Annotated in this window: 45 protein-coding genes and 1 pseudogene (2 of these 46 cut by a window edge); 38 read left to right on the forward strand and 8 right to left on the reverse strand. The window is 45.5% G+C overall.

Translation table 11 applies throughout. The features are described 5' to 3' along the window. From J2Z66_RS30220 to J2Z66_RS30255, 9 genes are all read left to right on the forward strand, one after another. A protein-coding gene (locus J2Z66_RS30220) for an anti-phage-associated DUF499 domain-containing protein (protein WP_209976485.1) crosses the window boundary here: on the forward strand, window positions 1-1,806 show its 3' portion. The gene continues 1,263 nt to the left of window position 1, outside the view; only the last 1,806 of its 3,069 coding nucleotides appear in the window; the start codon falls outside the window, past its left edge; it ends in the stop codon at window positions 1,804-1,806. Next, complete coding sequence (locus J2Z66_RS30225) at window positions 1,803-2,390, forward strand: anti-phage-associated DUF3780 domain-containing protein (protein WP_209976486.1); 588 nt, start codon at window positions 1,803-1,805, stop codon at window positions 2,388-2,390. The genes J2Z66_RS30220 and J2Z66_RS30225 overlap by 4 nt, the downstream gene beginning before the upstream one ends. Continuing rightward, entirely contained in the window at window positions 2,390-5,227 is a 2,838-nt protein-coding gene (locus J2Z66_RS30230) for an anti-phage-associated DUF1156 domain-containing protein (RefSeq protein WP_209976487.1), read from the forward strand. The genes J2Z66_RS30225 and J2Z66_RS30230 overlap by 1 nt, the downstream gene beginning before the upstream one ends. Before the next feature lie 3 nt (window positions 5,228-5,230). Next, window positions 5,231-7,948, forward strand: coding sequence for a phospholipase D-like domain-containing anti-phage protein (locus tag J2Z66_RS30235; protein ID WP_209976488.1), 2,718 nt, complete (start codon window positions 5,231-5,233; stop codon window positions 7,946-7,948). Between the two features lie 164 nt (window positions 7,949-8,112). Then, entirely contained in the window at window positions 8,113-8,235 is a 123-nt protein-coding gene (locus J2Z66_RS43570; RefSeq protein WP_281068905.1) for a hypothetical protein, read from the forward strand. 208 nt (window positions 8,236-8,443) lie between these two features. Then, the gene (locus tag J2Z66_RS30240; protein WP_209976489.1) at window positions 8,444-8,851 is read left to right on the forward strand and encodes a hypothetical protein; all 408 of its coding nucleotides are present in this window, start codon (window positions 8,444-8,446) and stop codon (window positions 8,849-8,851) included. A gap of 410 nt (window positions 8,852-9,261) precedes the next feature. Beyond that, window positions 9,262-10,494 (forward strand): nucleotidyltransferase domain-containing protein, encoded by a 1,233-nt coding sequence (locus J2Z66_RS30245; protein WP_209976490.1) that lies wholly within the window; start codon window positions 9,262-9,264, stop codon window positions 10,492-10,494. A gap of 1 nt (window position 10,495) precedes the next feature. Then, complete coding sequence (locus tag J2Z66_RS30250; RefSeq protein WP_209976491.1) at window positions 10,496-11,158, forward strand: hypothetical protein; 663 nt, start codon at window positions 10,496-10,498, stop codon at window positions 11,156-11,158. A gap of 5 nt (window positions 11,159-11,163) precedes the next feature. Beyond that, window positions 11,164-12,312 carry an HNH endonuclease gene (locus J2Z66_RS30255; protein WP_209976492.1) on the forward strand — a complete coding sequence of 383 codons (1,149 nt, stop codon included), beginning with the start codon at window positions 11,164-11,166 and terminating at the stop codon, window positions 12,310-12,312. Between the two features lie 114 nt (window positions 12,313-12,426). Here the strand turns inward: J2Z66_RS30255 and J2Z66_RS30260 are convergent, their stop codons facing one another. Beyond that, window positions 12,427-12,654, reverse strand: a complete 228-nt coding sequence (locus J2Z66_RS30260) for a hypothetical protein (protein WP_209976493.1) — start codon at window positions 12,652-12,654, stop codon at window positions 12,427-12,429. A gap of 802 nt (window positions 12,655-13,456) precedes the next feature. Here J2Z66_RS30260 and J2Z66_RS30265 point away from each other — a divergent pair. The 5 genes and pseudogenes from J2Z66_RS30265 to J2Z66_RS43575 all read left to right on the forward strand — a co-directional run bounded on the left by J2Z66_RS30265 (window position 13,457) and on the right by J2Z66_RS43575 (window position 18,239). Beyond that, entirely contained in the window at window positions 13,457-14,392 is a 936-nt protein-coding gene (locus J2Z66_RS30265) for a LytTR family transcriptional regulator DNA-binding domain-containing protein (RefSeq protein WP_209976494.1), read from the forward strand. Window positions 14,393-14,544: 152 nt separating this feature from the next. Then, window positions 14,545-14,943 (forward strand): annotated as a pseudogene (locus tag J2Z66_RS30270) (ATP-binding cassette domain-containing protein); the annotation flags it as partial. Window positions 14,944-14,986: 43 nt separating this feature from the next. Next, a complete protein-coding gene (locus J2Z66_RS30275) occupies window positions 14,987-15,697 on the forward strand; it encodes an ABC transporter permease (protein ID WP_209976495.1) in 711 nt (236 codons plus the stop codon). A gap of 59 nt (window positions 15,698-15,756) precedes the next feature. After that, window positions 15,757-18,039 carry a preprotein translocase subunit SecA gene (locus J2Z66_RS30280; protein WP_209976496.1) on the forward strand — a complete coding sequence of 761 codons (2,283 nt, stop codon included), beginning with the start codon at window positions 15,757-15,759 and terminating at the stop codon, window positions 18,037-18,039. A gap of 74 nt (window positions 18,040-18,113) precedes the next feature. Beyond that, complete coding sequence (locus J2Z66_RS43575) at window positions 18,114-18,239, forward strand: hypothetical protein (RefSeq protein WP_281068906.1); 126 nt, start codon at window positions 18,114-18,116, stop codon at window positions 18,237-18,239. A gap of 40 nt (window positions 18,240-18,279) precedes the next feature. Here the strand turns inward: J2Z66_RS43575 and J2Z66_RS30285 are convergent, their stop codons facing one another. Continuing rightward, window positions 18,280-19,170, reverse strand: coding sequence for a diguanylate cyclase domain-containing protein (locus tag J2Z66_RS30285; protein WP_209976497.1), 891 nt, complete (start codon window positions 19,168-19,170; stop codon window positions 18,280-18,282). 465 nt (window positions 19,171-19,635) lie between these two features. Here J2Z66_RS30285 and J2Z66_RS30290 point away from each other — a divergent pair, with 465 nt between their 5' ends. The 4 genes from J2Z66_RS30290 to J2Z66_RS30305 all read left to right on the forward strand — a co-directional run bounded on the left by J2Z66_RS30290 (window position 19,636) and on the right by J2Z66_RS30305 (window position 24,286). After that, entirely contained in the window at window positions 19,636-22,431 is a 2,796-nt protein-coding gene (locus tag J2Z66_RS30290; RefSeq protein ID WP_209976498.1) for an S-layer homology domain-containing protein, read from the forward strand. Between the two features lie 30 nt (window positions 22,432-22,461). Beyond that, window positions 22,462-22,689 (forward strand): hypothetical protein, encoded by a 228-nt coding sequence (locus J2Z66_RS30295; protein WP_209976499.1) that lies wholly within the window; start codon window positions 22,462-22,464, stop codon window positions 22,687-22,689. Between the two features lie 17 nt (window positions 22,690-22,706). Further along, the gene (locus J2Z66_RS44180; protein WP_209976500.1) at window positions 22,707-23,144 is read left to right on the forward strand and encodes a DUF2569 family protein; all 438 of its coding nucleotides are present in this window, start codon (window positions 22,707-22,709) and stop codon (window positions 23,142-23,144) included. 452 nt (window positions 23,145-23,596) lie between these two features. Continuing rightward, the gene (locus J2Z66_RS30305; RefSeq protein ID WP_209976501.1) at window positions 23,597-24,286 is read left to right on the forward strand and encodes a phosphoribosylaminoimidazolesuccinocarboxamide synthase; all 690 of its coding nucleotides are present in this window, start codon (window positions 23,597-23,599) and stop codon (window positions 24,284-24,286) included. 174 nt (window positions 24,287-24,460) lie between these two features. Here the strand turns inward: J2Z66_RS30305 and J2Z66_RS30310 are convergent, their stop codons facing one another. Both J2Z66_RS30310 and J2Z66_RS30315 read right to left on the reverse strand, forming a co-directional pair. Beyond that, window positions 24,461-25,918, reverse strand: a complete 1,458-nt coding sequence (locus J2Z66_RS30310; protein ID WP_209976502.1) for an MDR family MFS transporter — start codon at window positions 25,916-25,918, stop codon at window positions 24,461-24,463. Window positions 25,919-25,994: 76 nt separating this feature from the next. Continuing rightward, window positions 25,995-26,234: a hypothetical protein gene (locus J2Z66_RS30315; protein ID WP_209976503.1), complete on the reverse strand. Its 240-nt coding sequence runs from the start codon at window positions 26,232-26,234 to the stop codon at window positions 25,995-25,997. Between the two features lie 609 nt (window positions 26,235-26,843). Here J2Z66_RS30315 and J2Z66_RS30320 point away from each other — a divergent pair. From J2Z66_RS30320 to J2Z66_RS30335, 4 genes are all read left to right on the forward strand, one after another. After that, entirely contained in the window at window positions 26,844-29,084 is a 2,241-nt protein-coding gene (locus J2Z66_RS30320; RefSeq protein WP_209976504.1) for a discoidin domain-containing protein, read from the forward strand. Window positions 29,085-29,434: 350 nt separating this feature from the next. Further along, a complete protein-coding gene (locus tag J2Z66_RS30325) occupies window positions 29,435-29,953 on the forward strand; it encodes a hypothetical protein (protein ID WP_209976505.1) in 519 nt (172 codons plus the stop codon). Between the two features lie 17 nt (window positions 29,954-29,970). Next, complete coding sequence (locus J2Z66_RS30330; protein ID WP_209976506.1) at window positions 29,971-30,573, forward strand: PIN domain-containing protein; 603 nt, start codon at window positions 29,971-29,973, stop codon at window positions 30,571-30,573. 408 nt (window positions 30,574-30,981) lie between these two features. Beyond that, window positions 30,982-31,305: a hypothetical protein gene (locus J2Z66_RS30335; protein WP_209976507.1), complete on the forward strand. Its 324-nt coding sequence runs from the start codon at window positions 30,982-30,984 to the stop codon at window positions 31,303-31,305. An 88-nt stretch (window positions 31,306-31,393) separates the two neighbouring features. Here J2Z66_RS30335 and J2Z66_RS30340 read toward each other — a convergent pair whose 3' ends face one another. After that, complete coding sequence (locus J2Z66_RS30340) at window positions 31,394-32,116, reverse strand: YheC/YheD family protein (protein ID WP_209976508.1); 723 nt, start codon at window positions 32,114-32,116, stop codon at window positions 31,394-31,396. Between the two features lie 315 nt (window positions 32,117-32,431). Between J2Z66_RS30340 and J2Z66_RS30345 the strand changes: the two genes are divergently transcribed. After that, complete coding sequence (locus J2Z66_RS30345) at window positions 32,432-34,222, forward strand: M3 family oligoendopeptidase (RefSeq protein WP_209976509.1); 1,791 nt, start codon at window positions 32,432-32,434, stop codon at window positions 34,220-34,222. Window positions 34,223-34,373: 151 nt separating this feature from the next. Here J2Z66_RS30345 and J2Z66_RS30350 read toward each other — a convergent pair whose 3' ends face one another. Further along, the gene (locus tag J2Z66_RS30350; RefSeq protein WP_209976510.1) at window positions 34,374-35,264 is read right to left on the reverse strand and encodes a hypothetical protein; all 891 of its coding nucleotides are present in this window, start codon (window positions 35,262-35,264) and stop codon (window positions 34,374-34,376) included. Between the two features lie 758 nt (window positions 35,265-36,022). Between J2Z66_RS30350 and J2Z66_RS30355 the strand changes: the two genes are divergently transcribed. From J2Z66_RS30355 to J2Z66_RS30410, 12 genes are all read left to right on the forward strand, one after another. Continuing rightward, window positions 36,023-38,560, forward strand: coding sequence for an S-layer homology domain-containing protein (locus tag J2Z66_RS30355; protein WP_209976511.1), 2,538 nt, complete (start codon window positions 36,023-36,025; stop codon window positions 38,558-38,560). Between the two features lie 320 nt (window positions 38,561-38,880). Beyond that, window positions 38,881-39,375 carry an SMI1/KNR4 family protein gene (locus J2Z66_RS30360; RefSeq protein WP_209976512.1) on the forward strand — a complete coding sequence of 165 codons (495 nt, stop codon included), beginning with the start codon at window positions 38,881-38,883 and terminating at the stop codon, window positions 39,373-39,375. Window positions 39,376-40,657: 1,282 nt separating this feature from the next. Further along, complete coding sequence (locus J2Z66_RS30365) at window positions 40,658-41,266, forward strand: hypothetical protein (RefSeq protein WP_245375954.1); 609 nt, start codon at window positions 40,658-40,660, stop codon at window positions 41,264-41,266. 44 nt (window positions 41,267-41,310) lie between these two features. Next, on the forward strand, window positions 41,311-41,877 hold the full coding sequence (locus tag J2Z66_RS30370) for an Imm44 family immunity protein (RefSeq protein WP_209976514.1): 567 nt from the start codon (window positions 41,311-41,313) through the stop codon (window positions 41,875-41,877). A 62-nt stretch (window positions 41,878-41,939) separates the two neighbouring features. Beyond that, window positions 41,940-42,398: an SMI1/KNR4 family protein gene (locus tag J2Z66_RS30375; RefSeq protein ID WP_209976515.1), complete on the forward strand. Its 459-nt coding sequence runs from the start codon at window positions 41,940-41,942 to the stop codon at window positions 42,396-42,398. A 146-nt stretch (window positions 42,399-42,544) separates the two neighbouring features. After that, window positions 42,545-43,105: a DUF4303 domain-containing protein gene (locus J2Z66_RS30380; protein WP_209976516.1), complete on the forward strand. Its 561-nt coding sequence runs from the start codon at window positions 42,545-42,547 to the stop codon at window positions 43,103-43,105. Between the two features lie 68 nt (window positions 43,106-43,173). Next, window positions 43,174-44,568, forward strand: coding sequence for a hypothetical protein (locus J2Z66_RS30385; protein WP_209976517.1), 1,395 nt, complete (start codon window positions 43,174-43,176; stop codon window positions 44,566-44,568). Window positions 44,569-44,609: 41 nt separating this feature from the next. After that, entirely contained in the window at window positions 44,610-45,818 is a 1,209-nt protein-coding gene (locus J2Z66_RS30390; protein WP_209976518.1) for a leucine-rich repeat domain-containing protein, read from the forward strand. A gap of 378 nt (window positions 45,819-46,196) precedes the next feature. Continuing rightward, the gene (locus tag J2Z66_RS30395) at window positions 46,197-47,687 is read left to right on the forward strand and encodes a spore germination protein (protein WP_209976519.1); all 1,491 of its coding nucleotides are present in this window, start codon (window positions 46,197-46,199) and stop codon (window positions 47,685-47,687) included. A 5-nt stretch (window positions 47,688-47,692) separates the two neighbouring features. Continuing rightward, window positions 47,693-48,883, forward strand: coding sequence for a Ger(x)C family spore germination protein (locus J2Z66_RS30400; protein WP_209976520.1), 1,191 nt, complete (start codon window positions 47,693-47,695; stop codon window positions 48,881-48,883). A gap of 17 nt (window positions 48,884-48,900) precedes the next feature. After that, a complete protein-coding gene (locus J2Z66_RS30405; protein ID WP_209976521.1) occupies window positions 48,901-49,983 on the forward strand; it encodes a GerAB/ArcD/ProY family transporter in 1,083 nt (360 codons plus the stop codon). Window positions 49,984-50,000: 17 nt separating this feature from the next. Then, the gene (locus J2Z66_RS30410) at window positions 50,001-50,204 is read left to right on the forward strand and encodes a hypothetical protein (protein WP_209976522.1); all 204 of its coding nucleotides are present in this window, start codon (window positions 50,001-50,003) and stop codon (window positions 50,202-50,204) included. 147 nt (window positions 50,205-50,351) lie between these two features. Here J2Z66_RS30410 and J2Z66_RS30415 read toward each other — a convergent pair whose 3' ends face one another. Then, a complete protein-coding gene (locus tag J2Z66_RS30415; protein WP_209976523.1) occupies window positions 50,352-50,684 on the reverse strand; it encodes a DUF1904 family protein in 333 nt (110 codons plus the stop codon). Window positions 50,685-51,954: 1,270 nt separating this feature from the next. Then, the gene (locus J2Z66_RS30420; RefSeq protein WP_209976524.1) at window positions 51,955-52,593 is read right to left on the reverse strand and encodes a nitroreductase family protein; all 639 of its coding nucleotides are present in this window, start codon (window positions 52,591-52,593) and stop codon (window positions 51,955-51,957) included. Window positions 52,594-52,708: 115 nt separating this feature from the next. On the opposite strand from J2Z66_RS30420, the gene J2Z66_RS30425 reads away from it, so the two are divergent. The 3 genes from J2Z66_RS30425 to J2Z66_RS30435 all read left to right on the forward strand — a co-directional run. Beyond that, entirely contained in the window at window positions 52,709-53,071 is a 363-nt protein-coding gene (locus J2Z66_RS30425; RefSeq protein WP_245375955.1) for a MerR family transcriptional regulator, read from the forward strand. A gap of 152 nt (window positions 53,072-53,223) precedes the next feature. Further along, on the forward strand, window positions 53,224-53,469 hold the full coding sequence (locus J2Z66_RS30430) for a hypothetical protein (RefSeq protein ID WP_209976525.1): 246 nt from the start codon (window positions 53,224-53,226) through the stop codon (window positions 53,467-53,469). Between the two features lie 133 nt (window positions 53,470-53,602). Then, on the forward strand, window positions 53,603-57,671 hold the beginning of the coding sequence (locus tag J2Z66_RS30435) for an S-layer homology domain-containing protein (RefSeq protein WP_209976526.1). It continues 4,301 nt past the right edge of the window; only the first 4,069 of its 8,370 coding nucleotides appear in the window; it begins with the start codon at window positions 53,603-53,605; its stop codon lies beyond the right edge, outside the window.

The raw sequence follows: 57,671 nt of genomic DNA on the forward strand, positions 1-57,671 counted from the left end.
GCAGTCAATTCAGTGAAGGGGCTCACTCAAAGTGAAATGCTTGAGTGCTTAATCGACCCCAATCACCCAGGAAGTGGGTTCCTAACTGCCTTTACTGAGCTTCAAAAGTCCGCTTGGTACTTACATCAGACTCAGGAAGGCCGTAACTATTTCAGTCATCAGGAGAATTTAACAAAAAAGCTGCAGGGCTATGCGGATAAAGCCCCGCAGAACAAGGTGGAGGAATTAATACGCCATCGTCTAGAAGAGATGTATAAACCGGAAACCAAAGAAGCTTATGAGAAAGTATTTTACTCGCCTGAAATGGACGAGGCACAAGCTGTTCTTAAAACAGGGCGGGCACTTATAATTATTAATCCTGATGGAAAGACCCCTCCAGGTGTTGTTGCTAATTTTTTTAGGGATTTGGTTAACAAAAATAATTTGTTGGTGTTGACTGGAGATAAGTCGTCTATTGCCAGTATTGATAAAGCGGCCCGCCATGTCTATGCAGTGACAAAAGCGGATAAGGAAATTCCCGATTCACACCCTCAGCGAAAAGAGCTCGATGAGAAGAAGGCCCAATATCAACAGGATTTCCAAACTACTGTTCTTTCAGTTTTCGACAAACTTCTCTTTCCAGGAAATAATCGAGGGGAAGATGTACTTCGACCCAAAGCACTTGATAGTACGTATCCATCCAATGAATCCTACAATGGTGAACGGCAGGTTGTAAAAACGCTGACTTCTGACCCCATCAAATTATTTACCCAGATCATCGAAAACTTTGATGCTCTTCGTGCTAGAGCCGAGTCTTTGCTTTTCGGTTCTCAGGATGAGGCGCGCAAGACTGACTTACTCGACAGAATGAAGCAGAAGACTCAAATGCCTTGGCTTCCATGTCGAGAATTTGATAAGTTAGCAAATGAAGCTTGCCAGCGCGGTGTATGGGAAGATTTGGGAAATGGTTACATTTCGAAAAAGCCGAAGCCAAAAACAACAGAGGTTATTATTAGTGAAGACTCGTCTCCGGATGATTCGGGCATGGTACGTTTGAAGATTGACGTGGTGAATGCAGGCAACAGTCCTCGAATCCATTATGTAGAGGACAGCGATGTTTCCGAAAGCAGCCCAGTACTAAGTGACAACTCACTGGCAACCAAAGCACTGCGAGTTCAATTTCTTGCCGTCGATCCCACTGGGAAGAACCTAACTGGTGCTCCTACAACATGGAAGAATCACCTGACACTGCGCAATCGATTTAACGAAGTTTCTCGAACAGTAGAGCTGTTTGTTTCACCGAAAGGTTTAATTAAGTACACCTTAGATGGGTCAGAAGCCCGAAACGGAACGGAATATACAGGTCCTATCCAATTGGGAAATGAAGAAACGACAGTTTATGTCTTTGCTGAGTGTGAAGGCCTCGAGGCAAAGCGCAACTTTACCTTCTACAAGTCCGGCTCCAAGGAAGTTCCGATTATGAAAGAGGCCCCTGCGACTTGGTATAGCCCATCACCAAAACGCTTGGATAGTTCCTCAAAAACGTATGAGGGACTGAAGATGGCTAAGGAGAAAAGTATTGAATTTGAGCAGGTGACGCTGATGGTGGGTTCTGCCCCTAAGGTGATCCATCTTTCCCTTGGTGAAATGAAGATCAGTGCAGGGTTTATTGAAAATGAGCTGGTACATCTTCAAACTCTCCTTAGCCCAGATGCACCTGTAATTATGACATTTAAAAAAGCCTATACGCCAACCGGTTACGATTTAGAGCATTTTGCCAAGCAGCTAGGTATTGAGATTGGCAATGGAGAGGTAGAACAAAAATGAGTAGCACTACTGATTTTGGGGCGTCAGCAGAATTTGGGATGCACCATTTCTATGTGGACATTCCCGCGACTCCTCGGGATGCTGTCTGTATTTATGAGGATTTTGGCTTCGATGGCGATGAGGCTCGTCGTGAAACGGTTGAATGCAGGCTCATTCTAGCTCGAGAACTCTGGAACAAAATTCGGGATGACGCCAGACGAGACTTTAATGCGCGCTTAAAAAACAAAAAACAAAGTACCGGCGGTTGGACAATCGGGAAAGTCAAGCTGGACCGCTTTCTGGGTAGAGAGTTATGCGTCCTGGGTTGGGCCGCGGAGCATGCCTCACCTGATGAATGCCTTGTCATAAGCCAAAAGTGGCTGGCATTGCGTCCCGAGGAACGCTGGTGGCTTTACAGCAAAACTGCATCGGAAGCAGGGCTTGCTAACCAATCTGGACGAGGATGGCGCAAAGCACTTTACTGCGCCTTGTCCGACGGCTCCAATATTAAGCTAGAACCCAAAAAGAAGCCAAAGACAAAAGAGAAACAAGAACAACAAGAGACATTGACTCTTTTTGATTTCTTAGAAAAAGGAGATATCTGATGGCACTAGCACCATTTGAATGGAAAGACAAACCAACACTAATTGAACATCTGTTTCCTGTGCAGAAAATATCCGCTGAAACATTTAAAGAAAGAATGGCAAGCCACGGACAGTTACTAGTCTCTCTAGGTGCTTATTGGAAGGGGCGAAAGCCACTTGTTCTTAACAAAGCCTGTATCCTTGGTTCATTACTTCCAGCCACAGGAAACCCCATTAAAGACCTTGAAATTTTTGAACTGCTAATGGGTATCGACGCAGAGTCAATGAAAAAGCGAATTAAAGCAAATCTGCCAGCTTCAAAGCAAGATACTACTGAAGAATTACTGGCATTGCCTTATGCTGAACAGGTACGAACTGCCAAAAGACCGGAAGAGATAGGGGCTTCCCTTTATAACCACGTTTGGCCAACAGTAAACAATTACCTTGGCACCTCAGTAAACTCTTTTCCTGAGCTTATTGAACAAATGGGGATAGCTCGCTTTGGTAGACGTCCTAAGGTGGCTGATGTCTTTTCTGGGTCCGGACAAATACCTTTTGAAGCAGCACGTTTAGGGTGTGATGTTTATGCTTCAGACCTTAACCCTATTGCCTGCATGCTCACGTGGGGTGGGTTTAATATTGTTGGAGCTTCCAAGGAAAAAAGGGCTGAGATGGATAAATCTCAGAGAAAACTCGCACAGCAGGTACAAAAAGAAATTGATGCCCTAGAAATTGAAACAGATGGCTACGGCTGGCGAGCCAAGGTTTTTCTATACTGTCTAGAAATTACCTGCCCGGAATCAGGTTGGAAAGTACCATTAATGACTAGCTTTATCGTCAGTAATAGCTATAAGGTCGTTGCTGAGCTTGTACCAGTTCCCGAAGAAAAGCGTTACGACATCAATATTCGCTATGTCAATTCTAATGAAGAAGTTGAAGCCGCCCAAAAAGGAACAGTCCAAGACGGAAATCTTGTGCATTCACCGGATGGAATAACTCAATACCGAGTGGGTATCAAGACTATCCGAGGAGACTACAAAGAGGGTAAGGAAAATAAGAATCGGCTACGTATGTGGGAAAAAAGTGATTTTACACCACGCCCGGATGATATTTTTCAAGAACGCCTTTATTGCATCCAATGGATGAAGAAGAAGCCATCCGGATCAAATTTTGACTATGAATTTCGCTCCGTTTCTGTGGATGATATGGTAAGGGAACAAAGAGTAATCGATTATGTCCGGGAGCATCTTGAGAAGTGGCAAGAAAAGGGCTACATCCCTGATATGGTTATCGAGAAGGGGGATGAAACGGAACGACTCTACCGCGAACGTGGTTGGACCCATTGGCATCATTTGTTTAATCCGAGACAATTATTGTTTCTCCAATTGGTAAACAAATACTCTATAGCTGAGGAAAAATTTAATTTCTTTCAGTGTATGAACCACTTATCGAGACTTACTAGATGGAGGCCGCAAGCGGGAGGCGGTGGTGGTTCTGCCGCGACGTTTGACAATCAAGCTCTTAATACGTTGTACAACTACCCCGTAAGGACAACGGCCTCTATCGAAGGCATCTTTACGAGCGTTCATAGCAACTATGAAATAGATTCTAAAGTTTCTACAACCGTCAACTCCCACCCTGCACAAGAAATTAATGTTGACAACGATATTTATATAACAGATCCTCCATACGGTGATGCGGTCAAATATGAAGAGATTACCGAGTTTTTTATTGCTTGGCTGCAAAAAAAACCTCCTAAGGAATTTGCACACTGGACCTGGGACAGTCGTCGTTCATTAGCTGTTAAAGGTGAGGATGAGGGCTTCCGTCGAGGCATGGTGGCGGCCTACCGTAAGATGACCCAAAAGATGCCTGATAACGGCATTCAAGTCTTGATGTTTACCCACCAAAGCGGGGCCATCTGGGCTGATATGGCGAACATTATCTGGGCCAGTGGTTTGCAGGTAACAGCAGCTTGGTATGTCGTCACGGAAACGGATTCTGCCTTGCGTCAGGGGGCTAATGTCAAAGGGACTATTATTCTCATTCTTCGAAAGCGCCATCAAGAGTTGGAAACCTTCCGTGATGATTTAGGTTGGGAAATTGAGGAAGCGGTGAAAGGACAGGTAGAGTCATTAATAGGACTGGATAAAGAGGTGCGGGCACAGGGCTCCGAAGGGCTTTATACGGATGCTGACCTACAGATGGCCGGGTACGCCGCTGCTTTGAAAGTCTTGACAGCCTACTCCCGCATTGATGGTAAGGACATGGTGATCGAGGCTGAAGCACCTCGCCAAAAAGGTAAGAAGACCTTTGTGGATGAACTGATCGGTTTTGCTGTCCAGACTGCCGTCCAATTTCTTGTCCCGGTGGGTTTTGAAAAAGGGGAATGGCAGAAACTACAGGCTGTGGAGCGTTTCTATCTTAAGATGGCGGAGATGGAGCATCAAGGTGCCAATACGCTGGACAATTACCAGAACTTTGCTAAAGCGTTCAAAGTCCATCACTTTGACCAGTTGATGAGCGATAGTTCCAAAGCTAATTTTGCACGATTGAAGCTATCGACCGAGTTCAAAAGTGCGATGATGTCCGGAGATGCTGAAATTGCGGGGACACCGCTACGGGCTTTACTTTACGCTCTCTATGAACTCTTCAAAGAGGTGGAAGTGGAAGATGTGCTGTTGCACCTGATGGACAACTGTCCAAATTATCTGCCCAACAAGACCTTGCTTTCTAAAATGGCAGATTATCTGGCGGAGAAACGTGAAGGTCTGAAAGGCACAAAAACCCTCAAACCTGATGTTGAGGCGAGCTGTGCACGCATACTCTCTGAGGCAATAAGAAACCAGAGGTTATAAGATATGACGTTAAAGCGGTTTTCATCACGAACGGAGCGATTGGATACAGAGTTTTTGGCCGAAACCCTTAAGGGCGCATCGAAATATTTCCGTATTGCAGGCTATTTTAGGAGTTCTATTTTCGAGCTGGTTGGCGAGGTAATCTCAAAAATTCCTGAAGTGAAGATTATTTGTAATTCTGAACTGGACTTGGCTGATTTTCAGATGGCAACAAGGCGGAATACAGCTCTTAAAGAGCATTGGAACGAAGTAGATGTTGAAGCGGAAGCACTTCTAAAAAAGGAACGCTATCAGATCCTCGATAAGCTATTGCAGTCTGGTAATGTGGAAATAAGGGTTGTGCCGCGGGAGCGCCTATTCCTTCATGGAAAAGCCGGATCAATACACTATCCTGATGGTAGTCGCAAATCGTTCATTGGTTCTGTTAATGAGTCGAAAAGTGCCTTTGCCCATAACTATGAGCTGGTATGGCAGGATGACGACGAGGAAAGCGCTGATTGGGTAGAGAGGGAATTCTGGGCCTTGTGGAGCGAAGGTGTACCTCTACCGGAAGCCATACTGGCAGAAATCAATCGTGTGGCTAATCGTCGGGAGGTCACGGTAGAAGTATTGAAGCCATCTGAGGTCCCGGCTGCCGCAATGGCTGAAGCTCCGATATATCGGGGCGGGGAACAATTGCAACCCTGGCAGCGCTCCTTTGTAACTATGTTTTTGGAGCATCGGGAAACGTACGGTAAAGCCCGCTTGCTTCTAGCTGACGAGGTCGGGGTAGGTAAAACACTCTCTATGGCAACCAGTGCGCTGGTGGGTGCTCTTCTTGAAGATGGCCCCGTTCTCATTCTTGCTCCGTCCACGTTAACGATTCAATGGCAAATTGAGATGATGGATAAACTGGGGGTTCCCACGGCTGTCTGGTCTTCTCAAAAAAAGGTGTGGCTTGGTGTCGAAGGACAAGTCTTATCTCCCCGCGGAGATGCATCTTCTATAAAAAAATGTCCTTATAAAATTGCTATCATATCGACTGGTTTGATCATGCACCAGCGGGAGAGGTCTGAGTTCGTCAAAGAAGCAGGGATGCTCCTTAAGAATCGATTCGGGACAGTCATTCTGGATGAAGCACATAAAGCACGAGCAAGAGGTGGACTGGGCGATAAAGCGGCTGAACCGAATAATCTTCTTGCTTTCATGCATCAAATTGGAAAGCGTACTCGGCATTTGATACTCGGTACTGCAACCCCCATCCAGACAGAAGTGCGAGAGTTATGGGATCTTTTAGGGATATTGAATAGTGGAGCAGAGTTTGTTCTGGGTGATTCATTATCCCCTTGGCGAGACCATGAACAAGCGATCCCATTAGTAACTGGGAAAAGTCAGGTCACTTCCGAGCGAGAGGCTTGGCAGTGGTTAAGCAACCCACTGCCTCCATCTAATGAACATCATATAGTCCAGCAGATTCGTGATCACTTGGCGATTGACTCCCAGTCTTTCTTATGCGCTCACCGGTTTGAAGACCTGGACTATATGATTCAGAACATGTGGCTATCTGAGTGTTTGGACCCCGGCTTTTTTAAAGATAATAACCCAGTATTACGTCATACCGTTTTAAGAAAGAGAAAACAGCTTGAAGACGATGGACTATTAGAAAAAGTCGGTGTGAATACGCATCCGATAACCCGAAACCTGGCACAATATCAGTCTCGCTTTGTTGGCTTGGGGATTCCAACAAACACACCCTTTCAGGTAGCATATGAAAAAGCCGAAGAGTTTTGCAAGCTTCTTCAATCCAGGACCAAAGCTGGAGGCTTTATGAAATCCCTGATGTTACAGCGTATTTGTTCGAGCTTTGCGTCTGGGTTAAAAACTGCACAGAAAATGCTTAAGCATTCCATTTCAAATGAGGATGAGGACCATACTGAAGAGGTAGAACACATTCTTACTGAAATGACGTCTGCAGAAGTTGCCTGTCTCAAAGCAATAGAGACACAGCTATCACGTTCTGAAGCAGTAGATTCTAAACTCAATACCGTGAAGTGGTTCTTAACTGAATTCAGGACTGACGGGAAAACATGGCTTGAACATGGCTGTATTATTTTCAGCCAGTACTTCGATACGGCGGACTGGATTGCCAAAGAGCTTGCCAAGTCTTTCAAAAGCGAAGTTGTGGCCGTATATGCGGGTGTAGGTAAGAGTGGACTTTTTCGAGGCGAGCAGTTTAACAATGTCGAACGTGAAGTAATAAAGGCGGCTGTTAGAACCCGTGAAATCCGGCTGGTAGTTGCAACCGATGCGGCCTGCGAGGGTTTGAACCTTCAAACACTAGGCACCTTGATTAACGTTGATCTTCCTTGGAACCCGTCTCGGCTTGAACAGCGTTTAGGTAGGATCAAGCGGTTCGGTCAGGCTCGTAAGTTTGTCGACATGCTCAATCTTGTCTACAGTGAAACTCAGGATGAGAAGGTTTATAACGTCTTATCAGAACGCCTGCGTGACACTTATGATATATTCGGCAGCCTCCCAGACACAATCGATGATGAATGGATTGAAGACGAGGAAGAGCTTAAAGGCCGAATGAATGAATACATGCATGAAAGGAAAAAGGCTCAGGATGCTTTCTCTGTGAAGTATCGTGGAACCTTAGATCCTGAGGCACATTTATGGGAACGATGTGCTTCTGTTTTATCTCGTCGTGACATTGTAAATAAACTCAGTGAGCCTTGGTGATAAGACCCACATTCTCGAGAAACGTGAATAAGAAATACGGGAAAGGCCAACTATATAGGCCTTTCTCTTTTCTTTTTGCTCGATTCTTACCCCAGAAGACACCAGCTAAGCCGCGGCGCAGAGATAGTATTAGGTGTGGATTCGACGGCTAGAAGTTGAGCGCGATGCGAAAAAAATTCGCCGTTAGACCCGTTACGGCGAACCGTACCACAATTAACGGCAAGTTTTTTCGGAAAATCTCGCAGCGGGCTTGGAAAGGGGCATTGCCAGGCAAGGGTTTGGGATAGGCCACGTTAGGCGGCAAAGTCGGCGCAAACGGGCTTCTGCGAGCTTTTTGAGGTCACAAAACGATGCGGTATCTGGAGGGGGACTTTTGCTTGCGGAAAGCAAAAGCCCCTCCGCCGTTTTGGCGGAAGGGGCAAGCTCAAAAAAATGCTTTTGGACGGTCGGGTCAAACTCTAGCTCTATCCCGGCGACTTTGCGTCTGTCCTCCATTTGGACTTGTTTGACCACGGTCTGGAGCAACGTCTTCTGCGTTTCGGGAGGCGCTTCTTCCAGTTCGTTCAAGGCGAGCTGTTGCTCCTCGGTCAGGAAAGTGTCTTTGTACTGGACGTGGAACGGCTCGCCCAGTTCTTTGGCCCAAAGGACGGCACTGGCGACGTCTCCGCCATGGAACTCGGGAGCTTCGGCGAAGCTTTCTTCCTCCCAAACGAAATCTGCCTCCTGCTGATGCTCGTCGACGAAGAGGAAGGAGTCGGAGCCGTCGACATAGGGGTTCGTTCCCGCTTGGGCATCCGTGGTTTGGAGGACGACGCGGACGCGGTGCGTCGGCTGCCGCTCGGCTGGCGTTCGCCTGAGGCCGTTTTCTCCCTGTTGTTAATTGACTTATTCATAGATAATTAACATTGATAGCTGAGCCATTAAACCTTTATAGTCTGCTCTATGACTTAAGTGAATTGACTCAGTGGATGGGGAACGAATGATCCCATCAGGGCTTGTACAGACACAAAGCTTTACTGTATAATGGATAATAATAGCACTCGATTGTTCCGAGTGCTAACGGTAGTTGGACAGGGGGGATTGTATGAGATGTAGAAAATAAAAAAACAAGCGTAAGTGGTGGCACACTCCGCTTGTTTTCGGCAATCCGGTTTCAGGTGAGAAGTGGCATTCTCAACCTAAAAAGAAGGTATCGGTGTAGTGCGAGTTACACACTACATATGTATAACTGAGGAACCTATACTTATGTATACGTCAAGAGCGACGGATATCCTTCTAATTTTCAAAAAAATTAATAGAAGGATGAACTTTTTATGACAATTGAACTGGAATCAAAAGTATCTTCTTTATTAGAGGGCATCGCATCGCGACTAGACATTTCCCCTACTAAATATAAGCAAGCTGTCGACAGATATACTGCCGTTAGTAGCTGGATTGCTGAGGGCGAGTTTGAAGGTGTGGAGGATATCCATTTTTACCCACAAGGTTCATTCAGACTCGGGACTGTCACAAGACCAATACGAAATGGAAGAGACGCTGATTATGATATCGATTTAGTAAGTGAATTTAAGATTTCAAAAAAAAGCATCACTCCACAAAAATTAAAGGAAGTCGTAGGAACACGAATTGCAGAACATGAGAAGTATAAAAAGATGCTTGATGAAGAGGGGCGACGTTGTTGGACCTTGCTTTATGCAGAAGAGGACGGAGTAGGATTTCATCTTGATGTTCTGCCTGCTGCTCCAGAGGAGGCTTCTTTGAGAACAAGTCTTATTGACTTCAGAATAGCCGAGAAGGCTATCGCTATAACTCATAAGAATAAGAACAGTACTTATAATTGGTCCTCTAGCAATCCTAGTGGTTATGGAGATTGGTTTGATAATATTAATAAGGTTGCCTTTGAATCTGCAAAATCACTGCAACAGCGCAGCCTTTTTGAAAATAATAGGGACATATATGCAAGTATTGACGAAGTACCTGACGCGCTTATTAAGACTCCTCTGCAGCGAGCGATCCAGATATTAAAACGTCATAGGGATGTTCGCTTTATCAACCACTCCATGGCCCCAGACAAACCGATTTCTATGATTATAACTACCTTGGCAGCCAAGCTATACAATAGGGAACGAGATGTCTTTTCTACTCTTCGTAATATTGTAACTCATTTGGATGTGTTATCTGATCTACTAAAGCCAGGATTTAGCCTAAATAAACAACTCCAAGGGCAAAAATTAATTACAAGGAATTCTGATGGCACGTGGTCCATTCTGAATCCAGTTAATCCAAGCGAAAATTTCGCAGATCGTTGGCATGAGAACAATCATCAAAAGGCAAAGGCTTTTTTTGAATGGACTAAATGGGTGGGGGATGACATTATCGATATTATTGGAACAAACGATGTGGGTAAAATTGTTAAATCATATGAGTCGACCTTTGGCCAAGTTTCAATTTCAACTGCCAGAGCTCTCGGTTTACCGACCAGCGCGGCAGTATTATCTGCACCTATAGTACATATTTCGAATCCCAACAAACCTTGGGGCAAGTAATATGAACGGGGAGATTGTATGGGAACATTTTAAGGAGTTGCAGCAATATTTCCCTAATGTCTCTTTGAGCTATGAGAACGATAGATTTTATGTCCGTGGTGAAATCCAATTCCGTGCTCAATATCTTGACGATGAGCAGGTAGATGAAGCTTATTTGATCGAGATCGAACTGCCGTCAAGTTATCCAAATGCCCCCCCAATTTCAAGAGAATTGGGGGGGCGGATACCTGATACTTTTCATACTTTTTCAAATGGTACTATGTGCTTAGGGGCACCTATTGCAGTTAAGATGACGTTTGCTCAGAATCCAAATTTATTGGATTTTGTTAGAACCCAATTAATTCCTTATCTCTATTCATTTACTTATAAGGTGCAACACAAAAGTTTGCCTTATGGAGAACTGGATCATGGAGCGAAGGGGATTTTACATTATTACATAGAACTATTTCAAATAGATTCAGCAACTAACTGCCTCAGATTCCTTTACATCTTGGCTTCTGAGAAATATCGTGGTCATCTCTTGTGTCCTTGTGAAGGTGGGGGCATTTTGAGGAGATGTCATGGGCCGTTGCTCTTAGAACTCCAAAAGTATCAAAATCCAGCAGAGTTTAGAATCGAGCTTGTTAATTGTATTGAGTTTGTTGAAAAAAGTAGAAAGAAGTGATGAACATGTCTGAGACTGTTGTACCCCAGCCTGTACGTTACATGCTTTGGGGGAAAGCAGCAGGCCGCTGCCAGTATAGAGGTTGTAATGAGCAACTTCACATTGACCCTAAGACTAAATCTTTAATGAATCGATCATATATTGCTCATATCATTGCAGATAGTCCTGGTGGGCCCAGGGGTGATGAGGTTCTATCCCCGAAACTAGCAAAAGATATTTCAAATTTAATGCTGCTATGCGATACACATCATCGCTTGATAGATGTTAAAGATGTGGACGGACATCCTGCTGAGTTACTCCGAGCAATGAAAAAGGAGCACGAACAGAGAATCGAATTGGTGACCCAAATACAGGAGGACAGACAAAGTCTGGTTGTCTTGTACGGATCAAACATTGGTGATCATAGCTATCCAGTATCTTACGAACGTTCTGTTACAGCACTTTTGCCTGAACGGTACCCTGCTGAACCAAGGCCGATTGAATTAGGCTGGAAAAATAGTTTATATAGCGATCATGAGGAAGATTTTTGGAAAATCGAAAGCGAAAATCTAAAGAGGCAAGTTCAAACCAAGCTCATGCCATTATTAACTTCGGGTAGTACCAAGCATCTATCATTATTTGCACTTGCACCACAACCGCTTTTGATCTCGTTAGGGGCTATGTTGTCCGACTTATTTCCGGCCGATGTTTATCAATTGCAAAGAGAGCCTGTTCAAAAATGGGGATGGGATGATAATGCTGGTGATCTTGAATTTCTCATCCAGGCTCCTGAGGAGATCCACCCAACAGTGGCACTCAATATTTCACTTAGTGCTACAATAGCACCGAGTAGAATAATTGAAGTGCTTGGCCAGGATGTTTCCATCTGGACTCTCACAATACAAATTCCGAATAATGATTTTATGAAAAGTAAATTTCACCTTAGAGCATTCAGACAAACACTAAGAGTGCTATTGGATAGAATAAAGTCAGCTCACGGGCAAAATAATCAGTTGAATATTTTCCCTGCAATGGCTGTATCAGCAGCAGTTGAAGTGGGGAGAATATGGATGCCCAAAGCAGACTTACCGCTAGTAATCTATGATCAAAATAAAAAGAGCGATAGATTTGAAAGGGCATTAGAGATTGCAAAAAGGAATGAAGGTTCCTTTTAATTTGAAAAGAGGCTGTCCCAAAAGATGTAGGTGGCTGAGCACGGTTCCTACAGCCCCACAAGTTCCACCAAACCAACACAAAGGAGAACGTTCATCACGGCGTTCTCCTTCTTGTCATCCATACTCATTCATTGCCTCCTTAGCTTCCATCTGCGCATACGCTTCGCTCAAGCCGATGGACTCATAATACTCCCGCGGCACAGTTTTCATGAGTTCAATCACAGCATCGTGTTGCTCCATCGGGACAAACTGTAGAATCGCTGCTGTGATTGCCTGCCCCCTTGCGGCTTTGCGTATCTTAATTTCCTCTTGCCCATAGTGTCTAGCCGCCTGTTGAGCCATTGTAGAGCTTGTACTTCATCTCCATAGCTCGGATAGCCGTCACAGGAGATATTACATCCATCAGGCCAAGCGTCTTGAACTATTGGAACATTTATTTTGAAGTCCACGGAGCGGGGGAACGAAGTTCAGTTGGGGTTAATAGAATGATTACAGCGAGATTGAACAAGCTCTCTGAGGCTGAAGATAAGCAGAATCGTATTGAAATTATCGACGAACTTAATGAGCTTATGTAGCATCTGTATAGCAGGTATAAGTCTAGCCAACAAAAGTTAGACGAAATTAGGTCGATTCTCAATCAATAAAGTAACGGGGACCCTTCTGCTTTTACAATAGGCACAAGGGTTTTTTTACTGTAATGCCGCCGCGCGGCACACTTAGGAGCATTTTTCGCCGATAGACCCATTAAGCTGAACCGTATCATAAATAGGGCAAGTTTTATGCGGCTTTCCTTGCGGGGCATGGGTTTGAATATATGTGTGCAGGCGATTTTATTCAGCGCTCTTAGGTTCAATAAGGCTGCGGTTACGTAGAATTTAGTTATGCTTGCGATATAGAATCGGCTAGCAGAGATGATATTACCGGCCGCTCCGCTCCATGATAGTCGTCCATCTCCTGATTCCACTTCCTCTCATCGTATTTTCCTCACATATGCATTGTTGATATCTATTCTATGGTCAAAATATATACTATTATGGCTTAGAGAAGACATGCCGTTATATTTTTCAATAGAAACTGACAAAATAGTATCCCAACATTATAATTGTTTTATATAGGCTATAGCAGCACTGACCAGGGGGACGGCATGCAATTTCAACCAATGTATGATGATGGGGAATTATTTCTACCGAAGATCGAATTAAATATGACATCGAACCAATCGATTGGCATTATAACGGACTTGAAGCGAAAGCAGCTTTTAATGAATCAATTAGTGAATCATTCCCAATATTATTTATTTCGCGCTGGGCAAAGCGAGTATATGCGTTTAACGGTGGAAGAGTTAATCACTTTCCTAATCAAAGTAACGGAGAGGAATGAGCGTGTCGCTTTGTTAATGGATTATTTTGCTTTAAACCAAGAACGGAAGGTGAAAATCAAGGATCTAAGCTCATCGAAAAGGATGTATGTGACATTGCTGCGTGCCTTTTTTGCGCATCAACCTACACTTGTGCTGGAGGAACCCTATTTTTACTTGGAAGAACAAGATCGTTGGCATTTTAAACGGATTTTAGATGACCTTTCGAAAGAAAAGCAGATTTTAATTTTAACTTCGAATTTAGAGGATGCCATTATTTCCTGTGATGCCATTTATCGATTGAACGAATCCGGATTTCATCAATTGGATATTCGGGACTCAGAAGAGGATAAGCAGGAAGTGCAGGAACAAGATCGGGCCAATATAACCTTGCAGAAGATTTCTTCAAAAAGAAATGACAAAGTGATTTTATTTAATCCGCCTGAAATCGATTTTATAGAAAGTATAGATGGTTCGATCCTTGTTCATGTAGGTGGGGAAAATTATGACTGTGCTTTGACGCTAACTGAGCTCGAGCAGAGATTGTTAAATTTCGGGTTTTTTAGGTGTCATCGATCCTACATCGTTAATCTGCAAAAAGTAAGAGAGATTATTACATGGACGAAGAATAGCTACAGCTTGCGACTAAATACAGGTAAAGATGCCGTGGTGCCGTTATCTCGTTCAAAATTGCATGATTTAAAAGCACTTCTTAACATTTAATTTCCGTGGTAATGCCGAACCAATCAAGCACTCAGTGGTACCATTCAGGCGATAATAGCTACATTTCGGAGGGTTTTGATGGCTGGAAGCATGCAATCTGTATATATTTAAGCCATCAACTCTAAGGAAGTGGTGTTAATGAATGTTATCCAAGTGGACAGGCAAGTGTATTTAATCAGCCAGCAGAGATGATGCATCAGTCTCCACAGAAGATGCGCTTTGGCATTTTGACGGATAACAGTGGTCTATATGAGAGATTAACTATAGAGGAAAATCTAGAGCTGTATCGCCAATTATATAATCTTCCTAGATCTTCGATCAGTAAGGTGCTGCAGTTTGTAAACTTAAGAGGAGAGCGCAAAAAGAAATTCAATTTCTTATCGAAAAGGATGCGTCAGCGTGTCATGTTGGCATGCGCGATTATCCATGAGCCAGAATTATTATTTTTAGATGAACCTACTTCGGCTTTAGATCCAGTAAACTCAGCACATATTTATAAAGGCTTACGCTACTTAAATGAGAAAGGGACAACGATTTTTTTACCTACGCATGTCTAGGTGATATCTTTATTCAAATGACAGGAAGTGAGTTACTATGAGTATCTCATTAAAACGTGCTCGAGCGATATTTGTGAAGGATTACAAAGAGTTTTCACGCAATTATGCGGTCTCCTTTAGTTTGATTGTTCCAATTCTCTTCGCATTTCTTTTTCGAAGTGCAGGTCCGTCTTTGCCTGGAGCTATCGGTTTTCTCCTAAATATTTCGTTTGTATTACTAACGTGTTTAGTACAAGCATGCTTGATTGCGGAAGAAAAGGAGCGTAACACTTTACGATCATTAATGATGACTCCGGCCACGACCATGGATGTATTAATCGGCAAAAGTACCTTAGTCTTTGTAATGTCTGCTATTGCTCTGGCTATTGCTACGTATATATTGGGCTATGAGCCAGCTAGTATATGGGCGTTTGTGGCAGCAATCATTTTTTCGATTATTCTATACACAGCAGCCGGGACGATATGTGGTTTATTCTCCAAGACGTTACTTGAAGCATCATTATCTATAATGCCTGTAGCGCTCTTATTCACTGGGGCACCATGGGGGGTGTTACTAGCGGATGATTTTCCGATCTACAAAATGCTGGAGTATACACCAAGCGTTCAACTTGTGCATTTGCTAAATATAAGCAATATAGGCTTTACGACGGGAGATTTATTAAAACCCCTCCTCATTATTTTGGCGTGGAGTGTTGTATTAACGATTGTATCTGTTGTTTTGTATCAACGACGGTTAAAGGATGAGTAGTAAAAATTTACTAAAGAACAGCTGTAAACGTATTTCTACAGAGGAGGGATCAAATTCCGATGAATTTAGCCGTCAAGTTGATGCGAGAATTCAAAGACCGCGATAACCGGCATAGGCTGAAAGGCTATCGGGACAAAGCGGAGCTCATCAGGAAACGAAATTTGGAAGCTTGGGATGCTCAGCGGCTGCAATCGGAATCACTCCGGCTGAAAAAGGAAGCAAAATCAGGTACGTCTTTGGATGAGCTGCTTATCGATGCCTATGCGCTAGTCTGCGAGGCAGCGAAGAGAACGCTCGGATTACGGCCTTACGATGTCCAGATCATGGCTGCTATCGCTCTGCACGAGAGGTTTTTGATCGAGCAGCATACCGGCGAAGGAAAAACGCTCTCAGCTGTTATGCCTGCTTATCTAAATGCGCTAACCAGCGAAGGCGTTCATGTGCTTACTTTTAACAATTATTTGGCAAATCGAGATGCAAAGTGGATGGGCCCGATCTATCATTTCCTCGGGTTAACGGTAAACGCGGTTCAAGCAGGCATGAGCTTGTCCGAGAAACGGGAAGCTTACGCCGCGGATATAACCTATGTTACGGCCAAAGAGGCGGGATTCGATTATTTGCGCGACACGATCGCTCTAGACGAAGTCGAAACCGTGCATCGTCCTTTCCACTACGTCATCGTCGACGAAGCCGATTCACTGCTTCTCGACGAAGCGCGGGTGCCGCTAGTCATCGCCGGCGAGCCGGGCTCTTCCGGAAACGACGGCATTCGTTTCGCAGCAGTGGCTAGGCAGCTCGAGCAAGATGAGCATTATGACTTCGATGAGTTCAAGCGAAACGTATATTTAAATGATGCGGGCTCAGCGAAAGCGGAATCACTGCTGGGATGCGGCAATTTGTACGAAAGCCATAATAGTCATTTGTTAATATCTTTAAATTGCGCGCTGCATGCGGAGTTGTTATTGAAAAAAGACGTCGATTACATCGTCCGTGACGGTAAAATCGAGCTGATCGACGAATATACCGGCCGCGTTGCGGAGAACAGGTATTTGCCGGACGGGCTGCAAGCCGCGCTTTCGGCCAAAGAAGGGCTACAGTCGAAAGCCGGCGGGAAAATTCTCGGTACGATCACCCTTCAACACTTTCTAAGCCTATATCCAAAGATTTGCGGAATGACGGCTACCGCGCACGTTTCTGCCATGGAATTCGAAGAAATTTATGCGTTGCAGGTCGTGCAAATTCCGCCGAACCGGCCAAACATACGGATCGATCATCCGCACCGGATTTATACCCATATAGAAGCCAAGCTTAAGGCGATTGTACAAGAAATCTTGTCAGTCCATACAACGGGACGTCCGATTCTCATTGGTACGTCAAGCGTCGAGGAGTCTGACATGCTGGCGGAGGCGCTAGCGGTTGCCGACGTATCTTACCATGTTCTGAATGCGAAAAACGACGCAAAAGAAGCCGAGATCATCGCCAAAGCTGGAGAAATCGGTGCCGTGACAGTGTCTACGAATATGGCGGGACGCGGCGTCGACATTCGGCTCGGCGGCGGCAACCCTAAGCAAGCAGAAGTTGTTTCCAAGCTGGGCGGGTTGTACGTGATTGGTACACATATGCACCAAAGCGTGCGGATCGACAATCAACTGCGCGGGAGATCGGGTCGCCAAGGCGACCCGGGATCTTCCGTATTTTTCGTAAGCTTGGAAGACGAGTTGATGCTTAGGTTCGGTGTCGATAAAGAAATACGCAATCTTAGGCAGGATGAAGCTCTCGGAGAGTCGGTGCTCCACAGCAAAATTGCGCATATTCAGCGCGTTATTATGGGCCAAAACTTCCATATCCGCCAGGAGCTGAACTGTTATTCGGATATGGTGGAGGAACAGAGGCGTATTCTATCCGAGGAGCGGCTCGGAATTTTGAAAGGCGCGACGCCGATGAGCCCTTCGGAGCAGCGGGTGCGGCTTTATTATATCGACAAGTTCTGGGCTGACCATCTGGCATACGTTTCTTACATTCGCGAAAGCATCCATTTGATGAGCCTTACTAACCGAAATCCGATCGACGAATTTCATATGCAAATCATCCAAGCATACGAGCAAATTCCGGCTAAAATAAATAGAGAGTCGGCCAATATGCTCGTAAAGCTAGGAGGTTCGAATGATCCGGCGAAATGGGAAAAGTTCGGGTTGAAGAGCCCTACTTCCACTTGGACTTATATCATCAACGATCAATACATGGAGTACATGCAAAATCCCAGTTCATGGGGCCCGGGGACGATAATTGCTTATTGGATTCGCAAGATGTTGAGGCCGGCATTCGGGTGGTCAAAATTTTGATCGGGACGAATACGAGCGAACGCCCGGGATAATTACTTGCCAATAGTTATTCAGTTGATGGGGATATTCCTTCTATGCCATTCATGCGCCGCGGCGCATTTTTCGCCGATAGACTCGTTAAGCTGAACCGTATCATAAGTAACGGCAAGTTTCATCAGAACCTTTTTATTCTCGATGATCTAATTGCTATCAAACGGTAATCCCCTTCAAAGGATTTGAAGGGGATTACTAAATAGTATCTTAGACACTGTATGATTCGATAGTGAACGAGTTTGGTCCATTTCGCCTTGCGTGCTCAATAACTTCTATTGAAGCCTCGATTATTTTTCGTATATCTGTGCTATTTTTGATCTGACTGGCTAGACCTCCGATATAGCATCCCATTTGTTTCGAACAGCCGATAGTGGCAAACTCAAAACTTCTTATATCATTGATGATACTTTGAGCTGTCAGCTTGGTCACGTCCTTGCTTGCTTTGGCAAATACAATAAATTCATCACCATGCGCACGGCCGATAGTGGCATGACTAAAATATTTGTTGACGTTGGCTTCAATTAATTTATAACAGGCGACAATGACTTTGTCTCCTACTTCGAAGCCATAATCATCATTAACTTGTTTGAAGTGGCTGATGTCAAAGCGAAAAACCGAGAGACCATCATCGTCCGAACATAGAGCAACGATATTGGCCGCTGTTTCAAGAAACATTTCCATATTGGGAATGTTCTTTTTGATCTCATGCACATCCGCAATTCCTATATTCTGCAAATCGATTTTCTTTTTCATTTCAAATCCTTCTTCCTCAATTATTGTTATGAGCCGATCAATTGCAATTTTCTTCTGGATTTGTTCATTTAGTGCCGAGGTGATCTCGATGCGTTTGCGTGTCAATTGGTGGATGACAATCATACTCTCAAGGGGGCCGCTTAAGAGTTCCTTGATTTCACTTAGGGAGAAATCGATATTTTTCAGAATCATGATCCAATTCAAAAGATGAGATTGCTCTGATGTATAGGAACGATAGCTTGTCTCAGGATCAATTGTCGTGGGCTTAAGTAACCCAATCTCATCGTAGTGTCTGAGCATTTTTGTAGTAACATTATTCAATTCTGCGAACTCTCCAATTTTCAAACGAAGACACCCTTTCGAAAGTTATTCCGGCCGGAATTCCTTGATATAAGCATAAACCTTACCATAACAGGAAAGTCAATACTACCAACCATGAAATTTCAATAAAACTTGCCGTTACAGACAGCGCGCTGAACCGTACCATAAGTGACGGCGAAAAAATTTGACGGATACATCGACTTTCTTCATACAAATACAAAGTGTGTAAGCATGTGAGGAATACGGAGATGAGATGCAACGATAAGGAGCCAGGACATTTACCTTAGGGGGATGCCTGGCTCTTTAATGTAGAGGCACTTGTATTTTTCGGAATGAAATGGGCTGCGTTGGGTTCAGCTGTAATCGCTGAGACTTAGAATCTTTCATAATTCTATCATAGGTCTATGTTATGATATGTGGTGAAAATCATGGAGTGGATGTACGTATGGGAAAACTACGAATTTATTTACAACTAGGGGGGCAATAAAAATGAACGTCATACAAAAACGATTTGTAATAGTTTTTCTTGTGTTTGTGTTGTGGGTTGGTTCTTATCCGGGATTGATTGTGACTGGGGGGATCGTTTACGCGGCAGACGACTTTGCAGGAGGAAACGGAACAACGGGCAACCCCTTTCAGATTGAATCGTCAAATCAACTAAATAATGTAAGGGATTATTTGGGCAGTCACTTTATTTTGAATAATGATATTGATATGAGTGTATTCGATGCAGATCATCCGTGGGAACCGATTGGCAATGAGACCACTCCATTCACAGGGAGTTTAGATGGCCGAAATTTTAAAATTACCAATTTAACGATTAATACCCCTTCTTCTGGTCAGCCTGTTGGACTATTCAGTGTTGTAGGAGGAACAAGCAGTTTTATACAAAATCTCACCATAGATGCAGTTGAAGTAAGAGGACTTGATTATGTAGGGGTATTGGCTGGCAGGAATAGCACGACCATTCATAACGTTGGGGTTACGGGGAACGTATACGGAGAAAATTTTGTGGGTGGCCTGACGGGGGCAAGTGTAGACTCAAATATATCGAACAGTTATGCGAGTGGCGATGTAATCGGTACAAATGATGTAGGCGGCTTGATCGGACGAGTTGATAATGGGGTTGTATCCTACAGTTATGCTGCGGGTGATGTCAGCAGCCCGGTTGATGTTGGCGGACTAATCGGTAAACAAGAGAATACCAATGTCTCTTACAGCTATGCAGTTGGTAACGTAGTAGGCTGTGAAGATGTCGGCGGTTTCGTAGGAGATAATGGCAACTCGCTCATTTCCAACAGTTTTGCAACTGGAACGGTGACCGGCTCATGTGGATCTGGATTCCAAGGCGATTCTGTTGGGGGACTAATAGGGGATAATAGCGATGGAGATATTGAAAATAGTTATGCGATTGGGCGAGTAACAGGGGATTATTTCGTAGGCGGCTTAGTTGGTATTAGCGGTAGTGGATATGTGAACAGCAGCTTCTATAATAAGGATACAACAGGGCAGTCGGATGGTAGTGGGCAAGGTCTAACTTCTGATGAAATGAAGGACAGTCTGAACTACCCAGGCTGGGACTTTGATACGGTTTGGGACATACAAGCCCCACACCATAATGGATACCCCTATGTAAGGGCAATTCAAGCCTTCGTAACTTATGCCGGGAACGGTACGGATGACGGTAGTGAACAGATTAGCAGCCAATCCTACTTGCCTGGATCGTTAGTGGAAGTTCTGGACAAAAGCCACGATTGGACGAGAGCAGGCTATCGATTTAATGGCTGGAATACAGCGGCAGATGGCAGCGGGGATACTTATGGTGCTCATGATACGATCGTATTGAGCAGTAATATTCTTTTATATGCAGATTGGAAGCAGCCAGCTGTACCTACGATTGTGACACCAATAGACGGTGAATACACGAATAACCACTCACCGGCGATCAGTGGTTCGGCGGATGAAGGCGTAACGGTGGTCATTAATCTGGATGGAAGCGAAGCGGCAACGGTAACGGCAGCGGATGATGGGCGCTGGTCATGGACGCCGCCTGGCGGACTTGCAGATGGCTTGCATGCAGTAAGCGCTGGTGTTATGGATTCAACCGGCAATCCATCCAGCTTATCGGCGGAGCATGCGTTCACGGTGGATACGGTGCCTCCTGTCATTACGCTGTCGGGAGATGCGTCGGTCACCCTCACAGCAGGAACATCCTTCGTTGATCCTGGTGTGACCTCAACAGATGCGGAAGAAGACATTCGGGTCACGATCACGGGCAGCGTAGACCATCAGGTTCCAGGCACTTATACCTTGCAATATGATGCAACAGACCGTGCGGGGAATGCTGCGGTACCGGTAACGCGTACGGTACGCATCGTTGAGCGCAGCTCAGGCTGGAGCGGCTATCAGTCATCAAATAACGCGAATCTCGCAAAGCTTACCGTTAAGGCGGATGAAGACGAACTCGCATTAACGCCAGAGTTCGCGGCGGGCACGACCCATTATGAAGTGAAAACGACGGCGGACGAGGTAACGATCGAAGCGATTCCATCCGATGCAAAAGCTACTATAACCTTAAATCAGGCCAATCATGTTGGAGAAATAACAGTTGCGCTTGATGAGGGAGACAATGAGCTTGAATTCAAGGTTAGAGCGGAGAGCGGTGTCCTCCAAACCTACAACCTGACGATTCATCGTCTGGCAAAACCCGTGGAACCAGGAGCGGGAGCTCCCGTCTGTACGTTCCGCGATATTAAGGGTCATTGGGCAGAGAGTTCCATTTGTGAAGCCTTCGAGATAGGGATTGTAGAGGGCCAGTCCGAGACGACGTTCCAACCTCAAGCGAATATTACCCGAGTCGAATTTGTGGCCATGCTGCTACGTACGCTAGGCATCAATTCAGGGTCCGCGGGGAGCAAGCTCCTCTTCACCGATCAGGATCAAATTCCTGCTTGGGCGACCGATGTGATTGGCACGGCAGTAGAGAACGGCGTATTGCAGGGTTATCCGGACCGTACACTTCGACCGATGCACAGGGTAAGCCGATCAGAGATGGTTGTCATGATGGCAAGGGCAATGAAGTGGGAGATCGAGCAGGGAGGAACCTCCTTTGCAGATGATGCGGATATTCCGTATTGGGCTAAAGAATACGTCCATGGCGCTGTTCAGAGAAATCTAGTACACGGACGTGAAGGCAATCGGTTCAGCCCGATGGATCCAGCTACAAGGGCGGAAGCAACGGCGTTACTATTGCGACTGTGGCACACGCAGGCGGGAACGAAATAAGGAGTCAATGAAGGAGCTGTTCCAAAAGTCATGAAAATGACCCAGGGGCGGTTCCTTTATTTCATGATCTATGCCTATACACAACGCCTCTACTCCTCTCGCCAGATCGCCAAAGTGTCGCCGATGAAGGTAAAAAACTATGAGGGGACGGGCAAGATTGATTTTCCCGTAAATGGATGGCCTGTAATACTTGCCGTTACTGACAGCACGGAGAACCGTACCATAAGTGACGGCGAAAAGTTGGGTATAGATTTTTAACGAGGGAGTTTCCAACGATGTTGAATAACGAAGACAAAGAATTTTATCCTAAACCAGTCGGAGGGTGGTTACTTGTTTATTTAATAACTGCGTTTATATGTCAAGTAATGTATATTACTGGGATTATAAGGATATTGCCTAACTTTACTTACCTTTTTGAGGAAAGTAATTGGATACAGAACGTAATAGTAGTAGGAACTATAATTAAGACATTAATTACAGGACTAATTCTAATATTCTTTATAAGTAAGAAGAATTATGCTCCGCGACTAATTATTATTTTTGAAGTGTTTTGTATATTAATTAGAATATTAACTTATATAGACGTTTACAGTAGAGGACAGTTAATTCCAAGGTCGTATCATGTATCAATACTTATTGGGGTGATAAGTGTAATCTGGATATTATATTTTTTGAAGTCGAATAGAGTGAAGGAAACATTCGTAAATGATTAATGAGTGTCTATAATTCAATGATGTCAGCAACTTCTTATAACAGCATATTCACGCACCGGCCACGGGTCTGTCAAGAATTTTGTGTAAATATGATGTTCTCTATTACGTTACTGGGTTAGCTAATGTTTATGACATAGACCTTGAACAATGTCATTTTTTGAAAGAAGCCATCAATGCTGAAAAATACAGAAACGCTTGAACTAACCAATACGATAGTGGAGTAGCGCGCCGCGGCAGCCCTTTCCTCATTTTTCGCCGATACACCCGTTAAGCTGAACCGTACCATAAGTAATGGCGAAAAATAGGTGATTAATCTTATATCTTATCTGTTTAACACCCTTCTGTAAGTATTATCTCTAATAATCTGTAGTTCATTAAAATTTGCCGAAATCACCACTTCTTCGATATAATGGAACGTAACATATGGAAATTGTGAATGGAGAGTCGTTAAGATGCAGCTTGTATATCAGGGAAAAACTAAAGATGTATTCGCCCTAGAAAATGGGAATTACTTACTGAAATTTAAAGATGATGTTACCGGAGAAAACGGCGTTTTTAACCCTGGCGCGAATACGGTTGGCTTGGTCATAGAAGGCGCAGGCCGGGCAGGGCTAAGCTTAACCAAATACTTTTTTGAAAAATTAGCGGAAGCAGGGATCCCTACGCATTATATCGATGCCAATATCGAAGAAGCCACGATGACGGTTAGACCAGCTTCTGTGTTCGGCAAAGGCGTTGAAGTGATCTGCCGTTACAGAGCGGTGGGGAGTTTTCTACGGCGTTATGGCATGTATGCGCAAGAAGGGCAGCCTTTAGATGCATTTGTTGAAGTAACGCTAAAGGATGACGAACGGCAAGATCCTCCTATCAGCGAAGATGCGCTCGACATGCTTGGCGTCCTCTCCACGGAAGAATACCGTACCTTAAAACAACTTACTAAGCAAATCGGTCAAATCGTAAAAATCGAACTTGCACAAAAAGGAATCGAACTATACGATATCAAATTCGAATTCGGTCGAGTCGATCAAGACGAGAAAATTGTATTGATCGATGAGATTTCCGGCGGGAATATGAGAGCATACAAAGACGGTCAATATATTGAACCGTTGGAATTAGAGAAAATCATGCTTTCGAACAAATAATACAAACTAACACTGCAATGGTATGTCAATATGGACTAATCTTCTGCAAGGGAGCCTTCGTGCTCCTTTTTGTGTTGCCTAACGACCGCGACCAAATCGTTGCGCATTTTTCGCCGATAGACTCGTTAAGCTGAACCGTATCATAAGTGACGGCGAAATAAGTGTTTCAAGACCCTAAGGCAACAAGGTTTTGGGTTCTTTCTTTTGAGAAAAATCGGCACAAAGACGGCCATTTATAAACCAACCCAGTACCAGAACAAGTATTGCGAGAATAAATTCAATCCAAAAAACCGTTTGCAAACCGGCAACGATACTTTGTGTTTTATCTTGAAACGCAGCGGGATCGAGCGAATGGTGAAGATAACGATTGGCTCCGGACGACATGATGCCGACGAACAAAGCGATGCCAATTCCCCCAGCAATCTGTTGGAGCGTATTGTATATGGCTGTGCCATGGGGGACCAGGTGACGCGGAAGTTGATTCATTCCTGCCGTCTGAGCCGGCATGACGACAAACGATATGCCTAAGAATAAGAGGACATGATTGAACAGAACGGAGCCTCGGGTTGTATCGCTGTCAATACCGGCAAACAGCCACAGCGATAGGGCGATCAAGACCAGTCCGGGCATTATGACGAATCTCGGCCCGAATTTATCGAATAATTTTCCCGTCACAGGCATCATCATTGCGTTTAAAATGCAGCCTGGCATCAGAAGTAAACCTGTCGCGAATGCTGTCAACTGCAGCACATCCTGCATATAGATCGGCAGCAATGTCGTGGTGGCGAATAAAACCATCATCAGCACTACTATCAATACCGCTACCAAAGAAAAAGCGGGATACCGGAATACGGAAAGATCAATCAAAGGCTCTTTAATCTTGAGCTGCCGCCAAATAAGCAAGAGTAAGAAGAGGCCGCCTATGGCAATCAAACTGTAACTCCCAGGACCAGCCCAGACACCAGTCTGGCTGAAACCGTAGGTGACACAACCAAACCCGACGGTTGACGTAACAATGGATAAAAGATCGACCCTTGGCTTGGTTATTTCTGTAACATTCTTTAAGTAAATGAATGCATAAATAATCGAAAACAATGCGGCAGGAATCACCATATAGAACAGCCATCGCCAGTGTAAGGTATCGATAACCAACCCCGACAAAGCTGGCCCGATGACAGGGGCGACCATGATGACAAGCCCCATGAGACCCATGGCAGCCCCCCTGCGTTCCGGAGGATAGAGGGCAAGAATCGTATTCATCATCAACGGAATCAATAATCCTGTCCCGCAAGCCTGAACAACCCTGCCTATCAGCAAGACTTCGAATCCAGGGGATACTGCACACAAGCAGGTACCTGCTAAAAATAACGCCATCGCGGACATAAACATCCGGCGAGTCGTGAACCATTGCTGTAGCAATGCGGTCACCGGCACCAGTATGCCGATCATCAGCATATAACCGGTCGATAACCATTGTATGGTTGATGCAGCAACGTTGAACTCACGCATTAATCCAGGAAATGTATTGGTAAGTAAATTTTCGTTAAGAAACGCAATAAATGCACCGATGAGCAGGGCGGCTAACATCGTCCCTCTCTTCATTCCGCTTGCCTCTTGAACCCGTTTGTTCATCTTCTACCTCCAGAGAATATTCATTGCGTTCCACGTAGTGTCTTGACACCGAATCTTTACCTGTCTGTCGTGCAAGTTATCCTACACCATCACTTTCTAACAAGGAGTAAAAATTATCGCGATCTTCATCATCGAATTTGCCAAGCGCCCGTACCCTGACAAATTCATGTCCGCCAAACATGTCGATTTCCTCGCCGCAACTATTGTAGAGCGCGATCATATTGCCATCCCGATTCAGCTCCAGATACCCGTAACAAGTTGCCTCGGGCGCTTCGCTGTAAAAGAGCAAAAATCTGATTTTGTCCACGCTGTTCATGCAGATCTCCCTTCCTTATTCCTCATCGATCTGAAGAATATTTTACGTGACACCGGATGAATTGGAAAAAGCGATATCGCCCTGCATACTCGGAAATTCATTCCTATTTAGAAAGCATAAGGGGGGATCCCCCGCTATGTCGCACATTCGCACATTATCTCTTGACAAGATGCGATTTGGGGATTATGATAACGTGCCCGTTAATTCAACAAGGTAAATCAATAAAAAGGCTGACTTTTCGAGTGTGTCGGCACCGAATCGTCAGCCTGTCGTGCAGATTTTTAATCTACAGCATCCAGGTTGCATAAGATAGCAAAGTAAATTAGGAAAGGGGCGTAATTTCGACCTTATTAGAACAGAAGTAACGATAAATAAACATTCTTTCGCGTATTGTGAATAACATTATAAATGTGCAACAGCCGTATGATTGGAATACGCCCCAGCCTCCTCATGCCATGCCAGTTAAAGGCGCTGTACGATGTTGTACGAACGAAACGCTAAGGGATGCTTTTGCGGGAGAGCTCGCAGTATCAAAAGCGTTAATTATTAGGGTAGGAGAAAGGGGCACGAATAATGGAAGGGTCAGGTCATAGTCGAGGAAAGAAAAGGATGATAGCGAGGATAAGAGGTTACTTGTTGGTGGTGGCTGCCATTGTGTCGTTAATGGCATTCGGATCTTCTGCATTTGCCGGATTAGATTCAGGACCCACTATCATACGGGTCGTGACTTATAACACGAATGGCGGCTCATTGATTGCTCCCGAATTTGTGAAGCCCGGGGGAACAGTGGGTTATCAGTTCATTCCCTCGAAGGAGTGCAACAGCTTCGCAGGCTGGTACTACGACAGTACGCTGACGCAAGCCTACAATTGGTCAGATCCAATTAATAACGACATAACTCTTTACGCGAAATGGGCGGTATCGTGCGGCGTCGCTACATTAACCTCGACAATCGGTACGGTAAGCGTTGGAGGAACAGCGAATGAGACGATCACGGTCGGGACGAACATCAAGCTAGATGCGTTGAAGGCCGCAATTACGCCGACAGCGAACGCAACGTTCGAGATCTACAAGGCAGACGGGATCACGAAAGCGACGACACTGGAGACGGGTATGAAGATCATCGTAACCTCGCAAGACGGAACGAATAAGGTTACTTACACGATAACGGTGAGTTCTCCGAATTTAGCATTAAACAGACCCGTGACGGCAGACAGTGCGTGCAACGCCTCGGAGGCCGCGGCCAAAGCCGTGGATGGCAGCGCCACCAACGGCAGCAAATGGTGCTCTTTGTCCAGCAACCGTTGGTTGCAGATCGATCTCGGCTCCGTGAAACAAGTAAGCCAATTCGTCATCAAGCACGCATCGAAAGGTGGGGAACTCACCGCCTTAAACACGAAGGCGTACAATATCCAAGTCAGTGCCGATGCAATTAGCTGGAATACGGTGGTTAACGTAAACAACAATACGAGCGGCGTTACGGTAGACAATATACCGGATACGCAGACCCGATATATCAGGTTAAACGTCACCACGCCTACGCAAACTTCAGATGCTGTGGCAAGAATATATGAGTTCGACGTATATGCGCAACAAAATTTGGCATTAAATCAACCCGCGACGGCTGACAGTACGTGCGTCGCCTCGGAGACCGCGGCCGAAGCCGTGGACAACGGTGTCGCCAATAATAGCAAATGGTGCTCCAAGTCCAGTAACCGTTGGCTGCAGATCGATCTCGGCTCCGTGAAGCAAGTGAACCAACTTATCATTAAGCACGCGGCGGAAGGTGGAGAGGCAACCACCTTTAACACGAAGGCATACAATATCCAGGTCAGTAATAACGGCACGGAATGGAGCACGGTAGTTAACGTAACCAATAATACGAATAGCGTGACGATAGACAATATCGCCGCAGTATCGGCAAGATATATTAAGTTGAACGTTACGACGCCTACTCAAACCACAGACGTCCATGCAAGAATCTACGAGATTCAAGTCTTTGGTCCCCGAAATTTGGCATTAAATCAACCCGCGACGGTTGACAGTGTGTGCAACGCTTCGCAAACCGCGGCCAAAGCCGTAGACGGCAATATCGTCAATGATAGCAAATGGTGCTCCAAATCCAGTAACCGTTGGCTGCAGATCGATCTCGGCTCCGTGAAGCAAGTGAACCAATTCGTCATCAAGCACGCATCGGAAGGCGGAGAGACGGTCTCCTACAACACGAAGGCTTATAATATCCAGGTTAGCACAGATGGTCTGAAGTGGAATAAGGTCGTAAACATAACCAATAACGTAAGCGGCATTAAGGTAGACAAAATAACTACTGTACCGGCTCGATATATCAAGTTAAATGTTACGGCGCCTACGCAAACCACAAACGTTGCGGCAAGAATCTATGAGTTTGAGGTATACGGACCACCGAACTTGGCATTAAATAAAGCCGCGACGGTTGACAGTACGTGCAACGCCTCGCAAACCGCGGCCAAAGCCGTGGACGGCAGCGTCATCAATGACAGCAAATGGTGCTCCAAGTCCAGTAGCCGTTGGCTGCAGATCGATCTCGGCTCCGTGAAGCAAGTGAACCAATTCGTAATCAAGCACGCATCGGAAGGTGGAGAATCCGCCTCTTACAACACGAAGGCTTACAATATCCAGGTCAGCGCCGATGGTACGAATTGGAACGCGGTAGTCAACATAATCAACAATACGAGCGGCATTACGATAGACAAGATAACTGAAGTATCGGCTCGATATATTAAGCTGAACGTAACGACGCCTACACAGACCACAAACTCCGCAGCAAGGATTTATGAGTTTGAGGCATACGGACCTAGTTTTACGCCATAGCCCTTGCGACGTATGTAATATTAAAGGATTTATTGCCTCTGAGACTTTAAGTTTCAGGGGTTTTTTGATTAGAGACACGACGCCCCGCGGGGATCGCACGGGTTCCGAACATGGTAATTGTCATGTAGGAATGGTGGCCATTCTCGCAGGTTCCGGATGCTACGGAGCCCAGTTTGCGTTAAAAATATCGCAACTGCCGTAAGTCCAGTTAATTAGGCGAACTTTCTTAATGCCAGTTTGCAGAGAAAAGGTATCTTTTATCGAAACTTGAATACACTATTAATGGTTCGAAATGTTCCATTTGATCCTTTTGTTCTTTGTGAATTTATGGTAATATGGAGGTGAGGAGGATGATTAATATGCCTGATGTACTGAGTTACGTTACACTGCCGGATGCTACTGAACGCGCATTTGCCAGTAAGGATGCGCGAAAATTAGCTAAAATCAGGTTGCTTCAACGCGCACTTGATTTAGAGGCTAAAATCGCGACACGCGGTCTTTCTGATACTGATATCAAAGACATTGAGGATGCCATCCAAGCACTCGATGTAGAACCATTTATTGAAAGAGAAGAGGCGGAACAACCAATTCCTGAGTTCTTAACGGTTCGTGATGTGAGTCTGATAACTGGACTTGCACCACAGGTTGTTCGTAGACATCTTCAAAATGGAAAGTATGAAGGTTTTCAAAATGCCGGTGAAAATACAACATGGAACGTTTACCCAACTCAATTCTTGACTCACCCTAACTGGCAGAAGTTTCTGAAAGAGAAAGACAAAGGGTTCGAACATTCTAAGCAAGTTGCTAACCTTGCGCTAGAACTCTTGGAACTTGAACCACCAGCTGAAGCGAATGACGCTGTTAAGTAGGGAGAGATAGAGTTTAGATGTCAGAGCCAATCGTCTATATGCCGGACACGAATATGTTTCGCGATTTTGTTAACAGCAATGCCAATCAAGCAAAATTAAAACAGGCGGCTCACGATTTCTGGACTAGTACCAGTACGTTAGCCGCTCTTAATCAAGCTGAAATTAAAATACCAAAAGAGGTAGAAGCTGAGCTTAAGGTTCAAATGCATACGTTCACCTCGACACAGCACAAGAACATACTTACACAAATTTTGAATCAAAATGTCGTTGTTGATTTTCCATTACCTATAGATTTAGAACGCGAATTACGCGAGTTCACCAATTACCTCCGGGATAATAATAATTTTAACCAAACCGTTATACGCCATCCTGATTATGGTTTGAATTATCTTCAGGCATCGGATGCACGCATTCTTGTAACCGCTTATAAGTATGATGGTATTTTAGTGACTCATAACATAAAAGATTTTCTCATCTACGATTTGTTGTTTGAACCCACGGAAGACAAATTGTATGACTACGTAAATAAGCGATTCGTTAAGGTTCCTTCTGCCGGCAGAACATTAATTGAACAAGATGCCTGGTTTCAAAAATTGAAGCAAGATTTGATTAACTTGTAAACACAAAGTTGCCATATGGCGACTTTTTTGTGCCTAAATAGAGGCATGCATCTGCTTTTATAGTGTCCTTTTTTATTTCGGCGATAGCCGCGTTAAGCTGAACCTTATCATGAGTAGGGCGAAATTTTTTCGAGAAGCCTTGCAAAGCATAGTAATAGCGCTCGCTGGTGGATGATTTGGAAGTCATGTAGACACCCAGATGAGGGTTGCTGTTATTAGACCTATAGTTCTCGAGCCACCTGTTTAACTACGAGGGTGGTTCTTTTTGTTTGAGGTACAACATCATAAGCTGCCCGTATCCTCGCGACCACCTGACAAACGTACTTTTTTTTCTTGTCCACATTTATACCTTACCAAAACTATTCAATTGCATTTAATATACAATACCAATATAAGGAGGTTTTGGGGATGGGAAATAGAGGACCTAATGGTTATGACCCCGTTCAGATCTTTAACTCTACTTCGTTTAATGCGTTTGGAAGAGTTGAATATGCATCTATCTTTTGTAGTGACGACAATTATAATGTTCAGCGTGACGAGACTTGGAGAGCTTCTAGCCGTGGAGTCTGTTTGGTGACTAGAATCACCGCAACGGTTAGAACGCCGAGTGGAAATATTGAAGCGGAACCTTATACTTCTTCCGGCACTTCTTACAGCCAATTTGCCATTATACAGGTAGGGGTAAATAGGTTCCAAGTGACACGCGTTGTAAGTGCCAAAAGACGCAGGTGAAATCCCAAGCGGGGCATGATCAAGAATAGGTATCAAATATGAAAAGACGACAGGGCAAAGATAGAGGGCTGGTCGTCTTTTTTTCGCTTTAATGTTTCTTATACCATAATATTCTGCGATGCATCGAGGAATCTTTCAAGAGTCGGAAAGGGCGCAAGGCCGGTTGATAATTGCCTTCGATGATCCAAATCCGACGTTTCCTGTCGATGCCTATATCGAACCCGACTTGTCTAAGCTTGGGGTAACGCTCTCCCAGTCGTTTGGCAGCCAATAGTGCGATCCGTTCCGCTTTGACAAGCAAGCTCCGATCGCCGATTCGGGCTAATTTTAGCGCCTCAAGCACTGGAATGGTGCGGATAGTCACATTCGTAACTAGATATCCTTGCGCTGCAACTTTCGCGTATGAGCCTGTCACGTTCCAAGTGGATGAAGCGCCTTTTTTTCGCTGAGCCATTATCCGAAGGTCGAACGGCTTGTGTTGAATTTGAGCAAGCTGCAGACGCCTTTGGACAATATATCTGTGACCTCTGTTTTTTTTACGGAGCCATCTAAGTAACTTATCGGTGTCTCTCATGGTGACCGCATTATTTTCGTTATGAATACGATAGGCGTTCGCACCGTTCCGTTTAATGAACAGGATATCCCTTCCGTAACTCCCGTCGCGAGGTTTCAGTACGACGCTTTGATATTGAAGCAGCATCTTCGTTAAAGCGTTCTTCTTAAGCAACTGGGTTTCTGGCAACCGTCCAGCGAGAGAGGACCCATTGCGAAGGATGCGATATTGCAACCATTTGTCCCTTTTGATTAACATTGGAATCACATCCTTTTTCAATCTTCTACGGTAATTCTAATTCAAATTAGTGATCAGCATAAGTGACTATTCGTCCATATTTATGGGGCTAAGCAGGTAAAGAAGGCTATCGAACCCGTACCGCTTGCTTGACTGCTATATCGGACGAACAAGCAAGCGGTTTTTATGGGTACCGGCTTTCTCCTTGTTCTCTCTGTTCCTCCTAGTGCGGGAATACGGACGGAATTGACGCAATTCTATCTGTCAGAATTGCAGGAGGAATTATTTGGATAATATAGAATACTAATTCAAAGAACTCTTTAGGGGGGCGGTTTAATGGTTACATTATCAGAAAAATGGGAGTTGGAATCCATTTTTCCGGGTGGAAGTGAGTCACAAGTGTTCTTGAAGTTTGTTGAGAAACTTGAAGAGGATATAACCGAGGTAACAAATACGGTCCATAGAATGGGTAGCACTTTAGGAGACCATTCAGTTTTAATCGGCTTTTTAAGAGATATACAAAATCTAATGCTTCGAACAAAACATGCTTCTTCTTTTACATACTGCATGACTTCACAGGATGTGACCGATCAGAAAGCGAAATCACTACATGGGCGATCAAAGCAAAATGAAGCAAATCTCCAAATTCTTCTCTTCAAGTTCGCGGAAAAAATATCAGAAATTCATCCGGAGCAATGGCAGGAACTTGTTTCAATTTCAGAGATTAGACCCATTCGATTTCCATTGGATGAGATGCGGCAGCAAGTGATAGAAAGATTACCCTCGTCGCAGGAAGAGCTGATCGATGATTTTGCTGTAGAAGGGTATCATTCATGGATGTCTTTATACACAGCTTTGATTCGACGAATGCGGATTCCTTTTGAGCAGGAAGGGAAAACTGAATGTTTTTCAGTAGAAAGGTTGGAAGGAGTTTTTTTTAGTTCGAACCGTCAAGAACGTGAACAGGCATTTTTCAGTTATTCAGAGGCCTTTCGAGAAAATGAAGAGGTTTTTTCAAGTATTTTAAACAACTTGGCTGGGTTTCGTTTAAAAATGTACAAACATCGGGGTTGGAATTCCGTTTTAAAAGAGTCTCTTGGATTGAACAGAATGTCACAACCAACGTTAGAATCAATGTGGGAGGCGGTAGCCAGCAGCAGAGAAAAGTTTTCTCATTACTTTAAGCGAAAAGCTGAACTGATGGGCATTGATAAGATGAGTTGGTTTGATTTCCAAACTTCCATTTCCGATGCTTCATCCATCCTTAATTTCACAGATGGGGTCAACTTTATCTTAGAACGATTCCGGGGCTTTTCTCCCAAAATGGCCGAGTTTGCAGCAAAGGCATTTGAAGAAAAGTGGGTTGAGGCAGAAAACCGCCCTCAAAAGTCTCCAATGGGATTTCATACAGGTTTTCCTCTGATCAAGCAATCCCGAATTTTTAAGACTTACTTTGGAACAGCCCAAAACATAGCAACTTTAGCTCATGAATTGGGGCATGGATATCACCAATATATAATAAGCGATATGCCGCCGCTTGCTCAGAAGTACGGATTAAATTTGGCTGAGACCGCATCCATATTTTCTGAATTACTTGTGATGAATGGCTTTATCGAGATGGAAACGAGTAAAAGTGAGCAAATTGCCTTATTGGATTCTAAGATTAAGATGAATGCAGAGTATTTCTTTAATGTCTACACCTGTTATTTGTTTGAGGAGAAGTTTTATGCGGAAAGAAAAGCGGGTCCACTAAGCCCTCATCGTCTGAACGAATTAATGATAGAAGCACAGAAAGCAGCATATGGTGATGTATTTGAAACGTATAATGCCTATTTTTGGGCGTCAAAGTTCCATTTATATATAACAAAAAGTTCATTTTTCAATTTCCCTTACACGTTCGGCTTTCTTTTCAGTTCTGGAATTTATGCAAAATCATTGGAGGAAGGGAAGGGGTTTGAAGTAACGTACGAAAACTTATTACGTGAGTCAGCCAGCATGACGGTTGAGGAGTTGGCTGCAAAACACCTGGGTGTTGATCTACGAGAGGCGGAATTCTGGGAAAATGCAGTTAGATTGGTTATGTCGGACATTGATAAGTTTTTGGAACTGACTGAAAAAGATGAATGAAGTAAAAGTGATGCCGCCTCTAGGGCGGCATTCGCGTTTAGACGAAAACTTGCCGTTACAGACAGCGCGGTGAACCTTATCATAAGTGACGGCGAAAAATTGGAGTGTTGGGGAAGGCCAGGCGGACCCACGCTGCATCAGGGCCGCAAAATCAACCGTCCGACGGGGCGTACTTCCCCACGTCCGGCTCGAATGCCGCTCCACTCGCCAGGTCCAGCTCCACGTGGGTGGTTCCGCGATCGTCGGTCAGCACGATCATTCGCGATCCGACAACTGGAACGCGGTCGGCGCTGGTGCGCATGTACGCTGAGACGACAAGAGGAGCACCGTCGACGATATAACTTACCTCGACCGTGAACATCGGGAGATTGAAGAGCCAGCTGTTAGTGAAGTTCACGGCCGTCAACGTCCCTGTGAATGACGAACCCTCCAAGCGGAGGCGCTCGATGTCCGCCTGACGTCGCTGGGCGTGGGCGATTGAGCCGGGCAACCGTAGGAGCGCGATGGCGGCTATAAGGGCGAAGCCAGCTCCCACGACGGCGCCGAACTCTGGCGGGATCGTCGGTGACGTAACTATGGCCTCGAGGTCGAAGGGGCGCGACGGATCGCTTGTCAGCGTCCAGAGCAGGAGGACTCCCGCGCCTGCGACGAGTCCTCCTGCGACCGCTAACGTCGCGAACAGGCCGGCGACCCTGGTCTGTCCGAACTGCTCGACCGCTCGCGAGTACACTCCGCCGGTTGCACCGCTCGCGACGAACAGCAGCACCACGGAGACGCTCACCGTAACCGGATGACCGAGGAGTATGCTGATCGCCGGTGTCGGCGCGAGGCCGAGCAGTGCGCCGAACGGCACGGAGCCTGTCAGTGCCCACAGTGCAGCGGCTGCGAGCAGCCACGGCAGCAGCGGAGCCGTACGTCCGACGCGACATCCCGGCCGGAGCACAGTCATCCTTCCGTTCATGTCCGTGGTGGAGAACAACGGCATCGTCTCAATATGTTCTTGCTGCCCGTGCTTCTGTTGACCCTCTGCAGCATCCCTCATTGGCATGGCCCTCCCGAGGAAGATAATTCAATCTTATATATTTGATAGGGGAAAGGTGAATTTTTGTGAGCGCTATCACATTCTAGGTGACGTACGAAAAAGTTCAAATTCCTGCTATCTTTATATTTAGCCATACACACCTTCACCTCCAAAATTTCTTATCTCTATTTTACCACCTAAACGTTGTCTACTGTAAATACCCAAGTCGAAACAAGGAGCAGATCATAGCGGTAGCTGCTCCTTTCATGATATGACTATCAGCTAAAACATATATAATTGTAAAATTTACTGTTGTAGAAAAAATTGAACTATGAGCAAAAAACACATCAACTAATAAAGTAGTTCTGTGTTTCTAAGATTCGGTTAGTTTCTTGGAAATAGATGAATGCTTTATGAATAAAACCTATTGGATCCGCAAGATGTTGAGACCGGCATTCGGGTGGTCAAAATTTTGATCGGGACGAATACGAGCGAACGCCCGATTCATCCTTTGCTTTATAATCAGACAAGTTTTCACTTAGGAGAGGGCTTGTCTTCTTTTTTTGTCTGTGAGAAGAATGAAAGTATACCCGAATTTTGGTGTTTTGCTACGTTCGGATAATAGAATTCGCGAAGGCAAGAGGGTAAAATTAAGAATTCAAAGTATTTTAAAATGGATGAAACCGGGTAATGAAGTGGTTGGTTTCGAATATACGCATGAAGCAAGATGAACCGACAGTCTTGGATCCGGGAAAAATGATAAAGGAGGAAAAGTAGTAATGACATTTCGTTATTGGAATAAACGGGTAATTGTATTTATTGTTGTGTTTGCCATGGTGTTTGGACATTTTCCGAGTTGGATAAATCCTGAAAGGACCCACGCTCAAGCAGTAGTAAGCTTTGTTGGTGGGGATGGAACGAATCAAGATCCATATCAAATTGCGACAGCAGATCAATTAAATGAAGTACGGAATTATCTGGATAGTCATTTTGTTTTGATAAATGATATTGATTTAATTGCTTATGATATCAACCATTCATGGCAACCGATAGGTTCTGAAACAACAGGATTTTCAGGACATTTTGATGGGAATAATTTCAAAATATCAAATTTGTACGTTGATAATAATGATTCTGATGAAAGCGGAGGGCTGTTTGGGCAAGCTATTAATGCAAGTAGCATACGAAATCTAGTGTTGGAAAACGTAGATGTAAAGGGGGCAGATGGTGTAGGTGCCCTAGTAGGCTATTATTTGGGGGATGGAGTTATTGAAAATGTTACGGTTACAGGATTAGTATCAGGGTCAGGGAATTGGATAGGTGGAGTAATAGGCTACAATGATGGCTTTACTACCATCACTAATGTTAACTTCGACGGAATCGTAAAGGGCAGCGGATCAGTAGGTGGAATAATAGGCTATAGTTATTGTTCTACTATCACTAATGTTAACTTTGATGGAATCGTAGAGGGTGGTGGAGTTGTAGGAGGCCTAGTAGGCTTTAATTTTGTAAGTAATATTAGTAATAGCACTTCACGAGCAACAGTGACTAGTATTGTTGATGCAGGTGGCTTGGTTGGAAGGAATGAGGTGGGAAGTATTAATTTTTCTTATGCTACCGGTAATGTAACTGGCATAGAGGACACATTTACTGGTGAAAATTATGCCACAGAGAGTGCAGGCGGCTTAGTAGGTAGAAATAATGAAGGTACTATCTCTAATAGCTATGCAACAGGACGTGTGAATGGAGATAAATCTGTTGGTGGCCTAGTAGGTTATAATTTTCAAGGAACAGTTGAACTTAGCTATTCGAGAGGACATGTAAGCGGAAATGTAGATGTAGGCGGGTTAGTCGGTACCCATGAAAGTGGAACAATTATCGCTAGTTTTTATGATACCGATACTTCAGGGCAAGCAGATAATAACGGTATAGGACTACCTTCTCTATCAATGAAAAATAGCAATCAGTACGTAGGTTGGGATTTTGTAGGTGTATGGGCACAGAATATCCATAACAGTGGATATCCTTACTTTACAACATATCAAAACTTTTTAACTTATGTAAGTAATGATACGATTCAAAATGGTGAACCCTCACATAGTGTTACCTATATTCCAAACAAGTCAGTGACGGTCGATGGTAACATAAGTAATTGGACTAAGATGGGTTTTATCTTCAACGGTTGGAATACGGAAAGAGATGGTAGTGGAACCGCATATCGTGCAGGTGATACCATATCATCAAGTTCCAACATCCTATTATATGCAAATTGGAGAGTAAATAATGAAAACCTCAGCGGATTGAGTCTATCTTCAGGAGCAACTCTTAGTCCAGCTTTTGAAGGAAATAGATTCAGCTATACGTCTAATGTAGCGAATAGTGTCAGCAGTATTAATGTAACACCCGTCACTGCTAAACATACATCAACAGTAACTGTAGCGACTTACGGTGGTATAGCGGAACTGGTTACTAGTGGCCAAGCGAGCAGCGAACTTCCGCTGAAGGTAGGCGCGAACACGATAAATGTGGTGGTTACTGCGTCGGATGGAATTGCGACTAAGACGTATACGGTGTCTGTGACACGAGAGAATAGTCCAATCGTAGTGACACCAACACCGGAACCAACACCAAAACCAACACCAAAACCAACACCAAAACCAACACCAAAACCAACACCAAAACCAACACCAAAACCAACACCAACAAAATTCTACATTGATGAGGTTAATATCGAGGTAATTAAGGCAATGGTAGCCAAATCGAACGCTGCACCTGCAGGTTCATTTAAGGATATACCCGCGAATGCCCCGAATGCAAAAGCGATCGTACTAGCGACTAAGCTTGGGATTATCAATGGATATGAGGATGATTCATTTCGAGCTAATGCTACGATAACTAGAGCAGAATTTGCATCTATACTAGTAAGAGCACTTGGATTAAAGTCAGTAGATGATACCGACTTTATAGACACCCAGAGTCACTGGGCAGCAGATGACATTGCTACATTAAAAACAATAGGTATTGCTAATGGTTATTTAGACGGAACATTCAAGCCGAATCAGACGATAACCAGAGCAGAGATCGTATCTATGCTTTCAAAAGTAATGAACACGAATTTCGTGAAAAACTCAAAGTTCAAGGATGTTATAGGACACTGGGCAGAGGCAGAGATTGGTACATTATCCGATATGGGGATCGTGAAGGGTATGCCGGACGGTTTATTCAAACCGAATGCTAATGCGACTAGATACGAATCGTTACTCATGATCCTACGCATGCTTAATGCAAGTCTTGATCATTCACTAGATGTAGAATAGCAGAATAAAGTTGCTTGAATTCGGCAGGTACTGGTCAAACGGTATCTGCTGTTTTTTATGCGGCTAAGATGGGGACAGAGTGTTTCGTCCCACTGGATTTTTCGCCGATAGACTCGTTAGGGTGAACCTTATCATAAGTGACGGGGAAAATAATGTTGTGGGAACCTAGGAGAATGTGTTGGACGTGTAGAATATGTATCAGACTTTTTAGATGTGATGTTTGCTAAACTTTGATAGTGATGATTAACTCTTGGATTTTCAAGCTAATAGTCAGGATAGTTAAACAGGAGTGATTAGAAACCGATTAGAAGGTGATGAATATGAATAAAAAAATTGGCGAATTTATGATTTGGGCTAATGAAAATGGTTGGGATATAACCAAAAAATCTGGGTTTCAATTAAATTTAAATAGCAGCATCATATCTAGATATAAAGGAATCCCAAATGAATATTTAGATTTTTTAAGTGTAGTTGAAAAATGTATTACACCGAATGAGAAGACTTGGTTTATTTGTGAGGATGAGTTCAATAATAGCTCAGATATTGCATTTAAATGGAATGAATATGAATTGCTCAGTCTAGAAGCAGCAATGGATGATTACATTTGGAAGTCAGAAATAACTACGTGGTGGGATAATCACTTGCCAATAGTAATGTCAGTTGATGGTGGATATTCCTTCTATGCCATTGATTTAACAAATGATAGAGGTGCTATTGTACGTGGATATGAGCCCGAATTCGAAGAAGTTGAAAAAGTAGCAAGTACTCTTGAACAATTTTTTGAATTAATTATGTCGAATTCAATAGAGTTCTAGTGATAAATAAAGGTAAGTCGATGTAGTTTAGCTTTGAATCACATCCATTCAGGCCGCCGATGACTTCGACGGCCTTCAGTGCATATTTATGAAGGCTTAAAACATAATTCCAGGATAGAACTATGTTTAATTCGTTGGACCAAAAAGGTGGCATTCATGCGCCGCGGCGCATTTTTCGCCGATAGACTCGTTAAGCTGAACCGTATCATAGAGATATTATAAAGCATGTTCTAATGTGGAGGAAACTCCAGGTATTAATCCACATCTCCTACAATGTTACTGAAAGTAGGATAGCGAAACCCAAGCTTCAAGCGACGACAAAAATGTTGTATTGAATACGAAATAGTTCAAAAGAGGGTGACCCAAAGCCCTAAATTGGCGGAGAGACACTCTTTTATCATGGGAGAATGAATTACGCATTTCCAGAATTCAGGTAGAAAGTAGGTAGATTCAGGACAAAAGATCTTTATAATGGAATTAAGCCATATATGATATAGGGCTAATATATGGGTAATGAGCATACAGAACCCTTTATTTTAGAAGGTAAATGACCACTGGGTATATGAATGAGGAAATAATTGAGTTGTCGATTTTTGCGGACGGAGACATTCAAGCCGAAAGAATCTTTTGCGAACCGTGGACAAGGGATGAATATGAACTCAAAGAAGAAAGGCTTAATGATGACTACTGGGAGAAGCGTTGGATATCCATAATGAGGATCTTGACGATGAATTTTGAATTGGCGGTGAAACCGGAATGGCTAAGGACGTCTGGAATACCATTTTAAAACATGTCCAAACGATATCCCCACCGATTTTTCCCACCGTTAACCCTTCTGCCACAGAGGAAGACATCATTCGCTTGGAGAGCATATTAAACGTGCATGTACCGAAGCCTTTTTGCGAATATCTGTCAACCTGGAACGGACAACGAGAGCATTAGCCTTTTCTCGGCTACAATCAAGGTCTTTATTTGTTATCACGATAACGGGGAGATCAAGTTGTTAGCGGATTCGTTCGAAGAGCTGATCGAGGAAAATTTTTATGAATGGTGATTGCGTCAATCTTTATATATGCACCGCGCAACAGAAGTTTTTGACTTCCTTAAATGTCCCAATATCATCATTTAGGAAACAGGAGGAGTATTCATGTACATCGTATCTAGGCCAAAACCGCTGTCTGATGGACAAAATCAAGCACTTGCGAAGGAAGACGCCGCTGTTTATCCACCCGGCTACCTACGGTTTTTGCGGCGATTCGGCGAAGGGACTTACAGAGGGTGGTTGAATGTCCAGTTGCCGGATACGGAGGTGCTTAAACCTTTTGCCGAGTACGGGTTATGGGAGCATGACGAAGACAGCCCCATTACTGAGCAACAGATCGGCGAGTGTATCGTTATAGGCACAACGGTGGACGGTGATTTTCTGGCAGTGCATCCCCTGACGGCTGGGCTGCTTTGGCTACCTCGGCATGCGGAGCACGTAAAGGCGATTTCGCTGCAGGCACGGGAGCAGGAAGACGAAGGGATGTACGCCTTGGTGCTGGACGAAATATATCGTCAGGTGTATGGAATCAGTCAAGAGGAGGCCGTCTATTATGAACCGTGGACGGGCACTCGGAGCCATCTCTTTTTACGTTGGCCACAAGGGCAGGACCAGCTTTCGCTGCCCGATCTGGCCGGAATGTGCCAAGTGGATTTTCCGCCGGATTTGTCCATTGAGACTCCATATGCTTGCTTCCTGTTCTACCGGCAACTAGGTGGCTATGTACGATTGAATTATGCCTACCAGCAAGAGGTGGTCGTCTTCTATGAACAGGATGCACAACAGGCGTTTGCCGTTATGGAGCAGTGGCTCTTGTCGAAAGGGTGCGAAGCGATTTTCAGAAAATAACAGATGATCAGCGTGCTCCTTATGAGTGGGAGAGGGAGGTATGCATGAAACTAGATTTTACTCTGGATACACATGGAACGTGTGTGGGTCAATTGAGAGATGAACTGCTGCAGTTAGAGGAAGTGGCAAATACATGGAAGTTTCCGTATGATATCTTTTTTGTATTACGTGTTTTACCTGAAAGTTATGGTCGAAAAACATCCAGACGTTTTGATAACAGGGATCATACCCTCGAATTAGATATCAGCATAAGTTATGAACAGTATCAACGGATGTCCAAACATGAGCAACGTGAGGTATTAGGTAGTTACCTTTGTAACTATCTGTCAGAGTCAGTTGCTAAATATAAACAGCATGCAGATGAGGACACACAAAATCAATTTTTAGCTAGGGTAAAAAATTGGATGTTGGAAAATAATTGGTTGGATGGAAAGATCAATAAAGCACGGAAACTTCTTGCGCAGAATATGGGACTTTATGAGGTCAGCCAACAATTGCAAATGCCATTAGAAGAAATTGAGTATATCCTTCTCCGCATGAATGACTACGAGCCAACTGACGTTCATCCTGACAACATTGTAGCAGGAAAAGCGCCGCCATATCATTTGTAGAAGGCAGGAGAGACATCCAAAACTTAGAATAATCCCATGTATAGGAAGAGAGGATCGAACTCATGTATGAGCGTTTGGAAGAAAAATTGAAAACGACTTCCGCTTTAAAATGGTTTCCTGGTCATGGTGCGGAAGAGAGCTGGATAGCGGAAGCCGAAGAGGAATTAGGATTCCGCCTGCCGCCATCTTATCGCTGGTGGCTGGTTCATTACGGTAATGCCCGGTTGAATGGCGGGAATATTCTTGCGATCACTGCTCCGGAACACAGAGAGTATTACGATGGCGACCTTCTTTACATACACAGACTGAATAAAGCAGAGGAATGGTGGGTAGGCCGGTTTCCCCACAGACTGGACTTGTTCGTGCCGGATAGTGATGAGCTTTATTTTTTTGATACGTCTACTAGAGATAAACAGGGTGAATTTCCGATCATGTGTTATGATCTCATGAATGATTTTATCGACGAGTATGCTTCAACGTTTGCGGAGTTTCTAGAACGGCTGATCGACGAACATTCTTAAATAAAAATTAATGATGAGTAGGTTGGAAGCTACGCGCTGCGGCGAATTTTTCGGCGATAGAACCGTTAAGCTGAACCGTAGGTTCTACAGATTATAGGAGGATTCCTTTTAAGGCTGATCGACTAACGGAAAGGAGGGCCATTGTCATGAAGCCGATGCAAGAAATAGAGACGCTGGCGATAGAGATCGCCGATGCAGCCAGAACGTCTTTTCGCGCTCTTTTTGAAAATGGCGAACGTTACTATTACTGTACGCTATACACTACTGGCGAGGGACATGCGCCAAGCATCTCTGCTTGGTCGTGGGAAGCTTTGGAGATGGAATCGGCCAGGCAAGGAGCCGAAAGTGACACACCGGGACCGACGATTGCGGAGCTCATCAAATGGTCCTACGCCGATTCGCCCTATTGTTGTTTTGGGGATGAGAACTTCGATCACGTTAAACAACGATTTATCGAGCGTCCTTTCATTGCGGATCTTGGGAATGACGAAGGGAATCGCGAGTTTGATTTGAGGCTGAAGGCCATGGAGCTTGCGATGAAAATGCTCGATGATGAAGGCGTGTTTGCCTTGAATCAACTGCGTGAGTCAGTATGCGTCCTTGTCGAAGTCATGCCGCCGGATGAGATCAATACCGAAATCGCCTTACGTTTAAATCGGGCGGAATCTCCGGCTATGAAAGTATGGTTGGCGGAAGCGGCGGAGTAAGCATCCGCTTTCGGGAACTCTGACCGTTTACTATTAGATGGGATTTTAATATGAAGGGAAAATAATGTATGAACAATCTTTTCCGATTCATTCCTATTAGTCAATTAGCAGATAAATTTCCGGAAGGATCTTGGTGGGCGAATTTTTATCAGGATTTCAGTGACGAGCAGCTTGCCGCTTATTATGAAGGGGATTTGACGCTGCCTTCTCTTAATCTGGATTGGGAGCAGCCTTTTCCGCAACAAAAAGAGGTAATCCTCATTTTTATAGATGGAAATTTTACGGTAGACAATCTCTATAATAATGAAACAGATGGTGCCATAGGACTTATGGTGACCGGTAATATGAGTGCGAAAAATATAGCTGTAGGCGGCCAGGAAATTTATGTTTCGGGCAATCTGATGATTGAGGAAATATTGTGCGGCTCCTATAATCATGGGGAAACGATTGTTAAAGGTGATCTCAGCGCTGCGGTTTTAGTTCAGGATGACGAGTACAGCTTCAAAGTGGACGGACATAAATCGATCGCATGCTTAGTAAATGTGTGGGAGGGGGACGGCGTATTTCAGGAGCTTCCGGTGGACTTTCATGAGGTGTTGATCGATGAAGTTTTTCTGGATATGGAAGAGGAGGATGCCGAATTTTCTTTTGGCACGCTGGTGACCGTAATTAAAGAAGGGCGTTCCGCACTGAAAAAAATAAATGAATCCCCCACGAGTAAGAAAGCTGTTCATTTATATTTCACCCATAACACGATCAATGAGGAAAATATATTGAAATTGACTCAGTGTATTTTAATGCCGAATGACAAGCCATCTTTTGATTTTCAGGAGCAAGACGTTTTTTTCAAAGTTCAACTGAAGCATATTGATTCTGACGGGGATCAACGGGATCTAAGCGTTTATATGAATGATAACCGGCATCACTACTATATTTGGCTGGAGCAAGATCATTCCATCGGTTTGTTGAGGAGAACCATAGATGAAGGGTCTGAGTGGGAGGACCTTACAGAAGAGTCTCAGGAACAACTAGCAGGGATTAGCGATTGCTGGACGATGCTGCTGACCTGCGCTAATATGGCTGAGATTTATTTACGAAACATTGAGGTACAGTATGTGCAAGATATTCTGCAGCACTCTGTCATTCAGGAATTATATTCGGAAGCGGAGGAGAATGACGGGTTCTGGGACGGCTCCAAATGTTACAGCTTCCGTCAAGTGCATACGGACGAGGACGGAGATCCCTTACATGGCCGGATTGAAATCAAGACTCCGGATGGAGCGTATTATTTTTATACACTGGACAATGGAACTTATGTTTCCCGGCATTATCAGCCGCCCAATCAATATGGCAAGCAGGACATGCCCTATTTGGACCTTAGGCGTTGGGAGGCATCAGAGCGGTATTTTACAAGATTCAAACAATTTATTGCTCAGAAAATAGAGGCAGGCGTGAATAGTTAGGTCTGATGACCTGATATGGTGTAGAAGAAAGGAAGATAGAAATGCCAAATGATAACCAAGCTCGTCCACCTGCTGGTTCTGTTAGTGAAGTTGGTCGTTATTCCATCGACCTGACAGGTCCTCGCAGTCATACTCTTGTCATTCAGCCCGGTGTGGGCAGTCTATCCATTGGACCATCGCAATTGGGGAAGAAGGCAGACCTTCATGTCGCGCCTGATGCGCACATCGATTGGACCGTATTCGATGCCTTTGCCACGCCGGCGGGCTCGCCCTGGCCGCGATTTCTGCATTATACAGGTAGTGACCAAGGCTTCTTTGACTGGGCGCAGAAACGTCTCATTGAAGAGATGAGGTGGACTCCGATCCTGTCTGCAGACACGGTGGCGGACGCCAGTCAGTCCAATTTGCATGGCTTGTATATCGAGTTGGACCCGTCCGAGGGGTCTCTGAGCCTGAAGCTTCCGAAGCGGCATTTCCGCATGAGTGTGTCCGGCGATCTATCACGCTTCTCGGCCACAGGCGATATGCCATCTTCTCTGACACTAGCGCCGCGCACCGGCCGACGCAAGGATGATACTCCTTTCTTGCTGCCCGACCTGGGTGAGCTGCACCAGGTAACGAGCCTGACGCTACAGAACACGCCGCTGGGACAGCCCATCTCGCTGGAGTGTCTAAAGCGGTTCCCAAACCTTAACTCACTGAGTTTGTGGGGAAACTTCTGCGACCTGGACTTATTGGCTCATCATGCCCAGTTAACGAATCTGGAGCTGCGCTTCATGCCTGATCTGGGGGACTTGCCGGCCCTGAACGAGTGGCCATTGCTTGACAGATTTATCGCCTACAATGTGGAAGAGATCGCTGGCAAGCGTCTAAAAAAGCAAATGAAAACACGCGCTGAAACCCGCCCTTGGACCGACCATGTTTCGGTGAGCCAATTACGAAAGCCTGAGTGGTGGACGACCGAGTTCGGCCGCCCGTTCTCGTCCTGGCCTAAACGTCTGGCCAAGCTGGCTAATGAAGCTTACAACGTTGCGCAGGCAACCTTGTCCGAGGCCCGCAGCTTTGCCGAAGCCGAGGCAGCCATCACCGCTTTCACCGTGCGCTTCAACAACCTCAAAGGCGTCGAAACCACCGAACGAGAAGACCTTGGTGAAGCGGTATGGCAACTCAGCCAGTCTGACCACCTGATTGGCCAGCCTATAGCTGAGGAGATGGCTCAACGCTGGTTCGATGCAGCGCGCGATTACTGAATGAAATGAGAGTCGAATTAATGGTGAGTTTAATAAGTTGGTGTCATTACTTATGTATTCCAAAAAAACTTAGAAAGCAGTTGTCGTAGAGACTCCTCTGTGGTGGCTCCTTTTCTGATAAGACAACAAGAGCAGAGGCGGTAACGATTCTAATGAAGATGATCGCTCAAAAGATTAACAGATAATAGGGCATCTGATATGCTCCCCTTTAAGTAGACAGGTGAAATCATTAAACCTGCTATCTAAAGGGGAGTTTTTCTGTTGGCCAAAAAATGAATATACCGGGAAGTAGTTCCTAATATATTTCAGATATTAGTATTAAAATGCTTACCGAGTGGAAATAATTGAATCGTATACCTGTCGTAGGAGGCTCGGCCCTTGTTGGATCATACCCCATCACATTCTGACAGTCCCTTATATAAAGATAGCGAGTTTGATGCTTTTGTCTCTCAACTGGTAAATGCCATCGGGAATCCACCCGACTTAGTTTATCATACGTTAGTGCTGCGCCCAGGTATTCTAGGGAGTTATTTATTCATCGAGACGTTAGTGGACAAAAATAAAATTGAAGATAACGTTCTTAAATTTTTTTCGGAATGCCGATTCCTCGACGATTCAGAAAGCATGACGGATCTAATGGAAACGTTGAAGAGCAGAATCCCTATTGCTTCGACTTCAACGGTCTTCGATTTGGGCTCCTGTGCGCAAGGGCTTTTGAAGGGAATGTGCCTGCTCGTCATTCCCGGGGCTGATTATGTGCTTATGCTGGATGTAGCAAGCTTTCATCATCGTCCGGTAGCGGAGCCCAAAACGGAAACGACTGTACAGGGACCGCACGAGGCATTTAATGAGGACCTTATAACTAGTATCGGCCTGGTACGTAAAAGAATCGTCACTTCAGACTTGCGATTCGAGCAAATGATGATCGGTAAATCCACCGAAACGAAAGTGTGGATTTGCTATATTCAAGATCTCGCGCCGGACGAAATCCTTAATGAATTCCGCACCAGGATTCGTGCAATAGAGACGGACAGCATCTTGGACAGCACTTATATAGAAGAGTGGATCCAGGATAAAATATTCACGCCTTTTCCGACGCTTATGAAAACAGAGCGGCCCGATGTTATGGTTTCTCACCTGTTGGAGGGACGTGTTGCGGTATTGGTGGATGGCAGTCCGTACTCGCTGATCGGCCCCGTCACTTTTATGCAATATTTTACTTCGCCGGAAGACTATTATCAACGAGCGGACATCGCCACTTTTTTGCTCTGGATCCGATTTCTCGCTTATTTGCTCGCCGTATTCGTCCCTGCCCTTTACGTTGCCGTTTCCTTATTTCATCACTCCCTGCTACCTCCTACGCTTCTTGTCAGTTTATCGGCTCAGAGGGAAGGGGTGCCTTTCCCCTCCTATGTGGAGGCGTTTTTGATGATGATGCTTTTTGAATTGCTGCGTGAAGCCGGCCTGCGTATGCCGCGGATTTCCGGTCAAGCGATTGCAATCGTCGGGGCGCTTGTGCTGGGGGAAGCGGCAGTTCAGGCAGGGCTCGTTTCGGCGGCGACGGTTATCGTGGTAGCCGTTACCGCAATCACGAATTTTGTCACCCCGTTCTACAACTTTGGGATATCGCAGAGATTTCTGCAATATGCGTACATGATATTGGCTGGATTTACGGGATTGTTCGGCATATTATGCGGCGTTCTGTTTACCGTCATACATCTTGCCTCTCTCAAGTCGTTCGGTGTTCCTTATCTGGCTCCGATAGCGCCGACATTTCTGTCCGATTGGAAGGATGTTATCATACGCGTGCCGCGACCATGGATGAAATCGTTGCCCCGCATGAACAACCCAAAACGTAAGAAAAGGTGACAAGCATGAAGGGAAAACCAATCATCCAATATGGCAAGCGATTCCTTGTCGTATTATCCATCTTATGCTGCAGTTTTTTGACAGGTTGCTGGGATTTAGTAGAAGTCAATCGGCTCGCCATCATCAACTTTGTCGGTTTGGACAGGAACCCTGACAACGGGAAATTTACCGTTTACTATCAAGTCATTAATCCTGCAGGGGTAGCGGCGCAAAAAACGTCAGGCATCAATTCCCCCATCTACACGTATCGGATCGAAGCAAACACATCAGCTGGCGCTACCGACAAAATGTCCGACATCATTCCAAGGCAGCCTTTCTTCGATCATTATCAGGCGATGATTGTGACCGAAAGGACTGCGAGAGCAGGCATGAAGGAAATACTGGAATTCTTGGAGAAACAACCGGACAGGCGCGCTACTGTCTACCTGTTCGTCACCAATGATCCGCTCCCTGATATCATGAAAACCTATATTCCGTTGGAACGATTGCCCGGCCGAGCCGTTCGCTCTATCACTGAAAGCGAATCCAAGCAATCCGGTCGCGTAGGCAAACAGACGCGGGTTAAAGATTTAGTCGAAAATATGGAAAGCGCCACGGTTACCGTCCTGCCCCTTATCCGTTTATCCGGCAAAGCGATGCCAACTACCGGCCGATATGAAGAAATCGATGCCAATCAGGGGAATATCGTCCTGCAAGGTGGCGCCGTTTTCAAACAGGATCGGATGGTAGGAAAATTAACATTGGCTGAAATGCCCTGGTTCTATTTGTTAAACGGGCAGATCGGGGTTTTCTACCAAACGCTCATTGTAGATAAGGCACATGTTGGTGTCCGGGTGACAAAAACTTTGGTCCGCAAACAACTGTCCATGATTTCCGGAAGCCCCACTCTGAAAATCAATATCGAATCGAAGCTTCGAATTGTCGAAAATACGCAAGATGAGAAATTAACCGTTCAAAACTTGGAAGAAATCAAAGCGCAGTACAACCGGCACATATCGGAAAAAGCCTACGAGTTCTATGAGGAAGCGAAGCGAAACGAATGGGATCTGCTCGGAATCGAGCAGCAAATCATGCGCAAACGAGGAGACCAATGGAAGGAAGCGAAAAAGGACAAGGATATATGGCAGCAAACGGAACTTGATCTCACCGTAAATTGCACAATCGAGACGTTCGGCCTTACAATCGATCCGTATTAAAGAGAAGAGGAACTAGCGTGGAAAACGCACGCATAAGCGGGTGGCAGTTTTTTTTATTGTCGTTGAATTTTATGGTAGGCACTGCTTTTTTTGTCCGGCCCGGAAGCATCATTGCTGCTTCCAAACAAGACGGCTGGATCATTCCCTTAATAGCGGGAATCGTTGCCGTGTTGATCGCCTGTTTGTGGTTGACTCTGGCGAGTAGAAATCCGGGATTAAGCATCGTGCAGATATGCACGAAGGTAGCCGGGAAATATTTCGGGGGACTCTTCGCGCTTCTTTATATTTGGTTCTTCATCCAAATCGCCAGTTGGGTCACCCGCAATCTTGGTGATTTCATGAAGACCATCCTTATGCCTCGTACGCCGATCTCCGTGTTTCATCTTATGTTTTTGATCGTTGTATGTTATGCGGTGATCAAAGGTCTAGAGACGATAGCAAGAACTATCGAGTTTTTAACCCCTTTGGTCGTATTGATTGTCGTTGTTATTTACTTATTCACCCTATCTGAATGGAAGTGGGAACGTTTCGAGCCCATGTTTCAGTTGAGTGCTTGGCAGTTGATGAAAGATTCGCTCCCCGTGATCGGTTTTCCTTATATGGAGTCCGTCATGCTTATGATGATCGTTCCCTATGTCAAAAGCAGAGTCAAAACAGGGCTGCTGCTTGGTATCGTAGTGGCGGCATTGCTGATAAGCGGTATCGTTCTTGTGACGATCGGCGTGCTCGGTGTGACACGTACTTCCCATTTTGTATACCCGCTGTATATCATCGTGCAGGAGCTTCAAATTGCGGAATTCATCGAACATGTGGAATCGACGATCGTAATCGTCTGGTTGATTTGGATTTTCATTAAACTTTGCATTTCGTATCATTGCGCGGTCACAGGAATTTGCCAGCTATTTCGGGTAAGTGAACGAACATGGATCGCGATCCCACTAGTCCTGCTCATCTCCGGAATAGCGATTTTGACTCACGAGAATGTCGTGGAAAATATAGCGTGGGACACACGATTCATTTTTCAATATTCGAGTCTATATGGAATCGTACTCCCCGTTCTGCTTCTTTTCCTGACGTGGATTCGTAGATTTCCCAAGTGAGAGAGGGGAGGTTCGGCGTGAGCGGATTTATAATTTGTTTTCTTATCGGACTAGGGGGCAGTCTCGTCTATTTGTTGCGAAGGAAAAAATCAGTAAAAGAAATAAGTCTTTTCGTAACGATCTCGTTGCTCGGTTTTATCGTTTGGCTGAGTATATTTCTTGGGTACAAGACCAGTCCGGATCGATGGATCGGATGGTTATTCGAAAGCATAGGATTGTAGACTATTTTCGGAAGCTTGAAAGGCGACCCCGATAGGGACGCCTCTTGTGTATACAGGGTTTACTGGTTTGTAAATTTGGAGCAGCAAATATTTGAAACATCGGATTTACCGCAGTAAATTAAAAATAGAGTTTATCAGTTTCATCAGCTAGGAATCATAACGGCGTCCGTTCATATAAAAATTGTCCTCGCGGCCTACCCGGAAGGAAATCTCCAGGTCGGGTATTCCGAGCGACCGGACATGCCTATCGATCGCCTCAGCCATCTTATCGCGCACTTCGTCCCCGCGCTCAAACCACCATACGTCGATGAAAGGATACGAATCGGTATATTTCCCGTCGAATATAGCAGTGACGTGCAGGCACTCTAAAGTGAAATTATCTGTTCCGCATTGGCATATTGCGGCCATCTCTTCTACGAGAGCTACGCTAATTGCCCGTATGCCCTCGGCTGGAATTCCTCTGAAAATTAATTGCGGCATCTAATATCCTCCTGTCGATACAACTTTAGCTCTTGTCATTTTCTTATTGTATATGTACAAGTCTGTCTATGGCAATCGGAGAATAAATTGAAAGGGATATTGAACTGATGGCCAACAAAAGAGGAATAGACCGATGCAGAATCCGTATATCACAACGACGGAAGATATCTTCCAGATACGGAAAGGACCTGTCTCTAACGGTCACCGCTGACCTTTAGAGGCTGATTTTTACATATTCACGATTCTAATGGACATCCGCGACCATTAGAAGGCAGTTTTCCCCACAATCGCCCCTTTTTCAGCCTGTAAGGGGCATCCGTGACCGTTACAATCTCATTTCGCTGCATTTCCGCTTCTAACGGACTTCGGTGACTAAACATGCCCCACTATGCTTCCAATTTTATGGAAACATCAAATATTGGAAATTAAGTTGATTTTATATAAATAAAAATATCCAAATGAGCCCAATAATAATAATTTTTCCCTTTTAAAAGCACTGGGAACGAACAAAATTACTAAAAACAGCTATGGCTTGCCGCGGACCCCCGACATGAAAGCGGCTCTTTTACAGAAAATAGAGCTGGGGCTCTACGAGGAGAGATCAAATTTCATCATATATTGGTAAAATAGTATATTTTCCGCTCTTGAACAACGCTCATATGGAGCTAATATGAAACCCCATTTTTCTGGAAGCGTTGTGGGTCAAGTTTAGACTGCGGTGACCATTAGCGCACGTATTACCCTCGCCGATATGAAAATAGCTATGACAAGTACCGGGCCGCTATAAAGCTGGCATTTTCGTAGCATTTAACCACCATCGAAGGTTAGCTTGACTGTCAAGCACTGATTATTAGGTTGAGCCATAATTGCATAAGTTTATTTGGAGGGATGGATTCGTTGAAATTTAAAACATGACCCAAAACCAGAGATGCTAAGAATTGAAGTAATGGTTGTAAAAAGTAAGGACCGGGGAATTCGATTTAAATGATACTATAGCTAACATCTCAGTACAAATTCAAAAATTACATAATTTTTTGATCCTGACGGCAACAAGTTTGACGTAAATGAATGTGTCGATATGCATCGATCGCCTGATGAAGTGGAGCGGGTTAAAGCTCATTTGTTCGATATGGTGAAATAAATTTGCGCAGCCCATCAATATGAATGAAAGAAACAGCGGCAGCCGTAGACGAGAAAATAAAGTCCGAAGCTGTCGCTGTTTGTATTATTGATTCAATCAAAAGCAAGCTTATAAGTGTTAATCTGGAGGTTACCTCCAAAATGTAATCTTGTCCGAACTTAATCGAACGGATTCATACCCGTTTTCCTTAGCTTTTCCTATTGAGATCATCATTACGGGAGTATAGCGTTCTTCATCCAAATCAAACGCTTTGGCTACCTGATCGACTTCAAAGCCTGCCATTGGGTTCGTATCATACCCATGCGCACGAGCTACCAGCATGAATTGCATGGCAAAAAGGCTGCTATCGATTTTTGCCACTTCCACTTTTATTTCTTGGGGGAGAGCCGGGAACATCGATAGGATGGTTTGGAGCTGGCTGTCTCGTACTTCAGCCGGCATTTTCCCTTGTTCCACTGCTGTATTGAAGATTTCTTCAGCATTTAAGTAACTCTGGGTATCACCGAAAATTAACAACATGGCCGATGAAGTATCGTTTTGTAACGTATTGAACCGCACAAGAGGCCTTAGCTTTTCTTTTCCTTCCGGAGTGTCGACCACGACTACCCGCCAAGGCTGCATATTGGCAGAGGAGGGGGCCAAGCTGGCTTCCGAAATCATCTCGTGTATCTCTTCTTTCGATATTTTAAAGTTCTCATCATAATTACGAACGGAACGTCGTCCTTTGACGATACTGGCGAAATCGTTATTTTGGATATGGTTGAACATAGAATCTCTCCTTTGGATAACCTTAAATTTTTTGACATGGCGTATGTCATTCGTTATCCTATTGTCATTATGAACTATAAACTTAGGTTTATAGCAATACTTAAAGAGAGGTACCATGATGAAAATAAACGACGTTTCAAAATTAACGGGTTTGCCAATATCCACCTTGAGATTCTATGAACGTAAAAACCTCATTCCGGACGTATTTGTTAAAAGAGATGACAATAATTATCGTATTTACTCTGAAGAGATTGTTGAATATCTAAATGATGTGAAGGCACTCTTATCCGTGGAATTTTCTATAGAAGAGTTAAGTTTACTGGTCAATCAACAACTTCATTTATCATATGAGGAAAAGAAGAAAGTGGTGGAGCAGAAAATCAAAGAAATTGAAGGTACTCAGACGCAATTGAGAAAGTCGAAAAAATTCCTGAAGGCAATCTTGGAAGGAAAAGCGAATTTCCAAACAAAGTGTTAAGGACAGTTGATTGGCTATCGTGCAGATTATCATAGGCCATCGCTTTCCAACAAGGCATAATGCGCTTGCGTAATTCCTACAGGTAGCGGTTAATTTCATATCTGGAGAAGTACACGATCAATAGTGACTTGTGGTGTCTATACGAAGTCTAATTGTTACAGCGTCGAGTTACCATGGATCATGCGGACGGATCCTTTCGGCATCACAGCGATTCGACCTCGGACTTGACTGAAGTCATCCGCCTGTTCCTCAATGATTGGGGCTTGCAGAAGCTCCCCGATTGGGCGGGATGGCCTATTGGCGTTTCGAAAATAGTAGATTCACTTATAATTCCGTCTTTCCCGAATCCGGGAATGCTGCATTCCCGATTCCAGGAACGGAAATATCCCGCAAATTAGGGTAGCCATTACTCTGTCTGACACCATTCCTGTACAGGTAATATAAAGGTGCAATGGACTGTTAGTCGGCGATGCGGCTTGCTGCTCGCCTCCTAATGCTAGTCGGCAATAATTGGAGCGGGAGGAGTATGGGGTGTTTATTATTGGGCGAAAGGCCTCTGGGATGAGGCGAGTACTATTCGGCTTTCTAGCCTTTGTAATGCTACTTACCGGCACGGCGCAATATGCGGGGGCATCTCCCCTGGATGCTTCTTCGGCCGCAGAGGATCCGTCTTTTTATGAAACCGTGACGGATGGCGGCTTGACGGGCCCGTCTGAAGCCCAACTGGATTCGTTGGCTGCCGGAGTTCCAGTTTTGAATACTTTGCCGGAATGGAGCCGGGAAAGCTTCGCGGAGCTGTCCGGTTATGCGGAAGCGGGCTCCGAGGTGATGATCTGGTATACGATCGACGCAGGAGAGGAACGGCAGCTCGAAACACCGGCCGTAGCGGAGGATGACGGCAGCGGTTTCGGCCGGTTCGACTTGAGCATGACCCTCGAAGCGGAGGGAGAGTATCTCTTCTACGCGGCCTCACGGAAGTCGGGGGATTGGAGTGATCGATCCTCTCCGGCAAGCGTAAAGGTCGATTGGACGGCACCGTATGACGTGCAGGAGTTGCGATGGGAGTTGCTGAGCCACAACATGGCTCTCCTGAATTGGTCACCACCCGCCAGCGATACCGGCGAGCCGGTCCTGGACGTGGCGAAGTATGTGGTGTACGACGGAACGACGAACGAGGAGTTGGGGACAACGCCGGGAACCTTCATCCGAATTCCGGATTTGACAGCGGGCAAGCGGTACGTGGTGCTAGTTACCGCGATCGATCATGCCGGGAACGAATCTCCAGGTATGATAACGGTCATCGGCGCCTCGCCGGAGGGCGAGATGAAACTGGTGGAGTTATCGAGGCATGCGAGCGAGGAAATGACGATTTCCGCGATGAGCAGAGACGGCTCCATGATTGCTTATACGGATCTGTTGACGGAGAACGCGGCCGAACGCAGCTTGTTCGTCTTCAATACGACGAACAGGCACAGAATTCTGGCGTCCGTAACGAAGGAGCTTACGCCGCTGGATGGTTATGTGAACGGAATCGCGATCAACGGTTCCGGCAAGCGGGTCGTATTCGTCTCCGACGCCAGCAACCTGCTGGCGTCGCCAAGCGAGGAAGGCGAGCATGTCTACGTCTACGATCTGGAGCATCAGACGATGAGGCTAATCTCGTCGCCGGGCGTCGCGGCTGGCCACCCGTCCATAAGCGACGATGGCAGGTGGATCGTCTATGAAGAGGAAGGACGTCTCTACCTGTACGACTATGCCAAGGAAACGAGGAAGCTCGTCAGCGAGACGGCCGACGGCGAAGAGGAGAACGGTACGAGCAATGGCGCGGTCATCAGTGGCAATGGCGGCATGATTGCCTTCGTGTCCGATTCCTCGAACTTAAAGGGAATGGAGACATCCTCCTCCGAGCAGGCCGTTTATATGTATGACACGGTAGAAGGCCGAATCGTCAAACGGTATGTGTTCAATACCGTCCACAGCGATCTGGCAATTAATCAGGATGGCAGGTATTTGGCCTACAATGACTCTCCTGAGTCGGGAGCCCAAGCGCTGCCGTACGTGCTGGATATGGCAACGGGTGATCGGATCGATCTGAACGGAGGGCGCAGCGAAGATGAGGTGCTGGGCAAATATTACGAAAAGCTCTCTATCAGCGATGACGGAAGGTATGTGCTGGCGCTTCTCCATGATATGCGCGGGGATGGATATCTCCCGTATCGGTATAGCGAACGCTTCGACAAGAACCGTCCGGGACAACCTGCGGCGGTCGGTAATCCGGCGTTCAATCATTTTGCGGCGGATATGAGCGGTGCAGGCAACAAGCTGGTTTATGTGAGAAATAATGCTCTGTATACGTACTGTGCGCCGAACTGCGATACGTCCGAACCGACGGACCCGGTTCACTCCGCTTCTTTGACGATACCCGGGACGGCATGGCTGTCCGGAGAGTTGAAGCAGAATTCGAGGCTGACGATTCAAGCGACGGGGCAAAAAGGACAGCAGGTACAGGCCGTTATGCGGTACTGGACAGCCGGACCGGATAGCGAAGAACGGACGGCTACGATCGAGCTGGAGGAAGCGGCCGAAGGGATCTATCGTGGGTATACCGATATTGGAGCAGGCATCGCGACAATCTCCTCTATCGAAGCAAAGCTTGCTGATGGAGAAGGCTCAAAGCCGGTAGACGGCTTGCCGATCCAGGTGGCCGGCCAATTGTCCATTGACATCGAGACGGAGCAGTCCGGGCTGCTGACAGGAACGACGTTATACGTGTCCGATAACAAGGGAGTTACCGAGTCCATACCCGTCAACCCGGCGGTGACGGAATATACGCTGCCGGTTCGATCCGGCAAGGGTTATAAGCTGGAGCTTCGCCATGATGCGAGCAGCGTCATTCTCGCTTCCCGTACCGGCATTACGGCAGGCAAAGGTTTAGCCGTACCCATCGTGCTGAAGCCCGCATTTTCGTCGGAGCTGGAAGTCACGCTCGAGTACGAAGGCGGCATTCCGGCGGAGCAGGCGACGGTCCGGTTCGCGAAAGCAGCCGACGACAGTCTGCTGGGCAGCGTTCAGACCGATGCGGGCGGCAAAGCGAAGCTGCCTGGAACGCATAAAGCGGGCGAAACGATCAGAATCAGCGTCACACCGCCTCCGGGCTACCTCCCTGTAGAGCCTAAGGAGCAAGTGCTTCTGATCGGAGCGAATCAGGCGCGATTCCGGATGGCTTCCGGGTCATCGGCAGTTACTTCCGTTAAAGTGAATTTTGACGGCAAGGTGGATTACCACAATATGCCGATTCAGGACAGCAACGCGGCTTTGGTTGTCAAAGCCAAGCCGGGGCTGGAGCTCAAGGCCGAGCTGAAGATTCGTCACTGGGAAGAGGATGAAGAGCGGGAGGCAACGGCAGAGATTCCGTTAACGGAGTCGGAGCCAGGCGTCTATACCGGCTCCTATCGCATAGCGGCGGGGACTTCCTATCTGAAGGAAACGCGGATCGCTGTTAACGGGCACTTAGGCGCCGCCGCCTATCCGATCGAGACGTCCGTTGCGGGACGAATCGCGGTCGTCTTCGATATTCCGGAAGGCAAGACGTGGAGCAGCGCTTTGAGCGGAGGCACGCTGAACGTCTATCAGACGGAGGAGGTGCGGAAGCACTACCGAAGCTTCGTGAAGACGATAGCGGGTCAGACGATATATACGCTCAATGTCCCTTACGGGGATGTTCCGTATTCGATCGCTTTCTCGCCCGCCGCTTATGCCGTTATGCCCGTTCAAGGATTATCGACAGTCATGAAGCCGGGACGGGAAGAGACATTGACTCTGAAGCCGAAATTTCGGTTTCAGCTGAACGGCGACGTGAAGAACAACAAAAACGCGCGTATTCCGATTTCCTATACGTTATCGGACAGCAGCGGCAATCTGCTGCTTCGCGGCACGGGGAACGGCACCTACGACATGCGGCTCGAAGGATTCAAGGACGAGATTTACAAGCTGGACATCGTATCGAAGGATTCACTCTACGAAGGCGCCAGCATAGAGCTCGCCTTAAACGAACTGACGATGAAAACGCCGGTTATTTTGGAAGAAAAGGCTTTGCAGAAGCTGGAGGGTAAAGTTTTGACCAAAGCCGGGAAGCCGGCGGCCGGGGCAAGAGTAACGGCTGCCATGAACGGCAAAGTGTTCTATGCAAGCTCGGCATCGAACGGGAGCTATACGCTTCAGCTTCCCGAGGGGCAAGCATTTATTCGGGCGGCCGGCAGTGAATCGATGGGCATAATGTCCCGCCTCGAAACCTTGGATATGGTCGCAGGAAGCCCGGCAACGCTGGACCTGCAGCTTCTGGATTATGCCAAAGTACAGCTGAACATTTATACGAAGCAGCTGGGGAGCGGCTGGCAGGGTCCTCTTGAGCCGGATTCGAGATTGGCATGGTCCCTTATGTTCCAGCCATCCCACTCGATTAAGAAATATGGCTCTCCCGTTTCGGTAGCGGCCGTCGAGGGAGATACATTCCGCCTATGCGTGAACGGAAGAAGGGCGGGATTGCCCGCCATATGCGAAGAAACCGTGATCGGGGACAACAATCAGGCGGAGCTGGACT

Origin of the sequence: Paenibacillus eucommiae, from assembly GCF_017874215.1 — a bacterium.
Classification (GTDB): Bacteria; Bacillota; Bacilli; order Paenibacillales; family NBRC-103111; genus Paenibacillus_AI; species Paenibacillus_AI eucommiae.

Coding starts and splice junctions, on each gene's coding strand:
- J2Z66_RS30390 (WP_209976518.1), top strand. CDS start 44,610: ATGCCAAATGATAACCAAGCTCGTCCACCTGCTGGTTCTGTTAGTGAA.
- J2Z66_RS30420 (WP_209976524.1), bottom strand. CDS start 52,593: ATGTTCAACCATATCCAAAATAACGATTTCGCCAGTATCGTCAAAGGA.
- J2Z66_RS30360 (WP_209976512.1), top strand. CDS start 38,881: ATGAATAAAAAAATTGGCGAATTTATGATTTGGGCTAATGAAAATGGT.
- J2Z66_RS30235 (WP_209976488.1), top strand. CDS start 5,231: ATGACGTTAAAGCGGTTTTCATCACGAACGGAGCGATTGGATACAGAG.
- J2Z66_RS30265 (WP_209976494.1), top strand. CDS start 13,457: ATGCAATTTCAACCAATGTATGATGATGGGGAATTATTTCTACCGAAG.
- J2Z66_RS30330 (WP_209976506.1), top strand. CDS start 29,971: ATGTCAGAGCCAATCGTCTATATGCCGGACACGAATATGTTTCGCGAT.
- J2Z66_RS30230 (WP_209976487.1), top strand. CDS start 2,390: ATGGCACTAGCACCATTTGAATGGAAAGACAAACCAACACTAATTGAA.
- J2Z66_RS30280 (WP_209976496.1), top strand. CDS start 15,757: ATGAATTTAGCCGTCAAGTTGATGCGAGAATTCAAAGACCGCGATAAC.
- J2Z66_RS30255 (WP_209976492.1), top strand. CDS start 11,164: ATGTCTGAGACTGTTGTACCCCAGCCTGTACGTTACATGCTTTGGGGG.
- J2Z66_RS30315 (WP_209976503.1), bottom strand. CDS start 26,234: ATGAACAGCGTGGACAAAATCAGATTTTTGCTCTTTTACAGCGAAGCG.
- J2Z66_RS30320 (WP_209976504.1), top strand. CDS start 26,844: ATGATAGCGAGGATAAGAGGTTACTTGTTGGTGGTGGCTGCCATTGTG.
- J2Z66_RS30260 (WP_209976493.1), bottom strand. CDS start 12,654: ATGGCTCAACAGGCGGCTAGACACTATGGGCAAGAGGAAATTAAGATA.
- J2Z66_RS43575 (WP_281068906.1), top strand. CDS start 18,114: ATGCCATTCATGCGCCGCGGCGCATTTTTCGCCGATAGACTCGTTAAG.
- J2Z66_RS30425 (WP_245375955.1), top strand. CDS start 52,709: ATGATGAAAATAAACGACGTTTCAAAATTAACGGGTTTGCCAATATCC.
- J2Z66_RS30305 (WP_209976501.1), top strand. CDS start 23,597: ATGCAGCTTGTATATCAGGGAAAAACTAAAGATGTATTCGCCCTAGAA.
- J2Z66_RS30370 (WP_209976514.1), top strand. CDS start 41,311: ATGAAACTAGATTTTACTCTGGATACACATGGAACGTGTGTGGGTCAA.
- J2Z66_RS30375 (WP_209976515.1), top strand. CDS start 41,940: ATGTATGAGCGTTTGGAAGAAAAATTGAAAACGACTTCCGCTTTAAAA.
- J2Z66_RS43570 (WP_281068905.1), top strand. CDS start 8,113: ATGCGAAAAAAATTCGCCGTTAGACCCGTTACGGCGAACCGTACCACA.
- J2Z66_RS30250 (WP_209976491.1), top strand. CDS start 10,496: ATGAACGGGGAGATTGTATGGGAACATTTTAAGGAGTTGCAGCAATAT.
- J2Z66_RS30380 (WP_209976516.1), top strand. CDS start 42,545: ATGAAGCCGATGCAAGAAATAGAGACGCTGGCGATAGAGATCGCCGAT.
- J2Z66_RS30340 (WP_209976508.1), bottom strand. CDS start 32,116: ATGTTAATCAAAAGGGACAAATGGTTGCAATATCGCATCCTTCGCAAT.
- J2Z66_RS30350 (WP_209976510.1), bottom strand. CDS start 35,264: ATGAGGGATGCTGCAGAGGGTCAACAGAAGCACGGGCAGCAAGAACAT.
- J2Z66_RS30310 (WP_209976502.1), bottom strand. CDS start 25,918: ATGAACAAACGGGTTCAAGAGGCAAGCGGAATGAAGAGAGGGACGATG.
- J2Z66_RS30275 (WP_209976495.1), top strand. CDS start 14,987: ATGAGTATCTCATTAAAACGTGCTCGAGCGATATTTGTGAAGGATTAC.
- J2Z66_RS30385 (WP_209976517.1), top strand. CDS start 43,174: ATGAACAATCTTTTCCGATTCATTCCTATTAGTCAATTAGCAGATAAA.
- J2Z66_RS30295 (WP_209976499.1), top strand. CDS start 22,462: ATGAAAATGACCCAGGGGCGGTTCCTTTATTTCATGATCTATGCCTAT.
- J2Z66_RS30415 (WP_209976523.1), bottom strand. CDS start 50,684: ATGCCGCAATTAATTTTCAGAGGAATTCCAGCCGAGGGCATACGGGCA.
- J2Z66_RS30245 (WP_209976490.1), top strand. CDS start 9,262: ATGACAATTGAACTGGAATCAAAAGTATCTTCTTTATTAGAGGGCATC.
- J2Z66_RS30335 (WP_209976507.1), top strand. CDS start 30,982: ATGGGAAATAGAGGACCTAATGGTTATGACCCCGTTCAGATCTTTAAC.
- J2Z66_RS44180 (WP_209976500.1), top strand. CDS start 22,707: ATGTTGAATAACGAAGACAAAGAATTTTATCCTAAACCAGTCGGAGGG.
- J2Z66_RS30225 (WP_209976486.1), top strand. CDS start 1,803: ATGAGTAGCACTACTGATTTTGGGGCGTCAGCAGAATTTGGGATGCAC.
- J2Z66_RS30355 (WP_209976511.1), top strand. CDS start 36,023: ATGACATTTCGTTATTGGAATAAACGGGTAATTGTATTTATTGTTGTG.
- J2Z66_RS30345 (WP_209976509.1), top strand. CDS start 32,432: ATGGTTACATTATCAGAAAAATGGGAGTTGGAATCCATTTTTCCGGGT.
- J2Z66_RS30400 (WP_209976520.1), top strand. CDS start 47,693: ATGAAGGGAAAACCAATCATCCAATATGGCAAGCGATTCCTTGTCGTA.
- J2Z66_RS30290 (WP_209976498.1), top strand. CDS start 19,636: ATGAACGTCATACAAAAACGATTTGTAATAGTTTTTCTTGTGTTTGTG.
- J2Z66_RS30325 (WP_209976505.1), top strand. CDS start 29,435: ATGATTAATATGCCTGATGTACTGAGTTACGTTACACTGCCGGATGCT.